Below are 57,671 nucleotides of genomic sequence, written 5' to 3' on the forward strand. Positions count from 1 at the left end.
CTCGCTGTCGCGAATGCTCGCCATCTGCCCCAGTGCAAATACCCCGAGCAACGCCACCAGTACCGCGATCAAGGCAAAACCCAGCGCGGCGCGTGGGGCAATATTCAGCTGACGAAGAAACATAACGAGCGCCTTTGTTTTTATTGGCTGGAGTGGAGGCCCTGTCCGTGCCCCGTTAGCTCGTTATCGGCAAGTTGTACGATGACTTGAAGCGATCTGCTTTTTCGCAGGCAAAAAAAATCCCCGTATCTTTCGATACGAGGATTTTTAATATGGTCGGGGTAAGGGGATTCGAACTCCTGACATCCTGCTCCCAAAGCAGGCGCGCTACCGGACTGCGCTATACCCCGGTAAAAAAAAGGCACCTTTGAAAGGCGCCTTCTGCGAACAGAGCTTTTGGCGTCTGATCTTAAGATTCGATCCCAGCGTTAACTGGTTTCAAAAATGGTGGGTCGTGTGGGATTCGAACCTACGACCAATTGGTTAAAAGCCAACTGCTCTACCAACTGAGCTAACGACCCAAAAATGGTCGGGGTAAGGGGATTCGAACTCCTGACATCCTGCTCCCAAAGCAGGCGCGCTACCGGACTGCGCTATACCCCGGTTTGAAATTGGCTCCGTGACCAGGACTCGAACCTGGGACCCAATGATTAACAGTCATTTGCTCTACCGACTGAGCTATCACGGAACTACATATTTCAATTTACAACTGTGAAGCTTGCTTCACCTCTTCGACCCGTTCGCATCGCTGCGTTCGTGTGTCTGAGGCGCGCTATTCTACAATCTTAAGCACCTCTGTCAACCCCCTAAATTGCTTTCAAGTTAATGATTTGCAACTTATTTCAGATTCCTGCTTGGGGAGCAGAAACCCCCTCGGGGTGACTTACTGCGGGGCGCACTTTACAAGCATTTTCCTTTGAGTTCAACAGCCTATCGAAAAAAAGGCCTCGCAATGCGAGGCCTCTTTCATTTTGTTGCCGCCGGGTGTCAGACGAAGACGATTTCGTCGTTCTCCACCACACCTTTGGCGGTCTCGCCCGGCATGTACCGACCCGACAGAATCAGCTGCGCCAGCGGGTTCTCGATCCAGCGCTGGATCGCCCGTTTGAGCGGCCGTGCGCCATAGACCGGGTCGTAACCGACGGCTATCAGCTTATCCATCGCTTCCGGGCTCAGCTCAAGCTTCAGCTCGCGCTCGGTCAGGCGGCTACGCAGGCGACTCAACTGGATCTCGGTGATGCCGGCGATCTGATCCCGAGCCAGCGGCTCGAAGATCACCACTTCGTCGACCCGGTTGATGAACTCCGGCCGGAAGTGCGTGGAAATCGCATCCATCACCGCTGCACGCTGCGCTTCACGATCGCCGATCAGCTCCTGAATCTGCACCGAGCCGAGGTTGGAGGTCATGACGATCACAGTATTTTTGAAATCCACCGTGCGGCCATGGCTGTCGGTCAAACGGCCATCTTCAAGCACTTGCAGCAAGATGTTGAACACATCCGGGTGGGCCTTCTCGACCTCATCCAGCAGGATCACCGAGTAAGGCTTGCGACGCACCGCCTCGGTCAGGTAACCGCCCTCCTCATAGCCCACGTAGCCCGGTGGCGCGCCGATCAGTCGAGCCACGGAATGCTTCTCCATGAACTCGGACATGTCGATCCGCACCATCGCCTCCTCAGTATCAAAGAGGAACTCGGCCAGCGCCTTGCACAACTCGGTTTTCCCGACACCGGTCGGGCCGAGGAACATGAACGAACCGCTCGGGCGATTCGGATCGGACAACCCGGCACGGGAACGCCGCACTGCGTTGGAGACGGCGATCACTGCTTCGTCCTGACCGATCACACGTTGGTGCAACAGGCTTTCCATCTTCATCAGTTTTTCGCGCTCGCCCTCGAGCATTTTCGCCACGGGGATGCCGGTCCACTTCGACACGACTTCAGCGATCTCTTCTTCAGTCACCTTGCTGCGCAACAACTGGTTTTCGCTTTTACCGTGCTGGTCGACCATTTGCAGGCTGCGCTCCAGGTCCGGGATCACCCCGTATTGCAGCTCGGCCATGCGGTTCAGATCGCCTTTACGGCGTGCGGCTTCCAGTTCCTGACGGGACTGTTCGATTTTCTGCTGGATCTGCGCCGAACCCTGGACTTCGGCTTTTTCCGAGTTCCAGATTTCTTCGAGGTCCGAATACTCACGCTCATGACGGGCGATTTCTTCCTGCAGTTTTTCCAGACGTTTCTTCGCCGCCTCGTCGCTTTCTTTCTTCAGCGCCTGGGATTCCACCTTCAGTTGAATCAGACGACGTTCCAGGCGGTCCAGCACTTCCGGCTTGGAGTCGATTTCCATGCGGATGCGGCTGGCGGCTTCGTCGATCAGGTCGATGGCCTTGTCCGGCAACTGACGGTCAGTGATGTAGCGATGGCTGAGCTTGGCCGCGGCGATGATCGCACCATCGGTGATTGCCACCTTGTGGTGAACCTCGTAGCGTTCTTTCAGGCCACGCAGGATGGCGATGGTGTCTTCTTCGCTCGGCTCGTCTACCAGGACTTTCTGGAAGCGCCGTTCGAGGGCTGCGTCCTTCTCTATATATTGGCGGTACTCGTTGAGCGTGGTCGCACCGACGCAATGCAATTCACCGCGAGCCAATGCGGGTTTGAGCATGTTGCCTGCGTCCATCGAGCCTTCGCCCTTGCCCGCGCCGACCATGGTGTGCAATTCGTCGATGAACAGAATGATCTGCCCTTCCTGCTTCGACAGTTCGTTGAGCAGGGACTTGAGGCGTTCTTCGAACTCGCCGCGATACTTGGCACCGGCAATCAGCGCCCCCATGTCCAGGGACAACAGACGCTTGCTTTTGAGGCCATCCGGCACTTCACCGTTGATGATGCGCTGAGCCAGACCTTCGGCGATCGCAGTCTTACCCACGCCAGGCTCACCGATCAGCACCGGGTTGTTCTTGGTGCGGCGTTGCAGAACCTGAATGGTGCGGCGAATTTCATCGTCACGGCCGATCACCGGATCAAGCTTGCCCTCTTCGGCGCGCTTGGTCAGGTCGATGGTGTATTTATCCAGCGCCTGACGTGATTCTTCCTGGTTGGCGTCATTGACCGCTTCACCGCCACGCAGGTTATTGATCGCGTTTTCCAGGGCTTTCTTGCTCACGCCCTGACCGAGCAGCAATTTACCCAACTTGCTGTTCTCGTCCATCGCGGCGAGCAGCACCAGTTCGCTGGAAATGAATTGGTCACCCTTCTGCTGGGCCAGGCGATCAGCCTGGTTGAGCAGGCGCGCCAGATCCTGCGACATGTTCACGTCGCCGGTCGGGTTCTGGATTTTCGGCAACTGATCAAGTGCCTTGGTCAGTTCTTTACGCAAGCTGCTGACGTCGAACCCCACCTGCATCAACAGGGGTTTGATCGACCCCCCCTGCTGTTCAAGCATGGCCTGCATCAAATGCGCCGGCTCGATGGCCGGATGATCGAGACCGACGGCCAGGGATTGGGCGTCGGACAAGGCTAACTGCAACTTGCTGGTTAAACGGTCTATACGCATGGGTCACCTTCCTTTTGAGCAGGCCGGACCTATAAACAACCCGAATAAAGAAACCTGCCAGATACCGCTATAGATGTGGTCGATTCTGGGAGATTCAAGCGTCGTGCAGTTGATGTAGATCAGAGAAGTCGAGCGTTCGAGTCTAGTGTTCGAGCCAAACCAGGGAGGCAAACCGGCCGGTGCGAGGGCTGCGGCGGTAAGAAAAGAAACGTGGATCGGTCACTGTGCAGAAACCACCGCCATAAACAGCTGTGACACCGCGAGCGGCCAGACGCAATCGCGCCAGTTCATAGATGTCGGCCATGAACTTGCCAGCATTCTGGCTCGGCACGAAGGCTTTGGCGGCTTCAGGCAATTGCTGGACGAAGGTTTCGCGCACTTCCGGGCCGACTTCAAAAGCTTGAGGGCCAATGGCCGGGCCGAGCCAGACCAGCACCTCTTCAGGTGGCACGGCCAGACTGTCGAGGGTCGCTTCCAGCACACCCGCCGCCAGCCCGCGCCAACCGGCATGGGCGGCAGCGACGCGGGTGCCGGCACGGTCGCAAAACAGCGCAGGAAGGCAGTCGGCGGTCATCGCTGTGCAAGCGATACCGGGTGTTGCCGTCCAGCTGGCGTCGGCAGTGGCTACCAGGCTTGGGTCCGCTTGGGCCACGACAATGCCGTGAACCTGTTGCAACCAGGCCGGTTGAATCGAGAAACGATCGGTGAGGCGACGGCGGTTTTCGGCGACAGCTTCAGGGCTGTCGTCGACATGATCGCCCAGGTTGAGGCTGTCGAACGGCGCCAGACTGACGCCGCCCGCACGGGTGGTAACGCAGGCTTTGACGCTGGCCGGCGCGGGCCAGTCAGGCGTCAGCCAGGTCATCCGATGAACGCCTCGCGGTCTTGCTTGAGCAGCGACAGCAACCAGACGAAGTCGTCCGGCAGTGGCGATTCCCAGCTCATGCGTTTACCGGTGGTCGGATGATCCAGCTCCAGGAACCGCGCATGCAGTGCCTGACGCGGGAAGTTCTTCAGGGATTCGACCATGGTCACGCTGGCGGCCGGTGGAATACGGAAACGACCGCCGTAGGCAGGATCTCCAACCAACGGGTAGTTGATGTGCGCCATGTGCACGCGAATCTGGTGCGTACGACCGGTTTCCAGCTTCACCCGCACGTGAGTGTGGGAGCGGAAACGCTCGAGCACGCGGTAATGGCTGACCGCTTGCTTGCCACCTTCCATCACCGCCATGCGCTGGCGTTGCTGACCGTGACGACCAATTGGCGCGTTGATCTTGCCGCCGGCAGTCACTACACCGATCACGATGCACTCGTAGATCCGGCTGACACTGCGGCTCTGCAATTGAGTCACCAGCTGTGTCTGCGCCTGAATGGTCTTGGCCACCACCATCAGACCGGTGGTGTCCTTGTCCAGGCGATGCACGATACCGGCGCGGGGCACATTGATGATGTCCGGCACGTGGTGCAGCAAGGCATTGAGCAAGGTGCCGTCGGCGTGACCGGCAGCCGGATGCACCACCAGGCCCGCAGGCTTGTTGATCACCAGGATGTCGTCGTCTTCATAGACGATGTCCAGCTCAATGTCTTGAGCGATCCATTCGCCCTGAGCTTCCTGCTCGGCAGTCAGCTCAAGAATGGCGCCACCGTGAACGATGTCTCGCGGGCGGATAACCGCCCCATCCACAGTCAGGCGGCCGTCTTTGATCCAGGCGGAAAGGCGCGAGCGCGAGTGCTCAGCGAATAATTGTGCGGCGACTTGATCGAGGCGTTGGCCGCCCAATTCGGACGGCACCTCTGCGCGAAGTTCAATTTTATCGGACATGCTCAGACTAGGCGTCGGCACAGCCTTTGGTTTCGGCTGCGCGCTTGTGGTTAAATACGGCGTCTTTTGCCCCGAGGCTTTTCAACGGGGCACTCATCATAACAGGACGGCCCCGCCCAAGACAGCGGCCGTCATAGGGACGCAAGCCGCCATGCAAGTGAAACACCTGCTGCTGATCGCCATCCTCGCATTGACCGCTGCTTGCTCATCGAAGGAAGTCGTAGACGAAAACCTGAGCGAAGTCGAGCTGTACCAGCAGGCTCAGCACGATCTGGACAACAACAGCTACACCGCCGCCACAGCCAAGCTGAAGGCGCTGGAGTCGCGTTATCCGTTCGGTCGCTATGCCGATCAGGCTCAACTCGAGCTCATCTACGCCAACTACAAGAACTCCGAGCCTGAGGCAGCGAAGTCCGCCGCCGAGCGATTCATTCGTCTGCACCCGCAGCACCCGAACGTCGATTACGCCTACTACCTCAAGGGTCTGACCTCTTTTGACCAGGACGTCGGCCTGCTGGCGCGCTTCCTGCCACTGGACATGACCAAGCGTGACCCGGGCGCCGCCCGCGACTCCTACAACGAGTTCGCCCAACTGACCAGCCGCTACCCGAACAGCCGCTACGCGCCGGACGCCAAGCAGCGCATGATTTACCTGCGCAACCTGCTGGCGGCCTACGAAATCCACGTTGCCGACTACTACCTGACCCGTCAGGCCTACGTTGCCGCCGCCAACCGTGGCCGTTATGTAGTGGAAAACTTCCAGGAAACCCCATCAGTCGGTGACGGCCTGGCGGTGATGACCGAAGCCTACCAGCGTCTGCACCTGGACGAACTGGCTGCGACCACCCTCGAAACCCTGAAACTCAACTACCCGAACCACCCGAGCCTGGTGGACGGTCAGTTCGTGCCATCGGTAGCCGAAGCCGACAACCGTTCGTGGCTGAGCAAGGCCACCCTGGGCCTGATCGAATCCCGTCCGCCACTGCCGCCGGGCGAAACCCGCGCCAACCAGGACGTGCAGAAGCAGTTCCAGGATGCCAAGGACGCGATTCCGAACGAGCTCAAGCCTAAAGATGAAAACGGCGATGTGATCGAAGAACCGGAACCCGAGTCCAGCAACACCGACCGTTCCTGGTTCAGTCACATGACCTTCGGCCTGTTCGACTGACGCGGGGATGTTGTACCGGGAAGGCGCCTTTCGAGGCGCCTTTTTTATTGCCGGATTTTTGGGTGAGCGTATTGCGCTGTGCGCTTGACCCGTCCTTGGCTAAACTGCCAATTCATTAATCAAAAAGCAGCTCACCATGCTTCGTCTATTGTTCTGGATCGCCCTGATTGCCGCGGCCGTATGGTTCTGGCGCAAGTTCAAGGGCCCGACGTCGGTCGCCAACACCCCGCGCGAGCAAGACGCTCCGCCCATGGTTCGCTGTGCTCATTGTGGCGTACACCTGCCCCGCGACCGTGCGCTGAAACTCGAACAACAGTGGTATTGCAGCCAGGCTCACCTTGAGCAAGGCCCGGGTTCCAGTGTTCGCTGAGACGCCCAGTCCCGGCAACAAACAGGCCCAGCGGCTGCTGCGCCTCTACCACCTCTACCGCTTAATCGTCGGCATCACCCTGGTGCTGTTGATCTCCAGCAACATGGACAACCAGTTGCTGAAGTTCGCCAATGACGACCTGCTGCGCAACGGCAGCTGGTTGTACCTGGTGCTGAATATCCTGCTGGTGGTCTTTCTGGGGAACACCCGGCGCCCCGCACAGCTGTTCAGCCTGGCGTTGGTCGATGTCTTGCTGCTGTGCGGCCTGTTCTATGCCGCAGGCGGCATGGCCAGCGCCATCGGCAATTTGCTGATCGTCTCGGTAGCCATCAGCAATACCTTACTGCGCGGGCGTATCGGTCTGCTGATTGCAGCGGTCGGAGCCCTTGGTATCGTGGGTTTGAGCTTTATCCTGAGCTTCAGCCATCCCACCAGCCCCAGCGATTACCTGCAAATCGGCACCCTCGGCGCCCTGTGTTTTGCCGCGGCACTGCTGGTGCAGGGCTTGAGCCGACGACTGGAAATCAGCGAAACCCTGGCCGAACAGCGAGCCAGTGAAGTGCTCGGGCTTGAAGCCCTCAATGCACTGATCCTGCAACGCATGCGCACGGGCATCCTGGTGCTTGACGACCAGCGGCGAGTGCAACTGGCCAATCACAGCGCCTTGACCTTGTTGGGGCAGGAAAAACTGGATGGCCAATTGATCGACGATTATTCGATACCGTTGGTCGAGCGGCTCCAATTGTGGTTCAACAATCCGACGTTGCGCCCGCAAAGCCTGAAAATCGCCAGCAATGGCCTGGAGCTGCAACCGAGCTTCATTGCCCTGGACCAAAGCCCGCACCACCAGACGCTGGTCTTTCTCGAAGACCTGGCCCAAATCGCCCAACAGGCCCAACAACTGAAACTCGCCGCCCTCGGCCGCCTGACCGCAGGGATTGCCCATGAGATCCGCAATCCACTGGGCGCCATTAGTCACGCCGCGCAGTTACTGCAGGAATCCGAGGAACTGAACGGTGCGGACCGGCGTCTGACGCAGATTATTCAAGACCACTCTCAGCGCATGAATCGGGTAATCGAAAACGTCCTGCAACTGTCCCGTCGCCAGCAAACAGTGCCGCAACGGCTCGATTTGAAGCCGTGGCTGGTGCACTTCGTCGCCGAAACCCGTGAAGGGGCGACCGAACGTCAGCAGATTCACCTGCGCATCGGCCCAGGAGACTTCAAAACCCTGATGGATCCGAATCAGCTGACCCAGATCCTCGATAACCTGGTGCGCAACGCCTGGCGCCATAGCGCCCTGAAGCATGATCAGGCACAGGCCTGGCTCGAGTTGTTTATCGACCCGGACAGCCAGTTGCCGACCCTTGAAGTGCTCGATGATGGCCCCGGCGTCGAGCCGGAGCAGCGCACGCACTTGTTCGAACCGTTCTTCACCACCAGCAGCCAGGGTACTGGCCTGGGGCTTTATCTGTCCCGTGAGCTGTGCGAAAGCAATCAAGCCCGCCTAGACTTCAAACCACGCCAAGGCGGCGGCTGCTTTCGCATCACCTTTGCTCACGGACGGAAACAAAGTTGAACACGAGCCCACGGCAAAAAATCCTCATCGTCGACGACGAGCCGGATATCCGCGAACTCCTGGAAATCACCCTGGGACGGATGAAACTCGACACCTTCAGCGCACGTAACCTCGCAGAAGCGCAGGCGCTATTGGCACGGGATACGTTTGACCTGTGCCTGACCGACATGCGCCTGCCTGACGGCACCGGTCTGACGCTGGTACAACATATCCAGCAGCGCTATGCGCAAGTGCCGGTGGCGATGATCACCGCCTATGGCAGCCTGGAGACGGCAATCAATGCCCTCAAGGCCGGCGCCTTCGACTTTCTGACCAAACCGGTCGACCTCACCCGCCTGCGCGAACTGGTCATCAGTGCCCTGAGTTTGCCCGCGCCTGGCGGGGCCAGCAGCGCCATCGACCGTCGGCTGCTCGGCGACACACTGCCGATGCGCAGCCTGCGCAAACAAATCGACAAACTGGCCCGCAGCCAGGCTCCGGTGTACATCAGTGGCGAGTCCGGCAGCGGCAAGGAACTGGTCGCTCGACTGATCCACGAGCAAGGCCCGCGCGCCAGCCGACCGTTCGTCCCGGTGAACTGTGGGGCAATTCCGTCGGAATTGATGGAAAGCGAATTTTTCGGCCATCGCAAAGGCAGTTTCAGCGGCGCTATCGAAGACAAACCCGGGCTGTTCCAGGCCGCCAATGGTGGCACTTTGTTCCTCGACGAAGTGGCTGACCTACCGCTGGCAATGCAGGTCAAACTGCTGCGGGCCATACAGGAGAAAGCCGTTCGCAGCATCGGTGGCCAGCAGGAAACCGTGGTCGATGTGCGCATCCTCTGCGCCACCCACAAAGACCTCGACGCCGAAGTCGCCGCCGAACGCTTTCGCCAGGACCTGTACTACCGCTTGAACGTGATCGAGCTGCGAGTACCGTCCTTGCGCGAACGCCGCGACGACATTGAGCTTCTGGCCAACAACATGCTCAAGCGACTGGCGGCCGGCACTGGCCAGCCCCCTGCAAAACTCCACCCACAAGCCCTCGAAGCGCTGAAAAACTATCGCTTTCCAGGAAACGTGCGGGAATTGGAGAACATGCTCGAGCGGGCGCACACCCTGTGCGAGAACAAACAGATCGAAGCCAACGACCTGCGCCTGGCCGAAGGCAACTGCAACCCGGACGGCGGCGTGCCTGACCTGACACAGATCGACAACCTGGAGGCCTATCTGGAAAACGTTGAACGCAAACTCATTCTCCAGGCCCTGGAGGAAACCCGCTGGAACCGTACGGCGGCGGCCCAGCGCTTGAATCTGTCGTTTCGGTCGATGCGCTATAGGCTGAAGAAACTGGGTTTGGATTGAACCGTTAAAAGATCTTCTGTCAGATTCGCCCGGCTGGCGCATACGGCGCAGGGTCGATAATCGGTGCCCGCCCCAGCATCACATCGGCAAATAACTGACACGATGCCGGCGCCAGCACCAATCCGTTGCGGTAATGTCCGCAGTTGAGCCAGAGCCCGTCATATCCCGGCACCCGACCGATATAGGGGATCCCTTCAGGCGACCCGGGCCGCAGCCCTGCCCAATGCCCCACCACCTCGGCATCCGCCAACGCCGGAATCAACTCCACCGCCGATGCCTTCAGGCTTTCCAGCGCAGTGTCGGTCGGCGTCTTGTCGAAGCCCTCATGCTCAAGCGTGCTGCCGATCAGGATGTGCCCGTCGCGCCGGGGAATGGCATATCGCCCCTTTGCCAGGACCATGCTTGGCAGGAAGTCCGCCGCGCACTTGTAGAGAATCATCTGGCCCTTGACCGGTTCGACCGGCAGCTCCAGGTCCAGTTTTTTCAGCAAGTCCCCACTCCAGGCCCCCGCTGTCAAAACCACCTCATCACCCCGAATGGCCCCTATCGAGGTCTGTACCCCGACCACCGCAGCGCCTTCACGGATAAACCCGCTGACCTCGCATTGCTCATGAATCGTCACGTTTGGCAGCGCCTGCAAGGCGGCCTTGAGGGATTTCACCAGCCGTGGATTACGCACATTGGCCACATCGGCCATGTAGATCGCCCGGGAAAAACCGGTGCCCAATACCGGCACCGCATCGTGCGCCGCAGAGATATCCACAGCCCGCAGCGGACGGTTCTCCCGTTCGGCCCAAGCGAGCGCTTCGGCCTCGTCATCCAGGTCCAGCCAGTACAACCCGGTGGTGTGCACTTCAGGATCGACACCGGTGGCAGCGAACAAACGCTCCGCCAGCTGTGGATAAAAATCCTGGGACCAATGAGCCAGTGCAGTGACCGCCGGGCTGTAGCGCCACGGGTAGAGCGGCGAGACGATTCCGCCACCGGCCCAGGAAGATTCCTGACCGACGTTCGAGCGGTCCAGCAGCACCACGCTCTGCACTTCGGACGCGAGATTGAACGCCGTCAGCAGGCCAATCACCCCGCCACCGACAATCACCACTTGCTGTTGACTGCTCATGTTCTGATCCAACCGTTCAATAGACAGAGGGCGCAAAAGGCGCCCGAAAAAGGAACTCAGCGACCCCAGCAATCCTTGGTGGCCAGACCGGACGCGGCATTGACCATGCTCCTGACACCGGTATTGGTGAGGGTGAAATCACCGCACTTGTCGCTGGCCATGGTCGAACCGGCCTTGCGTGTTGCCGTCAGCAGGAAGGTCTGATCGGTCAGGGTCGGGGTGATGGTGTAGAAATCATTGCCGGCGCTGAGGCCGGTGGCATTGGTGTAGACATTATTCTTCGAATAGAAACGCTCGAGGATCTGCGCCTGCTCGGAAAGCAACCCGGCGACTTCAGTACGGCGGCCCTTTTTTACGTACTCGGTGAGGCTCGGATAGCCAATGGTGATAACGATCCCGATGATCGCAATCACGATCATGATTTCGATCAGGGTAAAACCTCGGTTGGATCTACGCATGCCTCACTCTCACTTACTGTATTTGTCGCCACATGATGCGACGGCCGCTGCCGCCACCGGATTTTTCCACCAGAGTGGTCACGCCACCACCGGAGTCGTTCACAATCTTGCGGGTTGCGTCATTGACGACCGCATTCAGGGTCGGGATACCACCGGTGAAGATCACCCCGCTGGAAATCGTGTCGTTGCCGTCGACCACCCCGTCGGCATTGGTGTCGAGTACCGCGTAATTGAGCATCTTACCGCTGAACGCATCGAGTTCGACCAGTTTGCCGGTGCCGAAGCTGGCACAGGGGTCCACGGTATCCACACTGAGCGTGGTAAAAACGATCCGCCCCGACACCAGACTGGCCTGATAGATCACTCGCTCCCCCGTTAGCACGTTGCTGTATACCAGGGGCAAGTACCAGCCTTTCTTGGCCGGGTAGGTCACCTCGTTCTGGCTGGTGGTGATGAATTGCCCGGTACTGCCCGAAAACACGCCGGTCACCGCCTGCGCCTGCAAACTGGAAACGGTGATTTGCCCCGCGCCCCCCTCGGCATCCCATACCGCGTAGAACGCCTGCAGATCCTTGTTGGTCTTGTCGGCAACCTCATTGAATTTGCCGGTGCCGAAAAACACCTCCTTGCCGCCCAACACGTGATCCGCCAGCAACGGTTGCGCGGTAATCGGCTGGGTCGCACCACCTGCAGTGGTGAACAACGGCTTGCCGGAAAACGCCACGCCCCAGGTGTCAGGGGTGGTGCCACTCAAATCGAACTTCCACAACCGCCCTTTCAGATCGCCCCCATAGGCAGCCTGCACCACATTCTGCGAGTTGACCCTGAGCTTCACCGACGACAGGCCGTTGGTGGTTTCGGTACTGTCGATCACGATTTTCTTGATCAGCGAGCCGTCGCGAATATCCACCACATACAACGCCGCCACCCCGGAGTTGCTGCCATAGCCGTTGGAGATAAACGCGGCCCAGCGACCATCGGCCAAGCGTGCCACTTCGGGGCGCGCATAGGCATAACCCAGATCATTGAAAACGTTCGCTGTACTGGCCGTGGCCGGTGCACTGATTTCCCACAGCGCTTTAGTTTCGTTACCGGCCGATGCGTCGAACAACTGCAGCGCATAGAAGGTTTTGCCGCCCGCCCCCGTGCCGCCAATCGCCAGGGTTTTCCAGGCGCTATTGAGCTGGGCATCGAACACGCCGACCTGGCCATCGACCAGAAACTTGTGGCTCACACCGTTGATGTAAGTGGGATCAGCGATGTCGTTCAGCGATGGCAGCACGCTGGAGGGCATGTAGGCATAACGCCTGACACCATTGGCCGAGTTGATGATGTTTACAAAACCGTCGTTGGCATTCACCACCAGGCTGGCATTCATGTTGGCCGCTTTGGTGGTCAGGTAAGTGCTGTAGCTGGTGTCTGCCACCAGATCAGACGCGGTTTTGTCCGTGGGCGCCGCCAGCACGAGTGGCGAATTGATAATGTCGCCGAGCAATACGCTGCGAACTTTCAGCCCGGTTTTGTTGATGCCCTTGCTCCACTCCACCAGATCGTTGCCGTTGATGCCGGTGGGCAGCCCCTGATTGAGGGAGGTCTGCTGCGCCGAAGAGAAATTGCTGTAGGCCAGGCTGACCGCGGCGTTGGTTTGCGTGTTCCAGGACTGATAGGTCGGCGCAGTGGCGCCGGGCACGATGGTCGTGTCGGTCGTCCACAGCACGGCGGCGGTGTTAACCGCGCCCGCCGACGTGAAGCCGAAGGACTTGATCGTCCCCCGCCAGTCCTTGGGATCGTAGCTGGTCTGGAAATAGCTCGAGTCACTGGTCAGGGTCGTACCGCTGGCCACGCCACTGCCACCTGAGCCGGCCTTGGAAGTGATGTCGCTCAGGGCAGCAGTCAGTGCATTGTTAAGTCCCGCACTGTCGCTCGCCTGGTAGTACTTGCCCTGCCCATAGGTCGCGGCATCCACCAACATCTGGTTTGCAGCGGTGAAACCCACGGTATAGGTGTTCATGTTCTGCTTGGGAAAATCCAGGGCGTCCCAGCTTTTGCCTGTGGCATCGGTTCCCGTGGAACGCATGTCGATGTCGAAAGCGAACTTGGCAATGTCATCCAGGTACAGGGTGTCGCCTTCATCGTCGCCTGAGGGGTCGGTACCATCGTTACTGCTGATCCCGTCCCAGTTCGGTAACCGGCTGCCACCCAGCGGATCATCGGTCGGAAAGGTTCGGTCGTAGGTCGGCAGACCATCGGTGATCACCACCCCGTAATTTTTCTGGCAACGGTACTGAATCGGACTGGTATAGGTGTCGGGTGTCGAGTTGTTGTACGGCGCCATGCCACGGAAATAACGAGTGATTTCGTAATAGGCTTCCGCCAGTGGCGTATTGGCTTGCGCGCTCAACTCGTCGATACCGGCGATCAGTGCGTTGTAATTGGTATCGGCCTGAGCCTGGGTCACAGTGCTGACTGCCAACAAATCGCTGATCGAGCGAGCGATGTAACCACCGTCATCCTTATGGTTGCCGACCGCCAGGTTAAACGTCGACAGGCCAATGCGCAGCGAACGGTTATTGGCCACCAACGTCTTGGAAACGTTGCGCGCCACGTTCATCCGGTAATCGTTGGGGATCGAGCCGTCGGTGAAGTCCCGGTCAGTATTGTTGGCCAGGCTGATCAGGTAGGACAAATAATTCGCCGTATACCGCGTGTCCTCGTTTCCCACCGGATCGGGAAGCTTCAGGCAAAGCGAATCCAGACCGAGAAGGCTGTTTTTATAAAAACCGTACCATCCGGCCTTCGAGCATGTTCCATGATTCAAACTCGACAAGGCGATATTGTTATCGGTCATGTCCAGGTCGCGGCCTTTGTTGCACGAACCATTGGAGAGGCAAATCGTCACCGGGGTGCGTACGACCGTCGGGTCGAAGCCGGCTGCCCAGATAATGTTGTTCATACTCCCCGAGTCATCGAGCAGCAACATCACATTGGGAGGCACGGCGGCGGCGCTCAACAGCGGCGAATCCGAAGGCGTGAAGGCGTAGGTCGGCGCGACCAGGTAAAGGCTCAAGGCCGCGCCGCAGAGCAGATGCAGTAACCAACGGCGCCAGCCTGCGCGGGTCTCAGTACTTCGCATAAATACTCTCCACCACACTGCGCGAGCTGCCCGCGATGCCCACGGCGGTCACCCGGTAAAGTGTTGCCGATGTGTTACTCGGCACGTTCACGGCCGTCAGGGTGGTACCAATGTTCTGCACCCCGTAAAAGCCGTTGCCGGCGGCGATCCAGCTCACCCCCGAGGTGGAGTTGAACCCGGCGGCGGTGATGACCGACGCCTCGGCCGGCGGTGCGCACTGGCTGGTGCCACTGCAGACCGGCAATGAGTAGGAATTCAGTTGCACCGCGCTTTCACCGACCCGCAACGCCGCTTCCGCCCCCTGGAATGACTGGTTGCGCAGGATCACGCTACTGGTCATTTTCTCCTGCAACGTGGCGCTCTGCATCGACGAGAGGCCGATCAATGTCAGCACCAGGAGAAACACCAGGCTGACCAACAGCGCCATGCCGCGCTGGGCATGAGGGGTCATGGGGGAACGATTCATCGGCCCTCCCTCATGGCAAGCGGTTGCGCAAGGCGGCAACCACGTTGAAGGTTTGATTGCGGACCCGGTTGTTGGGGTCGGTGAGGGTCAGCGTCAACCGCACACTGCGGATGCGTGCCGGATCGGACGGATTACTGCTGTAGCTGGAGGCGGCGGTGTCCGTGGCTGAACTGGCGAGGCCAAAGCTCACGCCGAAGGCACTGACGTTATTTATGAGCACCGCTTGAGTCGGCGTGCCGGTGCCGGAGCCCATCAGCAGTTGGTTGTTACTGAAGCTGTAGATCAGCCGCCTGATCGGAAACGCCAACTGCCCCGATGCCGGCGTGCGTAAACCGGTGTAGGCCGTCGCGGTATTTCGGCAGTCGGAAACCACCGTCCAGGTCGGCACCCCGCCACTGCCGCCGACATCTGCGGTGACCAGCGTCAATTTGAGATTGGCATTGTCCCAACTGATCGGCGTGAGCAGGCTGGCATTGAAATCCCCCGCCGAACTGGCGTCGGTAATCGTACCAAGGCAACCGAACATGCCGACCATGCGAATTTCCTGAATCATCTTGCTCAAGACGAACCGCGCATCTTCCTGCATGCCGGCAGCGGTGTTCTGGCTGACGTAGGTGTTTTTGGCGGCGATGAAAATCTGCGCCACGCCCAGGACCACGATCAGGCTCAACGCCAGGGCGATCAGCAATTCGATCAGGCCGAAACCTCTGCTGGTTCTGTTCATGGTGTCGTCACCGGATCAACGGTGGCACGGCTGGTGAGGACGAAACTGCGGCGCGAATCGGCGACATTGGCAGCCCGGGAGTCGTCCCAGGTAATGGTGATGGTGTACACCCGCTGGTAGCGGACGATGCTGCCGGTGGCCGTGGCCCCACCGAAATTGACGATATTGGTGGTGAAGTCGTAGAGGTCCTGATCCCGGGCCACGCTCAGGTTGCCCGAGGTCGGTGGCGTGACGGTGTAATCGGCGCCGGAGTTGGCGCGGATGCGGTCCATCATGTCGTAGGCGATAAAACTCGCCTGGCTGGTCATCCGTGAGCTGTCGGTGTACTTCAGCGCATTGAGCTGAATCGCCGCCGCGCCCAACAGACCCACAGCCAGCACCAACAACGCGACCAGTACCTCGATCAGCGTCATGCCCTCCTGTGCACGCTTGCTCCAACCCCTCATCCGCAACTTCCACCCAATAGAATTCGTCCGTTCAAACACACATTCAGCGTCCTGCTTTGCGCCCCCAGCACATAACTGATCACCACCGCCGTGGACGGCGCGGCCAAACCGCCGAGATTGTTGAAATCAATCGCGGTCACTCCTGAGGTTAGCGTCAGAGTTGCTCCGCTGCTCATCGCTGGAACAACCCGCAATACATTGGCCGGATTGCCAGTACCGTCATAAACGCTCAGCTCGCCAGTCCAGACACTGCCGCCGGCCGTCGGGCGAACCCGAGTGGTGAGGCCCCGATCAATCGCCTCAAGCCGTGCGTAATTGAGTGCCCGTTGCAAATCGCCGATCTCGGTGTCGGCCTTGTTGCTTTGCACCGAGCGGGTAAACGCCGGAACAGCGAGGGTGATCAGGATCAGAAACACCGCGAGCGTGGCCAGCAGCTCAATCAGCGTGAAACCTTTTGTACGATGATCCATCGATGCCCTCCGTTGCCGTCGGCTATACCTGCTTCTACACGCTAGAACATTAGACCGGCGCATGTACGGTTGTTTTGCCATTACTCGCGCAAGGATCGCGCGGGCCGCAGTACTCCATGGAGGGAGATGACATGCATCAGCAAGGTTTCAGCCTGATCGGACTGCTCATGGGACTGACAATTGTCGGGATTGTTCTGCAACTGGTCAGCCCGGCATTTGCAGCACTGACGGAATCAAACCATCGCGAGCAGGCGGCGCAGTCGATTATCAGTGGTATACGCACAGCCAGAACGGCTGCCATCACCCGCAATCAGAGCGTGGTGATTCACGGTATCAACGGCGACTGGAGCCAAGGCTGGCGGATCATTCTGGATATCAGCGGCAAAGGCCCGGAAGACAGCAGCAATCCGCTGCTGATTGAGCACACAAGTAGCACTCGGGTGCCGATTGTCGGCAACTGGCCGGTCAAGCGTTTTGTACGATTCAGCAGTCTGGGCCAACCGCTGATGCCCGGGCGGGCATTTCAGGCAGGGACGCTACATATTTGCTCGGCTCGCGAGCCGGTCAGCCAGCTCCAGGTGGTGCTGGCGGCAAGCGGTCGAGTGCGCCTGGCCAACCGTAAGGCTGAGCAGGCGCTGTGTCGAAAGGCGGAAAGTATTACAGCGAACGCACGCGCAACTCTTTAGGCATGGAGAAAGTGATGTTCTCCTCGCGGCCGGCCAGTTCATCGGCCCCCGTGGCACCCCAGGCCTGCAGTTGCTGGATCACGCCACGCACCAACACTTCCGGAGCGGAGGCACCGGCCGTGATGCCAATACGCTCGACACCGTCGAACCAGCTCTTTTGCAGGTCTTCGGCGCCATCGATCAGATAGGCCGGAGTGGCCATGCGTTCGGCCAGTTCACGCAGACGATTGGAGTTGGAGCTGTTCGGGCTGCCGACTACCAGCACCACGTCGCACTCGTCCGCCAGTTGCTTGACAGCGTCCTGACGGTTTTGCGTGGCGTAGCAGATGTCGTCCTTGCGCGGACCACCGATCGCCGGGAAACGGGTACGCAGGGCATCGATCACGCGACTGGTGTCGTCCATGGACAGGGTGGTCTGGGTAACGAAAGCCAGTTTTTCAGGGTTGTTCACCTGCAACTCGGCGACATCTTTCTCGTCTTCGACCAGATAGATCGCGCCACCATTGCTGCCATCGTACTGGCCCATGGTGCCTTCGACTTCCGGATGGCCGGCATGACCGATAAGGATGCATTCACGGCCGTCACGGCTGTAACGCGCGACTTCGATGTGCACCTTGGTCACCAGCGGGCAAGTAGCGTCGAATACCTTCAGGCCACGGCCTGCGGCTTCGGTACGCACAGCTTGGGAAACGCCGTGGGCACTGAAGATCACGATCACGTCGTCCGGCACCTGATCCAGTTCCTCGACGAAGATCGCCCCACGGGCACGCAGGTCTTCGACGACGAATTTGTTGTGGACCACTTCGTGGCGCACATAGATCGGCGGCCCGAAGACTTCCAGGGCGCGGTTGACGATTTCGATCGCCCGGTCCACACCGGCGCAGAAGCCACGGGGGTTGGCGAGTTTGATTTGCATGCTGTGCCTCGTGTCTTGCGCGCAAGAAGTTAGATCATTGTAGGAGCAGAGCTTGCTCGCGAAAGCGGTGTGTCAGTCAACATTGATGCTGAATGTGATGACGCCTTCGCGAGCAAGCTCTGCTCCTACAGGTGACCGTATTCGGTCAGTTACAGCGCTTTGACGTTGATGATCTCAACGTCAAAGGTCAAGGTCTTACCGGCGAGCGGGTGGTTGAAGTCGATGGTCACTTGCGCGTCATCGAATTCCTTCACCACGCCCGGCAGCTCGGTATTGGCGGCATCGTTGAAGATCACCAGCAACCCTGGCGACAGTTCCATGTCCTGGAACTGCGAGCGAGGGATGATCTGCACGTTTTGCGGGTTAGGCTGGCCAAAAGCGTTTTCCGGCTCGATGTACAGGCTGCGCTTGTCGCCAGCCTTGAAGCCGAACAGCGCGGCTTCGAAGCCTGGCAACAGGTTGCCGTCGCCGACCTTGAAGGTCGCCGGGGCTTTGTCGAAAGTGCTGTCGACGGTATCGCCGTTCTCCAGGCGCAATGCAAAGTGCAAGGTGACTTCCGTGTTCTGGCCGATACGTTGTTCAGCCAATACCTGTTCAGTCATGAACGGTTTCTCCGGTCTTCTTACTTTTGAACATATCCAGCGCGAGCATCACGGCACCGACAGAAATGGCACTGTCGGCAAAGTTGAACGCCGGGAAATACCAGCGGTTCTGCCAATGCACCAGAATGAAATCGATCACATGGCCCAAGGCAATGCGGTCGTACAGATTGCCCAGCGCGCCACCCAGCACCAGGGCCAGCGCAATCGCCAGCCAGGTTTCGTTGCGACCCAGGCGCTTGAGCCAGATCACCAGCACCGCGCTGACCACCACTGCAATCAAGGCAAACAACCAGCGCTGCCAACCGGAGCTGTCAGCCAGGAAGCTGAACGCCGCCCCGGTGTTGTAGGCCAGGGTCCAACTGAACAAATCGGGGATCACCACGATTTGCTGGTACATCTCGAGCTTGCCTTCGAAGTAGAACTTGCTGGCCTGGTCGATGACCAGGACCAGCACGCTCAACCAGAGCCAGCTCAGCCGTCCGAAACGGCCAGCAGCGTTAGGCATAGTGACGAACCTCGCCCGCGCCGCTGATGTTGTCGACGCAACGACCGCAGATTTCCGGATGTTCCGGGTTCACGCCGACATCTTCACGGCAGTGCCAGCAACGGGCGCACTTGGCGTGAGCCGACTTGACGATCTTGAGCTTCAGGCCGCTGACTTCGGTGACCACGGCATCGGCCGGTGCCTGCACCAATGGCGCGACACTGGCGGTTGAGGTGATCAGCACGAAACGCAATTCGTTGCTCAGTTTGGCCAGGTCGGCGCTCAGCGCGTCTTCGGCGAACAGCGTCACTTCGGCTTGCAGGTTGCCACCGACAGCCTTGGCTGCACGCTGGATTTCCATTTCCTTGTTGACCGCAACCTTGACCGCCATGATCCGGTCCCAGTAAGCGCGATCCAGTTCGAAGCCTTCCGGCAGTTCGCTCAGGCCTTCGTACCAGGTGTTGAGCATCACGGACTCGTTACGCTCGCCCGGCAGGTACTGCCACAGCTCGTCGGCGGTGAATGCCAGGATCGGCGCGATCCAGCGCACCAGCGCTTCGGAAATGTGGAACAGCGCGGTCTGGCACGAACGACGGGCCTTGCTGTCGGCGCCAGTGGTGTACTGGCGGTCCTTGATGATGTCCAGGTAGAAACCGCCCAGCTCCTGCACGCAGAAGTTGTGGATCTTGGAGTAGACGTTCCAGAAGCGGTATTCGCCGTAGTGCTCCTGCAGCTCGCGTTGCAGCAACAGGGTGCGATCCACAGCCCAACGGTCCAGGGCGAGCATTTCTTCAGCCGGCAGGAGGTCGGTGGCCGGGTTGAAACCGGTCAGGTTGGAAAGCAGGAAGCGCGCGGTGTTACGGATGCGCCGGTAGGCGTCCGCACTGCGTTGCAGGATCTGCTCGGAAACCGCCATTTCACCCGAGTAGTCGGTAGACGCTACCCACAGACGCATGATGTCGGCGCCCAAGGTGTCGTTGACCTTCTGCGGCGCGATCACGTTGCCCAGGGACTTGGACATTTTGCGACCGGATTCGTCGACGGTGAAACCGTGGGTCAGCAGCTCGCGGTACGGTGCGTGGTCGTCGATGGCGCAACCGGTCAGCAACGACGAGTGGAACCAGCCGCGGTGCTGGTCCGAGCCTTCCAGGTACAGGTCGGCGCGAGGGCCGGTCTCGTGGCCCATCGGGTGCGAACCGCGCAGGACGTGCCAGTGCGTGGTGCCCGAGTCGAACCAGACGTCCAGGGTGTCGCTGATCTTGTCGTACAGCGGCGCTTCGTCACCGAGCAACTCAGCGGCGTCCATCTTGAACCAGGCTTCGATGCCTTCGACTTCGACGCGCTGGGCGACGATTTCCATCAGTTCGACGGTGCGTGGGTGCAGTTCGCCGCTTTCCTTGTTCAGGAAGAACGGGATCGGCACGCCCCAGTTGCGCTGACGGGAGATGCACCAGTCCGGACGGTTGGCGATCATCGAGTGCAGGCGCGCCTGGCCCCAGGCCGGGACGAATTTGGTGTCTTCGATGGCTTTGATCGCGCGTTTGCGCAGGGTGTCGCCCGCTGCTGGCTCTTTGTCCATGCCGATGAACCACTGCGCGGTGGCGCGGTAGATCAGCGGGGTCTTGTGACGCCAGCAATGCATGTAGCTGTGTTCGATGGTGGTGGTGTGCAGCAGCGCGCCGACTTCGGTCAGTTTATCGACGATGGCCGGGTTGGCCTTCCAGATGAACTGGCCGCCGAAGAACTCCAGCGATGGCACATACACGCCATTGCTTTGCACCGGATTGATGATGTCATCGTTGACCATGCCGTACTTCTTGCAGGTCACGAAGTCGTCTACACCGTAGGCTGGCGAGGAGTGAACCACGCCGGTGCCCGCGCCCAGCTCAACGTAGTCAGCCAGGTAAACCGGCGACAGACGATCGTAGAACGGGTGGCGGAAATTGATCAGCTCCAGCGCTTTACCGGTAGTGGTGGCGATCACCGAACCTTCCAGGCTGTAGCGGGCCAGGCAAGATTCGACCAGTTCTTCAGCCAGTACCAGCAGCTTGTCGCCGACGTCGACCAGGGCGTAGTTGAACTCCGGGTGAACGTTCAGCGCCTGGTTGGCCGGGATAGTCCACGGTGTGGTGGTCCAGATCACGATCGAAGCAGGTTTGGCCAGCGTCGGCAGACCGAACGCGGCAGCCAGTTTGGCTTCGTCGGCGATCGGGAAGGCCACGTCGATGGTCGCGGACTTTTTGTTCTCGTACTCGACTTCCGCTTCAGCCAGGGCCGAACCGCAGTCAAAGCACCAGTTCACAGGCTTCAGACCCTTGAACACGAAGCCACCCTTGACGATTTCCGCCAGAGCGCGGATTTCACCGGCCTCGTTTTTGAAGTCCATGGTCTTGTAGGGGTTGGCGAAGTCGCCCAACACGCCCAGACGGATGAATTCGGACTTCTGGCCTTCGATCTGCTCGGTGGCGTAGGCACGGCACAGTTCGCGGGTCTTGTCGGCACCCAGGTTCTTGCCGTGGGTCACTTCGACTTTGTGCTCGATCGGCAGACCGTGGCAGTCCCAGCCCGGAACATAAGGCGCGTCGAAACCCGACAGGGTTTTCGAGCGGATGATCATGTCCTTGAGGATTTTGTTCAGCGCATGACCGATGTGAATCGTGCCGTTGGCGTACGGAGGACCGTCGTGCAGTACGAACTTCGGACGATCCTTGCCAATCTCGCGCAACTTACCGTACAGGCCAATGCTGTCCCAGCGCTGCAGAATCTGCGGTTCGCGCTGAGGCAGGCCGGCCTTCATTGGGAAGGCGGTGTCCGGAAGGTTTAGCGTGGCTTTATAGTCGGTCATTTAAGGCTCTTCATTAGCGATTGGCGCTAGGTGCGACAGGGCACGGGCGGCGGCGATATCCGCATTGATCGCCGTCTTAAGCGCCTCCAGAGAGGCGAAACGCTGCTCTTCACGCAGCTTGTGGTGGAAAACCACCGTCAAACGCCGGTCATACAGATCGCCGGCAAAATCTAAAAGGTGCACTTCGAGGTGGGCTTTGCCATCCCCTTCGACCGTTGGCCGCACACCAATATTGGCGACGCCTGGCCAGGTCTTGCCATCGATGTCGACGCTGACCAGGTAAACCCCGCTCAACGGCACACGACGACGCTTGAGTTGCACGTTGGCCGTGGGCGTACCCAACTGGCGCGCCAGCTTCTGGCCATGCAGGACCCGACCGGCAATCCGGTACGGGCGACCGAGCAGTTGCTCGGCCAAGGCGAAATCGGCAGCGGCCAGGGCATTGCGGACCTGAGTGCTGCTGACACGAATGCCGTCCAGCTCGACGGTCTGCGCCGCTTCGACGGTAAAGCCCTGAAGGACGCCGGCCTGTTGCAAGTAGTCGAAATCCCCCAGCCGGTCGCAGCCAAACCGGAAATCGTCACCAACTTCCAGATGCTGCACGCCGAGGCCGTCCACCAGAATGGTATCGACGAACTCCCTGGCGCTGAGTTTGCTCAGGCGCTGGTTGAAAGCCAGGCACAACACCCGGTCGACACCTTCTTCGGCCAGCAGCTGCAGTTTGTCCCGCAGGCGGGCCAGACGGGCCGGGGCGGTGTCCGGAGCGAAGAACTCCCGCGGCTGCGGCTCGAAAATCACCACGCAGCTGGGCACGCCCAACTCGAGCGCACGCTCTCGCAGCCGGACCAGGATAGCCTGGTGGCCACGGTGAACACCGTCAAAGTTGCCAATAGTGGCGACACAGCCCCGATGCTGGGGGCGCAGGTTGTGGAGACCTCGAACCAGCTGCATAACGCGCTTCTTGCTCATAAAGTGGTCGATTATAACCACACCCGGCGGCCGACGACAGGCAACACCGTAACCCAAAGTAATCGAGCCGACAAAACTGCCGGTTCGCCCATGATTATCGAGATAACGTCTTCAGCTCAAGGCCTTGCGATTGAAGTCGCGCAAACGGAAGCCCATCAACAGCAACATGCCGAAATACGCCACGACGCCTGCGATCACCAATGCACCCAGACGCAGCAGCCGCTCAAGCATAGGCCCCTGCCCCCAGGCCGGCATAAAGTGCATCGCACCCAGCAACACTGCAGACATCACCGCTACCGCCACCAGCAATTTGAGCCCGAACTTCGCCCAGCCCGGTTGCGGCTGATACATCTGCTGCTTACGCAGTTGATAAAACAGCAAACCGGCGTTGATGCAGGCACCCGCGCTGATGGCCAGGGCCAGGCCGGCGTGCGCCAGCGGACCGATCAGCACCAGGTTGAACAGCTGAGTGACGACCAGGGTGAAAATCGCGATTTTCACCGGCGTGCGGATGTTTTGTTGCGCATAGAAGCCCGGCGCCAGCACTTTAATCACGATAATCCCCAGCAAGCCGATGGAATAAGCGATCAACGCGCGTTGAGTCATGGCCGCATCGAAAGCGCTGAACTGGCCATACTGGAACAGCGAAGCCGTCAGTGGTTCAGACAGAATCCCCAGCGCCAGAGAGCACGGCAACACCAGCATGAAGCACAGGCGCAGCCCCCAATCGAGGATTCGCGAGTATTCGTGGCGATCCTGGCTGGCATAGGTCTTGGCCAGGGTCGGCAACAAAATCGTGCCCAGCGCCACACCCAGCACGCCGGATGGCAACTCCATCAGGCGGTCGGCGTAATACATCCAGGACACGGAACCGGCCACCAGAAACGAGGCAAAAATGGTATTGATGATCAGCGAAATCTGACTCACCGAAACGCCGATGATCGCGGGCAGCATCTGCTTCATGACCCGCCAGACACCGCTATCGCGCAGGTTCAAACGCGGCAGTACCAGCATGCCGATTTTTTTCAGGTGCGGCAGTTGATAGAGCAGCTGCGCCAGCCCACCCACCAGAACGGCCCAGCCCAGCGCCATGACCGGCGGATCGAAATACGGCGTCAGGAATACCGCAAAGATGATCATGCTGACATTGAGCAGGGTCGGCACGAAGGCTGGCACCGAGAAGCGGTTCCAGGTGTTGAGGATCGCCCCGGCCAGCGATGACAGGGAGATCAGCAATATATAAGGGAAAGTGACCCGCAGCAGATCGGTCGTCAGCTGGAATTTTTCCGGAGAATCGACGAAACCCGGTGCCGTGGCCCAGATAACCCAGGGGGCGGCGAGCATGCCCAACGCAGTGACCAGCGCCAGTACCAGTGTCAGCAGGCCTGAGACGTAGGCAATGAAGGTCCGCGTCGCCTCCTCGCCCTTCTGGCTTTTGTATTCGGCAAGAATCGGCACAAAGGCCTGGGAAAACGCCCCTTCGGCGAAGATCCGCCGCAGCAGATTGGGCAGCTTGAAGGCGATAAAGAAGGCGTCGGTCGCCATTCCGGCACCAAATGCACGGGCGATTAGAGTGTCACGAACAAACCCCAACACCCGGGAAAGCATCGTGATAGAGCTGACAGCGGCCAACGATTTGAGCAGATTCATTGAAAGAGTTTGTGCCTGTCGATAAACAGCAGGCGAACAACGCGCCCACTTATGCGATACTCCGCGCCGCAACAGCACAGAGCCAAAGCTCGCGAGTTTACAGGTCGCGCGCCGGAAAGAAATATCCAGCGCACCGTCCCCTTGAAAACGTAGCGAGCGAAGGCAAGACAAGGCGAAAGCAGGCGAGAAAGCGGAGTTGACTTTAGTCAATGAGCATTTCGAGTCTGCTTTCAACGCTGTATTGCCGAGCGCAGTAGTTTTCATGGGGCCGGAACCGGCCACTTAGCGGAACGTCTCTTCCGCCCTTGACAAGACATCAACTCATCGGCATGATTCGCGGCCTATTTTGTTTGCTATTTCCTAAAAAGTCTTTCGAGGAGCTCGACGGTGGCCAACACACCTTCCGCCAAAAAACGTGCAAAACAGGCTGAGAAGCGTCGCAGCCACAACGCCAGCCTGCGTTCCATGGTTCGTACCTACATCAAGAATGTAGTTAAAGCCATCGACGCAAAAGACGCTGCTAAAGCTCAAGCTGCTTACGTTCTGGCCGTGCCAGTTATCGACCGTATGGCCGATAAAGGCATCATCCACAAGAACAAAGCTGCTCGCCATAAGAGCCGTCTGAATGGCCACGTCAAGGCCCTGAACGTTGCCGCTGCTGCCTAAGCGACGCGCTCGTTAAAAAACCGACCTCAGGGTCGGTTTTTTATTGCCTGCGATTTATTAAATACAATGCAAAAAAATGTGGGAGCAAGCAGGCTCGCCCCCACACTTGGACCTTCGCTATCTTACTGAGCGTGCGTCCACGGCAGAATCGGAATCGCCGTCACCGCATTCTGCGGACTACCCTCGATCAAACGATCGCTGTAGACCAGATACACCAGGGTATTGCGCTTCTTGTCGAGGAATCGCACCACCTGCATAGTCTTGAATACCAGCGAGGTGCGCTCCTTGAATACCTCCTCGCCATCCTTGAGCTCACCCTTGAAGTTGATCGGCCCGACCTGGCGACATGCAATAGACGCCTCAGCGCGATCCTCGGCCAATCCCAGACCACCTTTCACGCCACCCGTCTTGGCACGCGACAGGTAACAGGTCACACCCTCCACTTTCGGATCATCAAACGCCTCGACAACAATACGGTCGTTCGGGCCGACGAATTTGAACACCGTCGACACCTGGCCAATTTCCTCGGCCGAGGCCAGCAACGGCATCGCCAACAACAAGCCCAATAATCCTTTTGCCACACGCATTCAGGTATTCCTTCAGACCAGAATCAGGTTATCGCGGTGAACCAGCTCCGGCTCCGCCATGTAACCCAACAGACCGATAATCGCCTCAGACGACTGACCGATGATTTTTTGTGCTTCCAGCGCACTGTAGTTAGCCAGGCCACGGGCGATTTCACGACCGTCCGGCGCCACACAGACCACCATTTCGCCGCGACGGAAGCTGCCCTGGACCAGCTTTACACCTACCGGCAGCAAACTTTTGTTGCCCTGAGACAGAGCGGTCACCGCACCCGCATCCAGCACCAGCGTGCCGCGAGTCTGCAGATGCCCGGCCAGCCACTGTTTGCGGGCCGCCAGCATGCCGCGCTCAGGCGACAGCAAAGTGCCGATGCGCTCGCCAGCCTTGAGGCGATCCAGCACTCGCTCAATACGCCCACCAACGATGATGGTGTGCGCACCGGAGCGCGCCGCCAGACGCGCAGCGCGCAGCTTGGTCTGCATGCCGCCACGCCCCAACGCACCGCCAGTGCCACCGGCTACCGCATCGAGCGCCGGATCGTCGGCCCGCGCCTCATAAATCAGCTTGGCGTCGGGATTGTTGCGTGGATCAGCATCGAACATGCCATCGCGATCAGTGAGGATCACCAGCAAATCGGCTTCGACCAGATTCGCCACCAGCGCCGCCAATGTGTCGTTGTCGCCGAAACGGATTTCGTCAGTGACCACGGTGTCGTTTTCGTTGATCACCGGGATCACTTTCAACTCGACCAGCGCACGCAGGGTGCTACGAGCATTCAGGTAGCGCTTGCGGTCGGACAAATCGTCGTGAGTCAGGAGAATCTGTGCGGTATGCCGACCATGTTCGGCGAAGCTCGACTCCCAGGCCTGCACCAACCCCATCTGACCGATGGCGGCAGCCGCCTGCAACTCGTGCATCGCACTGGGTCGTGAGGTCCAGCCCAGACGGCTCATGCCCGCTGCCACCGCCCCGGAGGACACCAGCACCAGCTCAACGCCCGCCTCATGCAGGGCAACCATCTGCTCGACCCAGACACCCATTGCTGCGCGATCCAGGCCCTTGCCGTCCGCCGTCAGCAAAGCGCTGCCGATCTTCACGACCCAACGCTGCGCACCTGTCACCTTGCTCCGCATCATCTTCAACCTTAGCTTGAGGGCAGCGCGACCTGGCACTGCCCGTGACGTTATTCGTGGTTCTTCGTGACCAACAGTCGATTTCCAGATACTAAAACGCCGCTCCAGTGAGCGGCGCTTAAGTTTATCGCAACGAATCAGTCACGCACGTAAATGATTTCCGGACCGTCTTCATCATCCACATCTTCTTCGTCCCAATCGTCGTCACCGATGTCATGGACCGACTTCACGCCACTGCGACGCAGGGCACGCTGATCGTCCAGCGCCTGCAACTGGGCGCGAGCTTCGTCCTCGATGCGCTGATCGAGTTCGGCCAGCTCTTCCTTGTAGGCCGGGTCGTTAGCCAGGCGATCGGCGCGATCTTCCAGGTAACGCATGATGTCGTGACACAGACGCTCGGTGCCTTGCTTGGCGATCGCCGAGATCACATAGACCGGACCGGTCCACTCCAGACGATCAACGATCTCCTTGACGCGAGCATCGTGCTCTTCCTCAAGGATCTGGTCGCACTTGTTCAGCACCAGCCAGCGATCACGCTCGGCCAGGGACGGGCTGAACTTGGTCAGCTCGCTGACGATCACTTCAGCGGCATCCGGCGCACTGGTGTCATCCAGCGGCGCCATGTCGACGAGGTGCAGCAGCAGACGCGTACGCGACAAGTGCTTGAGGAAGCGAATCCCCAGGCCTGCGCCGTCGGAAGCACCTTCGATCAGGCCCGGAATATCCGCAACCACGAAGCTCTTCCAGCGATCGACACTGACCACACCCAGGTTCGGCACCAACGTGGTGAACGGGTAGTCGGCGACTTTCGGCTTGGCAGCCGACACCGAGCGAATGAAGGTACTTTTGCCAGCGTTCGGCAAACCGAGCAGACCGACGTCCGCCAGCACCTTCATTTCCAGTTTCAGGTCGCGCTGCTCACCCGGCTTGCCCGGCGTAGTCTGGCGCGGCGCACGGTTGGTACTGGATTTGAAACGAGTGTTACCCAGACCGTGCCAGCCGCCCTGAACCACCATCAGCTTCTGACCGGCCTTGGTCAGGTCACCGATGACTTCCTGGGTTGCAGAGTCGATCACAGTGGTACCGACCGGCACCCGCAGAATCAGATCCTCACCTTTTTTGCCGGTGCAGTCGGTGCTGCCACCGTTGGAACCACGTTCGGCATCGAAGTGGCGGGTGTAACGGTAGTCGACCAGGGTATTCAGGTTTTCGTCGGCCATCATGTAGATGGAACCGCCATCACCACCATCACCGCCGTTCGGGCCGCCGTTTTCAATGAATTTTTCTCGACGGAAACTCATGCAACCGTTGCCACCGTCGCCGGCCTTTACTCGAATCGATACTTCATCAACAAACTTCATAACAAAACGCCTCTCGCCATACGGACGAGCCGAAAAACAACCAAGACATAAGACTCTTGCAAAAATGAGCGCAGCGACCTCAAGCAACGACCGCCAATACAGCGCTGGAGCCCATCACAAACAGCTTTGCAAGAGACTCACCCCACAAACGAAAAAGCCCCGTCGCAAGACAGGGCTTTTCCAGCGATCGCGCAATTAAGCTGCGACGACGCTCACGTAACGACGACCGAAGGCGCCTTTTACTTCAAACTTGATCACGCCTTCGATTTTCGCGAAGAGGGTGTGATCTTTACCCATGCCAACGCCGTAGCCAGCGTGGAATTGAGTGCCGCGCTGACGCACGATGATGTTACCGGCCTTGATAACCTGGCCGCCATACATCTTCACGCCAAGGCGTTTGGCTTCTGAGTCGCGACCGTTACGGGTACTACCACCAGCTTTTTTGTGTGCCATGAGTTCAATTCTCCTAGTGAGGAATTAGGCTGATTAAGCCTGAATACCGGTGATTTTGATCTCGGTGTACCACTGGCGGTGGCCCATACGCTTCATGTGGTGCTTACGGCGACGGAACTTGATGATGCGGACTTTATCGTGACGACCTTGGGAGATCACTTCAGCCACAACGGTAGCGCCAGGAACAACTGGAGCGCCGATATTCACGTCGTCGCCATTGGCAACCAACAGAACGCGATCAAAAGTTACGGATTCGCCGGTAGCGATTTCCAGTTTTTCGATCTTCAGGTATTCACCTGGAGCGACTTTGTACTGCTTGCCACCAGTAACGATTACTGCATAAGACATGGTATTTCTCCGATAATCCTGCTCACCCAGCTCTTTATAAGAAGAGGTATTGGCTGGCATGGCTGCATGGGGCTGGAAGGCCCGCTTGCAATTGCGTAAGGCAGGTGCTGCCCAGGAAGTTCAGGGTGCGCGATTGTACGCAAGCTGCTCTGGCGTTGCAAGTGGCCGCCCATCGCGCCTTGACAGGCCCGGACGTGGGTCCTAGCATGCCGCGCAACCCTTCTGGAGCAACTGTCGCTGATGCAACCCCAAGCTTTCTACCGCGCGGTGGCGGACGATTTTAACGCCGTCGACGGCATCATCAAGAAGCAGCTGACTTCCCGAGTGCCGCTGGTGTCGAAAATCGGCGACTACATTACCTCGGCTGGCGGTAAACGCCTGCGTCCCTTGCTAGTGCTGCTGTGCGGCAAGGCACTGGGCCGCGAAGGCGATGACCTGCGCCTGCTGGCCGCGACCATCGAGTTCCTGCACACCGCCACCCTGCTGCACGACGACGTCGTCGACATGTCCGGCATGCGCCGAGGCCGCTCGACCGCCAACGCCATGTGGGGCAACGCGCCGAGCGTGCTGGTGGGCGACTTCCTGTATTCACGCTCTTTCGAAATGATGGTCGAACTGGGCTCCATGCCAGTGATGAAGATCCTGTCGCAAGCCACGCGCATCATCGCTGAAGGCGAAGTGCTGCAGCTGTCGAAGGTCCGCGATGCCAGCACCACCGAAGAAACCTACATGGAAGTGATCCGCGGCAAAACCGCGATGCTCTTCGAGGCTTCGACCCACAGTGCCGCAGCCCTGGCCGGCGCCTCGCATGAACAATGCGAAGCGCTGCGTACCTTCGGCGACCACCTTGGCGTGGCCTTCCAATTGGTCGACGACCTGCTGGACTACCGTGGCGACGCCGAGACCCTGGGCAAGAACGTTGGTGACGACCTGGCCGAGGGCAAGCCGACGCTGCCGCTGATCTACACCATGCGCGAAGGCACCCCAGAGCAGGCCGCACTGGTTCGTCAGGCGATCCAGAAAGGTGGCATCGAAGATCTGGAAAGCATTCGCGAAGCTGTCGAAGCTTCGGGCTCGCTGGATTACACCGCGCAACTGGCCCGCGACTATGTGGCCCGTGCGATCAATTGCCTCGAAGCCCTGCCCGCCAGCGAATACCGCGATGCGCTGGTGGAATTGAGTGAGTTTGCGGTCGCTCGCACGCACTGATATTCACAGCAAAATCAAAAGATCGCAGCCTTCGGCAGCTCCACATGGGTACACCAAGGAGCTGCCGAAGGCTGCGATCTTTTGCTGTTCGCTCCCTCCTGCGATAAATCCCTATATAATGTGCGCTTTCTTTTTAGCCATCCTGGATCCAAGGAGCTTTAGTGAGCACGTTGCCACCCTGCCCGAAATGCAATTCCGAATACACCTACGAAGACGGCGCACAGCTGATCTGCCCGGAGTGCGCCCATGAGTGGTCCGCCAACGGCGAAGCCGAAGTAGCGTCCGACGATACCGTGAAAAAGGATTCGGTCGGCAACATCCTGCAAGACGGCGATACCATCACCGTGATCAAGGATCTCAAGGTCAAAGGCACTTCCCTGGTGGTCAAGGTCGGCACCAAGGTCAAGAACATCCGCCTGTGCGATGGCGACCACGACATCGACTGCAAAATCGATGGCATCGGCCCGATGAAGCTCAAATCAGAGTTCGTCAGAAAAGTCTGAGCCCGCTGTATTCCATCCTGCGCCCTGCGTGGGATGGTGCTTTGCCCTTCCCTGCCTCACCCGGCACTTTCTCGCACTTGCCAAGTGCCAGCCGCTTTGACCTTACGCAATCTTTACCCGGAAAAAAACGCAAACTGCCAATAGGCCCTTGCTATTTAATGAATAGGAATTATTCTCATTGAACCCCATCAATGGAGATGAAACCCATGATCTATTTGATCGATGCCTGGCTGGACCGCCCACACCCCTACCTCAGAATCCTGCACCGGGAAACCGGAGAAGTCTGTGCGGTGCTTGAAGAGGAAGCCTTGAACGAGCTGCAGGATCAGGGTGACCTGGACGTCAACGGCCTGAGTTCCAGCGAGCCGGTGGTGCTCAAGGAACTGGTACGCAATCTGTTTCTGTTCTGCTATGCCCGGGCGTTGCGCCCGACGAATGAGCTGCATCACAAGATCGAACTATGAAAATGCAACATGTCGGAGCGAGCCCCATGGGAGCGGGCTTGCTCGCGAAGAGGCCATAACATTCAACATCATCGCTGAATGACACACCGCCTTCGCGAACAAGCCCGCCCCCACATGAGCGAGCCCGTTCCGACACTCAGGTCTTACAGAACGTCGAGCAGTTCGACGTCGAATACCAGTACGCTGTGCGGCGGAATGCTGCCAACGCCTTGAGCGCCGTAAGCCAGTTCGCTCGGCACGTACAGACGCCATTTGCTGCCCGCGTTCATCAGTTGCAGGGCTTCGGTCCAGCCAGCGATAACGCCGCCTACCGGGAATTCTGCAGGCTGGCCGCGCTCGTAGGAGCTGTCGAACACAGTGCCGTCGATCAGAGTGCCGTGGTAGTGAGTGCGCACTTGATCTTCACGGGTTGGCTTGGCGCCTTCACCTTGAGTCAGCACTTCAAATTGCAGGCCCGAAGCCAGAGTAGTGATGCCTTCACGCTTGGCGTTTTCAGCCAGGAAAGCCAGACCTTCGCCAGCAGCAGCTTCAGCCTTGGCAGCCGCTTCGGCCTGCATGATCTCGCGGATCACCTTGAAGCTGGTGGACATTTCTTCCTGACCCACACGGCTTGGCTTGCCGGCAAACGCGTCGGTCAGACCCGCCAGGATTGCATCCAGGCTCACGCCCGGTGGCGGATTGTCACGCAGCTGGTCGCCCAACTGACGGCCAATGCCGTAGCTGACGCGGGTTTCGTCGGTGGACAGATTTACTTCGGACATGACACTGCTCCGCTGTGCGGACGGCCCTGGAACTTGCCGTGCGTGCACAGCGCATCCCGGAGCGCCCGGAATCAAAAGGGCGAGCAGACTAGCACAGATGCCGCCACGTTGATGAACGGTGTCGGCTCTCACACAGAACGGAAGGTGATCGGCACTTTCAGGCTTTCCTCAGTGCTAGCACCGCACATTTCGTCTTGAACCGAGGTATGCACAACGTTGAACGACAATTTGGGAAAGGCGTGAAGCACTTCACGTGCATGCTCGACCGAGCGCAAATGCAATACCTCGCCGCGAGCATCGCGCAACGGATACGCCCTGCCACTGATCCGAGCCTCCAGTACGTAGAACACGCCTTCCATCGAGATCAGGTTCAACTCATCGATCTTTCCGGCGATGGCATACGCATTCAACTCTTGCAGGTTCATGAGCGCACCTCACGCAGTGGAGAGCCAGGGTTCTTACAGGGATATGCCTCGACGCGCCAAAGTACAAGCCACAAACGACACCGCCCGTCTATTTCGCAACAGACGGGCGGTGCGGTGAAGCAAGCAAGGGCGGATCAGTGCTTGGTCAGCTTGTCCAGGTAACCCATGGCAAACGCCGACACCACGAAGGTCATGTGGATGATCACGTACCACTGCAAATGCTCGGGATCGACGTTCTTGGCGTCCATGAAAATTCGCAGCAGGTGGATCGACGAAATAGCCACGATGGAAGCCGCGACCTTCATCTTCAACGAAGACGAATCCATGGTCCCCAACCAGTTGAGCTTTTCCTTGTTGTCGTCGATATCCAGTTGGGAAACGAAGTTCTCGTAACCGGAGATCATCACCATCACCAGCAAGCCACCCACCAGCGCCATGTCGATCAACGACAGCAGCACCAGAATAAGCTCCGACTCGACCATCGAGAACACATTAGGAATGACGTGGAAGACTTCCTGGAAGAATTTCAGTGCCAACGCCAGCAAGCCCAGCGACAAACCGAAATAGATCGGCGCCAGTAACCAGCGGGAGGCGTACATTGCATTTTCGATAAAGCGTTCCATTGAATCTCACACGAGGGGCTTGAAATGGCGGCGAGTATAACAGTCGCCTGTTACACCCAGAAACCGCCGGAAAATCCGCAACCTGCGCGTGTGTGACAAAGTTTTTCTGCTAGTGTCCAGATCAACGACAGATCAGCGACATCGGACAGGACGACTGGAAATGGATGCGCGATTGCCTTTATCGAGCGCCGGACTTTGCCTCGCATTGTTACTCGGTGGTTGTTCACCCAGCGATGAAAAACGCCAGGTCAGCCTCGAAGAAAAGACCGCGCAGTTCGAAAAGTCTCTGGAGGCGATCAAGGATCCGAAACTCAAGGACGTCGTGACCGAACTCGGCGGTTCACTGCTGCTGCTCGAGCGCGCGCAACTCAAGCTCGACAGTAAGCCGGTGGTCACCGAGTACGGCGAAGATGTCCTCGCCGCATTCAAGCACTACCCCACACCCCAGGCGTTAGTCGACACCTATATCAACGGGCTGTTCGTGCTGCACAAGGAATCCGGCTCGGATTACCTGACCGATCTGCAACCGGTATTCCCCCTCCACTTCAACACTCCTGGCGCATTCCTGTTCCCCTATGACCTGCAATGGCAATCGGTGACCCTCAGCAACAAACGCGTCATCGCGTTTCAGCCGGAATGGTCGGAAACCGATCCCGGCATTCAGCTGAGCCCGTCGAGCGCGACCCTGACCAACCCCGATGATTTGACGGTGACCTACCCCTTCATCGAAGGCCTGAATGTGGACAAGAAGAAACTGCCACAACCGGTGAGCCTGCAAGGCAAGGTGGAGGTCATCGCCCCGCGTCGACTCTACAGCTTCGACCTGACAAAAAAGGACGTCGGCCAGACGCACACCAACGACAACCTCAGTGTCACTCTGCTGAAGCTTGAAAAAAACCATGCCGAAATCGAATTCAGCAATAGCGTACCGCCGGCCCCCGAGGTCCACGATATACCGTTCAACCCGCTGATCGTTCAGGCCAGGGACACCACAGGGCAAGTCCTTTCGCGCTCGGGCGCCATCAACGAAACCGCTGAGCAAATTGCGTTCTATCAAAAACAATTGGCACAAATGCAACAGCAGAAGGCCTGGAGCGAGGCGTTCGAAAAACAGCTCGACGACGCTCAGCGTGCATTTGAAAAGCAACACACCCGGCACTACACCAAGGTGTACTTCAACGGTCCGATCGATACGCTTGAAGTCAGCCTGCTGGACTTCTCGGCGGTCACGGTGACCCGCAAGAACCTGGACCTGCCGGTACGCCGCTTCGACCCGCACACTACAGAGAAAACCATCCAGCCACTGGCCTTGCCTGTGGTGGTATACGACGATCAGGCTGCGACCTGGCTCAAGGGGGCGACGCTGGACGCGGACCAACTGAAAAAAAGCATCAGCATCAGCCAATCGGTCGATGACCCGAGCGCCGCACGCATCGAATTCGATCACCCCAGAAGCTTCAATGACGAGTTGCTCGGCACCTCTTTCAACCCCGGCGAAAGTCCCGTGACGTTCTTTACCCAAGACAGCAATGGCCGTCGCGATGGGCCGATCGAACTGCCACCGCAAGCGTATCAAGTCGACCCGTTACGAGGCAGCATCACCTACGATCTGAATCTGTTTGCAGAAACTCCGGCCTACGTGGTGGGTTCCATGCCGTTGTTCCTGGCGACTATCGATAAACAAATCTACGACGCCCGCCAAATGCCCAAAGGCCTGGAGCTCAAAGGGAATGCGTTGGTGGTTGATCTGAAGTCGTTCCCTGCCCAGGACTGGCGCTTTTTCACCAAGGACGACAGTGGCAACTATCTGAAGGAGATTCTTTCGGTCAGTCACGACACGAGCGCACAAGGCTCGGGATTATTCGAAGTACATTACTTCTACGGCCAGCCCACACGTCTGGAAACTTATCAGCGAACCAACCTTACCACCGTGCAATACGGTTTCGAGGTCAAACTCGACAAGACCGAACCAGGCAACCTGGGTCAATAGCCCGGTTCAGCTTTCGGGCCTAAACCCGGGACCGGCAAGATTATGGTGACGACCACCGTTGATCTCTCGCAACTGGGCCTGCAGGTGCAGGCACCAGATTTGCGGGTCATCGGCCAGCTCATAGCCATGCAGGGTCAGACTTTCAACGATAGTGTCGAGGATCGATTCAGCTGCGACCGGCCCACGGAACGGGCCTTGGGCCTTGATGGCTGAAGGTTGCTCGCCGGCCATTCCGGCGGCAAAGAGCAAGGTCCACATACCCGTATCTCCCGCCAGCGGGCGGATGGCACATTCGATACGGGTCACAAGACCCAGGCATTGACGGGTGAGGCAGAGGTTGCGCGACATGGCGACGACCCTCGGTAGATCCGGTATTCAACCTCCAGGGGAAGGCTGTCTCGATCCAGTGATAACTGTCGATATCCTTGAGCAGAGAATAGAAGAAAAGTTCAGCTCGCACGCGGACCGGCAAACACAAGGCGCCGAGTGGTCGCCGTGCAAATATTGACGCCATTTTGACGACACTTTTTGCCTTGAATGCAGCCTGCGAAACATTACACCCCCCTGCGGGAGTGGGCTTGCTCGGGAAGACTGACTGTCGTCTCCCCGAGCAAGCCCGCTTTTGCGTCAAGCCGGTTTGACTTCCAGCAATGCTTCCTGCGCCAACTCCTTTTCGGCTTCCTTGAGGTCTTCGTCGCTGACCATTTCCGCGATCACCCGCAGGCGTTCCACCACCCGCGCGTTCACGCTGCCCTCAGGAAACTCGCCATTCTCATCCGGCGTACCGGCCGGCTCGCCGACCAGCAGGCTCAGCGCCTCGTCGGCCTGGCGCACCGCGTAGACATGGAACTGCCCTGCGCGCACCGCCGCCAGCACTTTCTCGTCGAGCATCAAGGTGGCGACGTTGGCTTGAGGAATGATCGCCCCCTGCTCGCCTGTCAGGCCGCGTGCTTCGCAAAGCCGGAAGAAGCCTTCGATCTTCTCGTTGACCCCGCCTACCGCCTGCACTTCACCGAACTGGTTGATCGAACCGGTAATCGCAAAGCACTGCTTGAGCGGTGTTTTCGATAAGGCCGAGATCAGCGTGCAGGCCTCGCCTAACGATGCGCTGTCGCCGTCGACGTAACCGTAGGACTGCTCCAGGGCGATGCTTGCGGAAATCGCCAACGGGAATTCCTGGGCATAGCGGCTGCCCAGGTACCCGGTGAGGATCATCACGCCTTTGGAGTGAATCGGCTGGCCGAGGTTGACCTCGCGCTCGATGTCGACGATGCCGCTGCCGCCCGGATACACCGTGGCGGAAATCCGCGCCGGTATCCCGAAGGCCGAATCGCCGACTTCCAGTACCGTCAGCCCGTTGCACTTGCCGACCGCCGCGCCATCGGTGTCGATCAGAATGATCCCGGCCAGCATGTCATCGAGAATCCGCGCCGAAACCCGCCCGGTACGGGTGGCCTTGGCCTTGAGCGCACGCTCAATGTGCCCGGCGTCGGTCATCTCGTCACCCGCCAGGTCGCGAATGAAGTCCGCCTCGCTGACCAGCTGGAACAGATCGCCGATCCGCGCCGACAATCGCCCCTGGTGCTCGGCCAGACGTGCGCTGTAAGTCGCCAGACGCGCCACCGCATCGGCGGTCAGCGGCGCCATGCCTTCTTCCGAGGTACGGGTTTTGAGCAACTGGGCGAACTGCTCCAGGCTTTCGTCGACCATCGGGATGTCTTCGTCGAAATCCACCAGAACGCGGAACATCTCCTGGAAGTCCGGATCGAGGTCTTGCAGCGTGTAGTAGAGCTGCCGGGCGCCGATGATCACGACTTTGACCTGCAACGGAATGTGTTGCGGCGTCAGCGTCACGGTGGCCAGACGGCCCAGCTCACCCAGTGGTGACTCCATTTTCAGCTTGCGCGATTGCAGGGCGCGCTTGAGCGCATCCCAGACGAATGGCTCGCCGAGCATTTTTTCCGCTTCGAGGATCAGGAACCCGCCATTGGCCCGATGCAGCGCACCCGGTCGCAGCTGCCGATAGGTAGTGTAGAGCGCGCCCTGATCGGTGCTGTATTCGATGCGGCCGAACAGGTTGTCGTAGGTCGGGTGCGGCTCGAACACCACCGGCGCACCGCCGCTGTGCGGATGCCCGACCACCAGGCTCGGGGCATATTGCTCTTCAAGCAATTTGCGGGCGATGGCGTCGGTCTTGCTGTCGTCCACCAGTTGCTCGACCACTGTTTTGAGCAGGTACACCTGCATCGCTTGCAGGTAACCACAAACGCCTGCGTTTTCCGCGTATTTTTCCGACAGCGGTGCCAGCAATGGCTGCAAGGCCAGGGTGATGGTCTCTTCGTTGAGCTGGCGCAGTTGATTGCTCGACTCGCGCTTCCATTGCGGCAGGCTGGCGAGTTCTTCGTTCAACCGCTCTTCGAGCCCGGAAATGTCGTCGTGAAAGCGTTCGCGCTCGGCTTCCGGCAACTGGGCGAACTCCGCCTCATCCAGGGCCTTGCCTTCGCTCATCGGCGTGAAGGCGATGTTGCTGCTATCGCGGTAGAGCGCGACCTCTTTCTCCAGTGCCAGACGCTCGATCACATCCAGTGCACGGTCATAGCGCTGGTTGAAAGCGCGGTCGATGGCGCTTTTCTTTTGCTGGTAGGACGGGTGCTCGAACACCGCCGGAAAAGTCGCCAGCAGGTTGTCGATCAAGCCGTTGATGTCGCCGATAAAGGCGCCAGCGGTTCCCGATGGCAATTCCAACGCACGAGGCTCGCGCGGCTCATCGAAATTATTGACGTAGACCCAGTCAGCCGGGGTCTGCAGGCGTTTGCCTTCGGCCTTGAGGTAGCGTTTGACGAACGAAAACCGGCCAGTGCCGGGTTCACCCATGACAAATACGTTGTAGCCGGGGCGTGGCATGGCCACACCGAACTGCAAGGCTTCGACCGCACGTTCCTGGCCAAGCACACCGCGGAAGGGCTCCAGATCATTGGTGGTAGAGAAGCTGAACTGTTCAGCGGAAAACGGACGGGTCAGCGCTTCAGGCGCTAGACGCAAGCTGGCAGCAACAGGATCAGGCATCGGGCTTCCTTACATCAGGCGGGGCAGATAACGGCATTCTGGCGCTGCCCGTACCCACTGGCAAGGCGCACCTCAAGCCAAAGCTTAGACAAACCCCCATCCTCGGGCCGAGCAGCTCAAAATCAAGGTTTCAAGGAATGTTTGCAAAAAATCACGGAACCGCCGGAACATGCCTAAACTCCAAACTGCGCGGCTGGAACTGATAACCGGCCCACTGGCACCATTAGGGGCCAGTACCCTGTCCATTGGTATGCACACAAAGAGAACATAGCTATGAAACGGATTCTTCTTGGTACTCTCTTCACCGCTGTATCCATCAACGCCATGGCTCAGGCGCCAGGCGGTCCGGACTGCGGTTGGGGCAACATGCTGTTCGAAGGTCAGCGTGGCACTCCGGCACACTTCCTGGCATCCACCACCAACGGCACTTCCGGTAACGCAACTTTCGGCATGACCTCCGGTACCAACGGTTGCTCGACCAATGCGGCGCTGACCTATGGCGGCAAATCCTGGATCGCCATGAATGGCATGATGAACGAGCTGTCCGAAGACATGGCCAAAGGTCAGGGCGAAGCGCTGACCACTTACGCCGTGGTACTGGGCGTGGCGCCCGAAGACCGTGCGCATTTCGCCGCTGTGACTCATCAGCACTTCCAGCAGATTTTCAGCAAAGCTGACGTGACCGCTGAAGACGTGCATACCAATACCCTGGCCGTGTTGAAGAACGACCCTCGTCTGGCCAAGTACGCGACTCAAGCTTAAGCTCGACCCGCCCCGCTCTCTTTGGGGAGCGGGTTTTATTTTTTGACCCTGGCCCTTTTTCGCTGCCTCCTTGGGTCTTCGTTTCTTTCGACTTAAGTTGCTCACTATGCTCAAACGCCTTGCCTGGCTGGCGCTCTGTGTCTGCGCCCCGCTGTCCGCCATGCCCTACATCGACAATCAACGTTTGCAGCAACTGGCCAATGACCCCTTCTGGATTTCCCTGGGGCATTACGAAACCGCCAAGCTCGGTGGCTGGCGCAGCTATGTCAGCGACAAGAAATTCTTTCTTGCCCCCGATGGCAACGAACACCCCGACCGTGAACTGGCGGCGACCGTACAGGCGCTGTATGCCCCGGCCAGTGCTGGCGAACAGCATGCACAATGTGTCTTTCCAGCCCGTACTCGCTGGCTCAAGGCGCAACTCAACCTGACGGATCTGCCGTCGCTGGACTGTGCTGAATTCAAGCAATGGTTCAAGGACGTTTCGCCCCACAGCGCAGTGATGATTTTCCCGGCGGCTTACCTGAACAGCCCGTCCTCGATGTTCGGCCACACCCTGCTGCGCATTGATCAGGCCGGTGTGCAGAGCGACAAAACCTCGCTGCTCAGTTACGCGATCAACTTCGGCGCCTACATCGAAGGGTCGGACAACAGCATTCTGTACGCTTGGAAAGGCCTGATGGGTGGTTATCCGGGGCTGTTTGCGCTGGTGCCCTATCAGGAAAAACTTTCGGAATACCGCAGCCTCGAGAACCGCGACCTGTGGGAATACCGCCTGAACCTGACCCAGCAGGAAACCGAGCGCATGGTCGAGCATGTCTGGGAGCTCAAGCAGATCCAGTTCGACTACTTCTTCTTCGATGAAAACTGCTCCTATCGCCTGCTAGAGCTGCTGCAGGTGGCGCGGCCGGGCCTGAAGCTGACCGATCAGTTCCCGTTGACCGCCATTCCCACCGACACCGTCAAAGCGGTGAAACAGGCCGGGCTGGTGGAGTCGATCGAATATCGCCCGTCGCGCGAGCGTGAACTGCTGAGCCGCGCAGAGCCGTTGACCGATGAAGAGCAACAGTGGGTGCTGAAAATCAGCGCCGACCAGAAACAATTGCAGGAACCGGCGTTCAAGGCGCAACCACGCGAGCGTCAGGCGCTGATCATTGATGCGGCCTATCGCCTGGAGCGTTATCGCGCCAACGGCCAGGAACGTGACCCGCAACGGGCTCAGCGCAGTTTCGAATTGCTGCGCGCGATCAATCAAAACCCGCCTCCGGAACTGGACATTGCGCGACCCGGCTTGCCCGAGGATGGTCATGAGTCCCGCACCTGGCAGGCAGGCATCGGCACCCGGGGTGACCAAGCCTTCGGTGAATATGGCCTGCGCATGGCCTACCACGACCTTAACGACAACACTGAAAGCTTTCCTCTTGGCGCGCAGATCGAAATCCTGCAAATGAAGCTGCGCCAATATGAAGGTAATCACTGGCAGTTGCAGCAACTGGACCTGGCGACCATCCGCTCCCTTACCCCGCGCAATACCCTGTTGCAGCCGCTGTCGTGGCAAGTCACCGGGGGCCTGGAACGCGTACCGGGCAAGCACGATGATGAAACCCTGGTCAGTCATGTCAACGGTGGTGGTGGCGGAACCTGGCAACTGGGCGACGACATGCTCGGGTTCGCCCTGGGCACCGTGCGTGTGGAGCACAACAACGACTTCGCGGGCTTTATTGCCCCGGCGGCAGGCTTCAACAGTGGCCTGCTGTGGAAAAACCCGCTGGGCAATTTCAGCCTGGAAGCCAAGGGCGATTACTTCACCAACGGCGAAGTGCGCCGGAGCATGAGCCTCAATCAGCAGTGGGAGTTGTCGCGCAACCTGGGGCTGCGCCTGAGTGCCCAACGCGAATTCAGCCACCTGGCATCACCCGAAAACGAAATGATGCTTGAAGTGAAGTGGTATCACTATTGACGCAAATCCCTTGTGAGCCCACGGATTAATCACAGCCCTTTCACAGACACCCGACAAATCCGCTTCTAGACTTCCCCTATAGGCCGTTGAACGGCCCTGGAGTCCGAGATGTGGCGTTGCGTGGGTGTGTTGGGGTTGTTGCTATTGATTACAGGGTGCCAGTCGACTCACGAGGATCTGATCGCCAAAGGGTATCCGCCGGCATACGCCGATGGCTTCGATGACGGTTGCAGCAGTGGCCGGCAAGCCGCCGGGGCAATCACCGGTGAGTTTCGCAAAAACGTTCCACGCTACCTCAAGGACAAGCAATACGCCGAAGGCTGGACCGATGGCTTGCGTCAATGCCAGGCCATGCGGGAAAACGAGGATCGCAACGAGTACAGGGAACGCCATTGGGATGAGCGCGAAAGGGCCTGGCAACGAGAGAAAGACCGGGACGCCGCGCGAGCCTATCGCTCGCAATAAGTCGTTTACAGACATTCGTCGAAACTTAAAGCACGCGACCATGGCCCAAACCCTATAACGGGAGAACAACATGAGTCGCGCCTTCGTCAATGAAGATAACGCCGCTGCGCAAGCCGATCTGCCGGTCGAACGACAGGTCAGCGCGCAGCCCAATTACGTCACGCCAGCCGGGCTCGCGCAGCTACAGGCGAAAGTTGCCGCGCTGCAAGACCTGCTCGACGAGGAAAGCGCCAAAGGCGACCTGGCCGACAAGCAGCGCCAGGCCGACCTCGATCGCGACTGGCGCTACTTCAAGCAGCGCCTGCAAAGCGCGCAGGTGGTTGCACAAGCCTGCTCCACCAACAAAGTGCAGATTGGCAATTGGGTAACTTTTGCCGACGAACACGATCACGAGCAACGCGTGCAATTGGTCGGGGAAGACCAGGCGGATGCCGCCCATGGTTTGATCAATTGGAGTTCGCCACTGGGTCGTGCGTTGTTGGGTGCGCACGTGGGTGATGAGGTGCTGTGGAAACGGCCGGCCGGGGATTTGGTGATTGAGGTGCTGGCCATAGAGATCGGGTAAGTTCGATGACGCCTTCGCTGTAGGAGCGAGGCTTGCCCGCGAAGGCCGCGCCGCGGTGCCACTGAAAAAACCCATAAAAAAACGGAGCCCCCGAACGAAGGCTCCGTTTTTTTATGCAGCCAACCTGAAATCAGGCCAGTTTCTTGTGCCGTACCCGGTGCGGCTGGGAGGCCGCTTCGCCGAGGCGTTTCTTGCGGTCGGCTTCGTACTCGGTGTAGTTGCCTTCGAAGAACACCGCTTGCGAGTCGTCTTCGTACGCCAGGATGTGAGTCGCGACGCGGTCAAGGAACCACCGATCGTGAGAGATCACAATGGCGGCGCCCGGGAAGTCCAGCAAGGCTTCTTCCAGGGAACGCAGGGTTTCAACGTCGAGGTCGTTGGACGGTTCGTCGAGCAGCAGGACGTTGCCGCCCTCTTTCAGGGTCAGCGCCAGGTGCAAGCGACCACGCTCACCGCCGGACAGGTCCTTGACGAACTTCTGCTGATCGCCACCCTTGAAGTTGAAACGACCGACGTAGGTACGCGATGGGATCTCGTAGTTGCCGATGCGAATCTGGTCGGAACCGTCGGAGATCTGCTGGAACACAGTCTTGCTGCCATCCAGGTCTTCACGGCTCTGGTCGACGCACGCCAGTTGCACGGTTTCGCCGACTTCGATGCTGCCCGAATCCGGCGTTTCCTTGCCCATCAGCATGCGGAACAGGGTCGATTTACCGGCACCGTTACCACCGATCACGCCAACGATGGCGCCTTTAGGCATGGAGAACGACAGGTTGTCGATCAACACGCGATCGCCGTAGCCCTTGGTGACGTTCTTGAACTCGATGACCTTGTCGCCCAGGCGTGGACCGGCCGGGATGTAGATCTCGTTGGTTTCGCTGCGCTTCTGGAATTCCTGCGACTGCATTTCTTCGAAGCGTTGCAGACGAGCCTTGGACTTGGACTGGCGGGCCTTGGCGCCTTTGCGCACCCACTCCAGTTCTTCCTTCATGGCCTTTTCGTGAGCCGATTGCTGCTTGGATTCGGCCGCCAGACGATCGGACTTGGCTTCGAGCCAACCCGAATAGTTGCCCTCGTACGGGATACCGGCGCCGCGGTCGAGTTCGAGGATCCAGCCGGCAACGTTGTCCAGGAAGTAACGGTCGTGCGTGATCGCAACCACGGTGCCCGGGAAATCGTGCAGGAAGTGCTCCAGCCAGGCGACGGAGTCGGCGTCCAGGTGGTTGGTTGGCTCGTCGAGCAGCAGCATGTCCGGGGCGGACAGCAGCAGGCGGCACAGGGCCACACGACGCTTTTCACCACCGGAAAGATGTTCAACCCTGGCATCCCAGGCCGGCAGACGCAGCGCATCGGCAGCGACTTCCAGTTGGCGATCCAGGTTGTGGCCATCGCTGGCCTGCAGGATGGCTTCAAGTTTGGCTTGCTCTGCAGCCAGCTTGTCGAAGTCGGCATCCGGATCGGCGTAGGCCGCGTAGACCTCGTCCAGACGCGCCTGGGCGTCCTTGATCACGCTGACCGCTTCCTCGACCACTTCACGCACGGTCTTGGTCGGGTCCAGGATCGGTTCTTGCGGCAGGTAGCCGATGTTCAGGTCCGGCATCGGACGGGCTTCGCCGTCGAACTCGGTATCGACGCCCGCCATGATTTTCAGCAGCGTGGACTTACCCGAACCGTTGAGGCCGAGGACGCCGATCTTGGCGCCTGGGAAGAACGACAGTGAAATGTTTTTCAGGATTTCCCGCTTCGGCGGAACAACTTTGCCCAGCCGATGCATGGTGAAGACGTATTGAGCCATGGAGAACCTAGGGTCAGTGACTGATGAATGATTGGAGCGCAGGCGATGCCCGGCCAGGCCATGCGCGTCGTTCGCTTGATGGGTATCAAGGCGTGCGCGCTGAAAAACCTAGGAGCTGGAACGCTCCCGCGTAACCGGCAAAGCTACCTCATTGACAGAAGGCAGTCCAGCCGAGAGGGGGCTGGCACTTCGCCACAACTCAAGGCATGCTAGCCGCCCTTCGGGCGTCCGGCTTATAGTGCACGCGTCGCGCCAGTCCAGCCAAACCGCAGGATTACAGTTTGTCCAATGTCACTCCGCCATCGTCCGCGAGCGTGCCCAATGCTGGGCTCGGCTCGCCCCTGCGCGGAAGCTTGAAGGGCGCGCTGGCGACTCTCGTCTTGTTGCTGCTCGCACTGCTGTTCTGGCAGTTGCTTGATCAGCTGCGCGAAACCCAGAAAAGCCAACGCCAGCACACCATCGATTACACCGCCGATCTGGCTTCGCAAGTCAGCCTCAACATGGCGCTAAACGCCCAGATCGCTCTTAATCTGCTACCGATCATCGAACAACCGCAAAGCGCCGACGAACAGCAGGCGTTGCTGCGCAAACTGCAACAGTCGCTGCCCGACCTGCGCAGCCTGGCGCTGCTCAGCCCCTCCGGAAAAATCCTCAGCGATAGCGCCGCCGACAGCCAGGACGCCAACTACCTGAGCGAACTGGTCCAGCGCAGCCGCGCCCAGGCCCACTATTTCAGCAATGCCGATGATGGCTCGGTGGTGCACCTGCTCCTGCATCAGGCCAGCGGCAGCACCCGCGGTTACTGGGCCTTGCGCCTGACACCAACATTTTTCTCTTCGCTGGCCAAACAGGGTGATGCCGGTATCCGCCCGCTGTGGCTGGTGGAAAACCGCATCAATCATCAGATCATCAGTCGCGATGACGCCCTGCCCTCAACCAAGTCCACGGTGCTGACAGCCGACGAACTGACCAACAGCGTGCTGACCGTCCCCCTGAGCAGCAGCGACTGGCAACTGCGCGGGCTGTTCGACCGGCAACGAGTGATCGAACAACTGTTGCCGGCATTCATCGGCAAATGCCTGCTGGGCCTGGCCTTCTCGCTGTTACCGTTCATCGCCTTGCTGAACATTCGTCGCCGCCAACGGCAACTGCATGAAGGCCGCCGACGCTATCAGGACATCTTCGAAGGCACCGGCGTTGCCCTGTGCGTGCTCGACCTGTCCGGGCTCAAAAGCTTTTTCGACAAGGCGCAACTCACCACCAGCGAGCAACTAAGGACCTGGCTCGATACACCGGAGCAACGCCAGCAACTGCTGCAGGAACTGCGTATCACCGAGGTCAACCAGGTCGCCCTGCAACTGCTCAATGTCAATTCCTGCAATCAGGCCTGGAAACTGCTGATCGACGGTTGTCCACTGGACTGCACGGCCATCGGCAATCAGGTGCTCGAAGCGGTGCTCCACCAGCAGAAACAACTCGAGCTGGAAATCAAACTCCAGGATGCCAATGGCCGCGACCAGCACTTGTGGCTGGTGTTGCGCCTGCCGGAAGATCAGGCCGACTATAAAGCGGTGATCCTGAGCATCAGCGACATCACCAGCCGCAAACTCATCGAGCTGTCGCTGCTGGAGCGTGAAGGGTTCTGGTCCGATGTGGTGCGTACCGTGCCGGATCACCTGTATGTGCAGGACGTGATCAGCCAGCGGATGATCTTCAGCAACCATCACCTGGGGCAGACGCTGGGCTACAACCGCACCGAGCTGCATCAGATGGGCGAGTACTTCTGGGAAATCCTCTTGCACCCGGAAGATGCCGACTACTACCACCGCTCGCGCCAGTCCCAGCGCCACGCCGGTTACACCCAATTGCTGCAATGCCAGTTGCGTTTCCGTCATCGCGATGGCAAATGGCGGCGATTCGATATTCGCGAACAAGCCCTGGCGCGGGACAAGCACGATCAGGTCACGCGCATCATCGGCGTGGCCAAGGACATCACCGAGCAGATCGAAGCCAGCGAGTCCCTGCGCGACAGCGAGCAGCGCTACCGGATGCTCGCCGAAAGCATCAGCGACGTGATTTTCTCCACCGACAGCAAGATGGCGCTCAATTACGTCAGCCCTTCGGTACAAGCCGTGCTGGGCTTCGACGCCGACTGGATATTCCAGAACGGCTGGCAATCGACCATCGCCAACCCGCAACAACTGAGCGGCATCTACAGCCTGATGGACCGGGTCAGCAAAGCGCTGGATAAACCCGATCAACTGGCACTGCTGCGCAGCCAGGTGCAGACCCAACTGTTTTTGTTCGACTGCCTGCGGGCTGACGGACGCAAGATTCCCATCGAGCTGCGTCTGGTGCTGGTGTGGGACGAACACGGCGCCTTCGAAGGCGTGCTCGGGGTCGGTCGCGACATCAGCCAGCAACGCCGGGCCGAGAAGGACCTGCGCATGGCAGCCACGGTATTCGAGCATTCGACCTCGGCGATTCTGATCACTGACCCGGCCGGCTACATCGTCCAGGCCAATGAGGCCTTCAGTCGCGTCAGCGGCTATGCGGTGTCCCAGGTTCTCGATCAGTTGCCGAACATGCTCACCGTCGACGAGCAGCAGGAAGCTCATCTGCGTTACGTGCTCAAGCAATTGCATCAACACAGCACCTGGGAAGGCGAAGTCTGGCTCAAGCGTCGCAACGGCGAGCATTATCCGGCTTGGGTCGGGATTACGGCGGTGCTCGACGATGAAGGCGACCTGGCCAGTTACGTGTGTTTCTTCAGCGACATCAGCGAGCGCAAGGCCAGTGAGCAACGGATTCACCGCCTCGCCTATTACGACGCCCTGACCCACCTGCCCAACCGCACGCTGTTCCAGGATCGCCTGCACACCGCGCTGCAATCGGCTGAACGGCAGAAGTCCTGGGTGGTGCTGATGTTCCTCGACCTGGACCGCTTCAAGCCGATCAACGACTCCCTGGGTCATGCTGCCGGCGACCGCATGCTCAAGGAAATGGCCACGCGCCTGCTCGGCTGCGTCGACGATGACGACACCGTGGCGCGCATGGGCGGTGATGAGTTCACCTTGCTGCTGCAACCGCGGGTCAACCGCGAGATCGCGCTGAACCGGGCGATTCACGTGGCCGAACAGATCCTCGCCAGCCTGGTGAAGCCGTTCGTGCTCGAAGGCCGCGAGTTCTTCGTCACCGCCAGTATCGGCATCGCCCTGAGCCCTCAGGACGGCAGTGAACTCAGTCAGCTGATGAAGAACGCCGACACCGCGATGTACCACGCCAAGGAACGCGGCAAGAACAACTTCCAGTTCTACCAGGCCGACATGAACGCCAGCGCCCTGGAGCGTCTGGAGCTGGAAAGCGACTTGCGCCATGCCCTGGAGCAAAACGAATTCGTGCTGTATTACCAGCCGCAATTCAGCGGCGACGGCAAACGCCTGACCGGCGCCGAAGCCCTGCTGCGCTGGCGCCACCCGCGCCGCGGTCTGGTGCCGCCGGGGGATTTCATTCCGGTGCTCGAAGAACTCGGGCTGGTGGTGGATGTCGGCGACTGGGTGATCAGCGAAGCCTGCCGTCAGCTCAAGACCTGGCACCAGGCCAAGGTGCGGGTGCCGAAAGTCTCGGTGAACATTTCGGCCCGGCAGTTCTCCGACGGGCAGCTCGGCACGCGGATCGCCACCATCCTCAGGGAAACCGGTTTGCCGCCGGCGTGCCTGGAGCTGGAACTGACCGAAAGTATCCTCATGCGCGAAGTCAGTGAGGCGATGCAGATCCTCGCCGGATTGAAAAACCTCGGCTTGAGCATCGCAGTCGATGACTTCGGCACTGGTTATTCATCGCTCAACTACCTCAAGCAATTCCCGATCGATGTGCTGAAAATCGACCGTACTTTCGTCGATGGACTGCCGTCGGGTGAACAGGATGCGCAGATTGCCCGGGCGATCATCGCCATGGCCCACAGCCTCAATCTGGCGGTGATCGCCGAGGGCGTGGAAACCCACGAGCAGCTCGACTTCCTGCGTGAACATGGTTGCGATGAGGTTCAGGGCTACCTGTTCGGCCGTCCGATGCCAGCCGGCCGGTTCGAAGCGCAGTTCAGCAATGATGCGTTGTTCATGTTCGACTGAGTTTCAGAGTGCTGCGGACGGCCCCATCGCGGGCAAGCCCGCTCCCACAGTTTTTTGGGTGAACCCAAGATTTTTGACCACTGAAGATCCCTGTGGGAGCGGGTTTGCCCGCGATGAGGCCCGCACGATCACCGCTGATCCCGTCATGAAGCCCACTTGTCTGCGACATGATGTCCTTTCATATGCCATCTAAAAGCGGTTGGGTTAGAATGCCTCCCTTTTCTGCCCCCGATCCTTGAGGACCGCCATGTTCAGCCGTGATTTGACTATTGCCAAGTACGACGCCGATCTCTTTGCCGCCATGGAGCAAGAAGCTCAGCGCCAGGAAGAGCACATTGAGCTGATCGCTTCGGAAAACTACACCAGCCCTGCGGTGATGGAAGCTCAAGGCTCGGTACTGACCAACAAGTACGCCGAAGGTTACCCGGGCAAGCGCTACTACGGTGGTTGCGAGTTCGTCGACATCGTCGAGCAGCTTGCAATTGATCGAGCCAAGGAACTGTTCGGCGCCGATTACGCCAACGTTCAGCCGCACGCCGGTTCGCAAGCCAACAGCGCCGTTTACCTGGCCCTGCTGCAAGCGGGCGACACCATTCTGGGCATGAGCCTGGCTCACGGCGGTCACCTGACCCACGGTGCCAGCGTTTCGTCCTCCGGCAAGCTGTACAACGCCGTGCAGTACGGCATCGACAGCAACGGCCTGATCGACTACGACGAAGTCGAGCGTCTGGCGGTCGAGCACAAGCCGAAAATGATCGTGGCCGGTTTCTCGGCTTACTCGCAGATCCTGGACTTCCCACGCTTCCGCGCTATCGCTGACAAGGTTGGTGCTTACCTGTTCGTCGACATGGCCCACGTGGCCGGTCTGGTCGCCGCTGGCGTCTACCCGAACCCGGTGCCTTTCGCTGACGTGGTGACCACCACCACCCACAAGACCCTGCGCGGTCCACGTGGCGGCCTGATCCTGGCTCGCGCCAACGCCGACATCGAGAAGAAGCTGAACTCCGCAGTATTCCCGGGCGCACAGGGCGGCCCGTTGGAGCACGTGATCGCGGCCAAGGCAATCTGCTTCAAGGAAGCGCTGCAGCCTGAGTTCAAGGCCTACCAGCAACAAGTGGTGAAAAACGCCCAGGCCATGGCCGGCGTGTTCATCGAGCGCGGTTTCGACGTGGTGTCGGGCGGTACTCAGAACCACCTGTTCCTGCTGTCGCTGATCAAGCAGGAAATCTCCGGTAAAGACGCCGACGCCGCACTGGGCAAAGCGTTCATCACCGTGAACAAGAACTCGGTACCGAACGATCCACGCTCCCCGTTCGTCACCTCCGGTCTGCGCTTCGGCACTCCGGCTGTGACCACTCGCGGCTTCAAGGAAGCAGAGTGCAAAGAGCTGGCCGGCTGGATCTGCGACATCCTGGCTGACCTGAACAACGAAGCGGTGATCGACGCCGTTCGTGAGAAGGTCAAGGCCATCTGCAAAAAACTGCCGGTATACGGCGCTTAATTGCCCCGCTAAACCGCAGCAATGAAAAACCGGCCAGCGATGGCCGGTTTTTTTTCGTCCGTCATAAAGATCAATGGGATTGGCACCACTGGTCAGACCGGTCATGCCAATTTGGCTACGCCCTCTTGTAATCCCGAAAAAACTCAGCGTAGACTGCGCCTGCACTGGACATACCGGTAAGACCACAATAATTAAGTCCTGAATCTGATGCGCTTGGCGCACGGCAGCCAGGACACCGACCAGGATTCCTCCCATGCTCAGATGGTGCTCGCGTTCAATCTTCCTTCAAGTGGTTCTCGGACTGGTGCTCGGCATCGTCTGCGGGCTGACCCTTCCCGAATACTCCGCCCAACTCAAACCCCTCGGCGACGGCTTCATCAAACTGATCAAGATGCTCATTGGCCTGATCGTATTCTGCGTGGTGGTCAGCGGCATCAGCGGTGCCGGTGATCTGAAAAAGGTCGGCCGCATCGGCCTCAAATCGGTCATCTACTTCGAAATACTGACCACCATCGCCCTGGTGATCGGCCTGGTGTTCGCCTTCACCACCGGTATAGGCAGCGGCGCGAACATTCATCTGGAGCAGCTCTCCGCCGCCGACATGGGCGACATCGCCCAGCGCGGTCAGCACATGCACACCACCACGCAGTTCCTGATGGACCTGATTCCGACGTCGGTGATCGGCGCCTTCGCCGACAACAACATCCTGCAAGTCCTGCTGTTTTCGGTGCTGTTCGGCAGCGCGTTGAATCTGGTGGGTGAAGCGGCGTCAGGCATTTCCCGGCTGATCAATGAGCTGAGCCATGTGATCTTCCGCATCATGGGCATGATCGTGCGCCTGGCGCCGATCGGCGTCTTCGGCGCCATCGCCTTCACCACCAGCAAATATGGCCTGGACTCGCTGCAACACCTGGGCAGCCTGGTCGGCCTGTTTTACCTGACCTGCGCGGCATTCGTGGCACTGATTCTCGGCCTGGTGATGCGCCTCTCGGGTCTGCGCATGTGGCCACTGCTCAAGTACCTGCGTGAAGAACTGCTGATCGTCATGGGCACCGCATCTTCCGACGCCGTGCTGCCACAGATCATGCGCAAGCTTGAGCATCTGGGCATCGGCAGCTCCACCGTCGGGCTGGTGATTCCGACCGGCTACTCGTTCAACCTTGACGGTTTTTCGATCTACCTGACCCTGGCCATTGTGTTCATCGCCAACGCCACCGGTACGCCGCTGGCCATGACTGACTTGCTGACGATTCTGCTGGTGTCGCTGATCACCTCCAAAGGCGCCCACGGGATTCCCGGCTCGGCGCTGGTGATTCTCGCCGCCACCCTGACGGCGATCCCGGCGATTCCGGTAGTAGGCCTGGTGTTGGTGCTGGCGGTGGACTGGTTCATGGGCATCGGCCGGGCGCTGACCAATTTGATTGGTAACTGCGTCGCCACGGTGGCCATCGCTCGCTGGGAAAAAGACATCGATATCCAACGGGCAAACAAAGTGCTGTCCGGCCAAGTGGGTTATACCTTCCAGCCTAGAAAACCGGTTGCCCCGGCGCATCAGCAGGAATTTTAAACAACGTGTGCCTGCCCACGGGCAGGCACATTTATCGCGATTTGGAGCGAACAGTGATTACCTCGTCAACCGTCGTAAATTCAGTGGTAGAAAAACTACGGGCCGCGCTGGCCCGGGGTCAGTGGCGGTCCGGCGAAATGCTCCCGGGCCAGCGTGAACTGGCCGAACAGCTGGGCATCAGCCGCCCAAGCCTGCGCGAAGCGGTGATCGTGCTGGAAACCCTCGGGTTGGTGCGCTCGATGCCGGGCAAAGGCGTGGTGGTGCTGGAAGCCAATCTCAGCGACAGCCAAAGCCACGACAACGCAGTCGCCGGGGCCAGCCTGGAAGACGTGCTGCAACTGCGCTACACCCTAGAACCGTTCATCGTCGGCCTGGTGGCGCAGTCCATCAGCAGCAAGGAAGTCGGGCAACTGCGCCTGACCCTGATGGACATGCGCGAAGCCCTGGAGGCCAATGACAGCGAGGCCGGTGTGAACGCCTACATCGCGTTCCACGAAGAGTTGTTCACCCTGACTTCGAACCCGATTTTCCAGAGCGTGGTACAGCAGACCAGCAATGCCCTAAAGCAAAGCGCCGACGTGCTGCGCAATTCTCCGGAGCACCTGGCTGAGCGCCTTGAGGAAAGCGAAGCCATGGTGCGAGCGATCCGCAGCAAAAACAGCGCCCAGGCCAGCGCCGAAATGCGTCGGCACATCCTTCGGGAAGGCCAACGGATGGGCATTGAATTGAACATCCCGGACGACCATATGCACAACTGAACCTCTTTCACTTTCATTTCGGCAACCGGACTGGAGACAGGCCATGGCCAGCTGCGCCTTGAATACACAGCCCTTCACTTTCCCCGTTACCCTGCCCCGTCGCCAAGCAGAAGAGAAAACCCATCTGGTGGACAACATCTACCCGCGGGTTTTCGACGCGATTCTTGAACGGCGTATCAGCACTGACAGCCGTTTTACCGAAGCTAGCCTGGGCCAGATGTTCGGTGTGAATCGCAGCATCATTCGCCACGTACTTGCGCGATTGTCTTATCAGCAAGTGATCTTGCTGCAGCCCAATCATCGACCTCAAGTGGCGGCGCCAGATGCTGAGCGGACCCGCCAGACTCTCCATGCGCGACGCTTGACCGAATCCACCTTGATCCGGCTGGTTTGCCAACAACCGCAATCGACACAATTGCGACATCTACGTGAGCTGATTGCCAGAGAGCGCGAATCCGCCGAGCGTGGACTGCGCGGGCCGACGCTTCGCCTGTCCGGTGAATTTCACCTGCTATTGGCCGAATACGCCGGCAACGCTCCACTGGCCAGGTTTCTCGGTAGCCTGGTACCACCGATTTCCCTGGCAATCGCGCAGTTTGAAACTCAGTGGAATTATCACGATGCATGGCAATCACACGAGGCGATAGTCGATGCAATCGAGCAACGCGATGTGTCGGCAGCGGTCAAGCTGATGAACACACACCTCGATAAATTGGAGAAACAATTATTCCAGGCATGATAAAAATTGGGGCTGACACTTAGTTAGTGTCTCGCCCCAGTCATGACACGAAACAATCGTACTATCTGCAGAAAATCCGGCACAAATAAAGAAGCATGACACCCAACACACTTTCCAATTCACGACCTGACAACCAACAACTGAAATATAAGGTTATAAGCTAAGTATTGGTGCCCCGCTCGGAGCATGTTAACTTTTTTCGCACACCATACCGGTGCTTAATAAAAAGGAAGAACATGATGAGCGAGATACTTCTGGCCATGTCCGGCGATTTCGATAGCGAGTTTGAAGCCTATCAACAAGTCAGCCAAAACGGCATTGAATCGGCAGCACTGACAATCGTCGAGTGCGGCACCGAAAACTGCACGGTTATTCTGTGCTAACTCTTTGACAACGCCTGCCTCAAGCCGAAATACGCCTCTGCGTAAATTTTCTTTGAGACAGAAGCAGTTCAGCCCTATAAAAACTCTGAATACAATGTAGCCAAAGGTAATCACCGGTCTCCGGCCAACCGTTGCTCACTGCATTTAGAGCCTGACCAACAATGAGAACAAACACGATGAACGAGCAGATTCTTAATATGTCCGGCGACTTTGATCGCGACTTTGAAGCGTACCAGTCTTGCGACAAAGACAATATTGAAGCAATGGGTACCACCATTCTTGACTGTGGCACTCTGCAATGCACAGGCCTGGGTTGTTCGATTCCTTGATCATTGACCGTTATACCGACGACCGGCCTGGATGAGTCATCAGCCCGTCAGTTTGTAAGGTGATCAACCATAAAAATAGAGCAGGTAACGCCTGCTCTATCCATACAGGGAGTTTCGATATGCTGGCTAATTTCTTGACGTTGCGTCAGCGAGGTGAATGCAGATTTTCTTCTGAACATGAACTTGTCAATTTCAGAAACAACATAATGCGCCTGCATGAAACTGACGACCAGGCCGTCCTGCATTATTTTGGAATGACCCGGAAGAAATTGGCTTCGCTTGTGGAGGAACCCACCAATACGTGCCCGATGCCCAGCAGCAGTGAAGCATCACTAAACTCTTTGCGAAATAAAGTAACTGTACTGGACGCCTTGAATACCGGCGAGAAGCCGCCCCCGCACAACAGTGAGAATTTTTATTGGTTCGCTTACCGCTTTTACCTTTATTTTATCGACGCTTTCAAAACAGATGAGCGCTATTTGAGTGCATCGACTCACATCTGTGAGCAAACGTTACTTTCAAGCGCTGAACACTTTGTAATAGACAGAATCAGCCGCACCGCCGAACAGAGTCTTGTTCACTACTTGAACACACAGATTGCGCAGGGCAACAATATTGAACTGCCTGAACTCAGCCAGCAATTGAGAACTCTTTCGCTGAGCGCATTTTTTGAAGCCTATCCGGTGTTGGCCAGTTTATTGTTTGGGTTGCTGGAGGATGCCATTGACTATTTGTATACCGTCATTCTCGACTTCGCTGCCGACGCTGAATCTATGCGAAACGAGTTTTCAATCCCCAGCGATAAAATAAGCGCCATCGAATTTGGTCTGGGAGACCCGCATGGCCGCGGCGAAACGGTTTGTCGGGTTGAGGTCGGTGCAATGTCCCTGGTGTACAAACCAAGGGCGAGCCAAGAGGCAGTATTCTTCAATCGTCTCCTTGGTGAACTGCATAAGCAGACAGGCGCTGAGTGTTTTTCTATTTATTCGCCAAGAATTCTCAGTCGCGGAAAACATAGCTGGATAGAGGTAATCGAGAACCTACCCTGTGAAAACCTGGCGGAGGTAGAACTGTTCTACCAAAAAATGGGAGCACAAATCGCCGTTATCCATGCGTTGAACGGTATCGACTTTCATCACGAAAACATTATTGCGCGTGGAAGTAACCCGGTCATGATTGACCTGGAATGTTTGTTTACGGCATCTATCAGCGACCTGCTTTATGACTTGCCAGCTGATTCCGCTCTGTTCAAGGCATTTACGTCGACCCGGCATTCAGTTTTTTCCAGCGGCTTTGTACCTTTCGCGCAAGGTTCAGGTAACGACTTGAGCGGGCTGACACGACAAGAGCGATTCATCTCCACTGGCAAGTCGCTCGTTCATGAAAACGGCTTTTACCATTTGCGCAAAATCAATACAGAACATTGCCTACAGCAAAAGCACCTACCTTTACTGGCCGATGAGCGAAAAGGGCTGGAGCATTATAAAGAAGCGTTCTTTAAGGGCTTTGAATTTGCCTACGATGCGTTGATGACCCACCGACAAACAATTGCTCGAATGCTTGAACAATCTGCAGAGCAGCTCGCGACCCGTGTACTGGTGAAAAACACCCAACGTTATGCAGACTTTATCGGACTGAGCCGTCATCCACGCTTTATGCAAAACATGCTCGATAGAGAGCTTTTACTCGCCACCCTGTGGAAAGATTTGAAAGATGCTTACGTTGCAATAGGTATTCCCCGACATGAAATAATGGACCTGCAAAGGTTAAGCATTCCGTGTTTTACCATGCCCCTCACGTCCCGTTATCTAGTGAATGCACACGGTGAAAAAGTCGAGACACCTCAAGTAAAGCCGCCCTACGAAAGCTGCCTGAAAAAAATGGACAGCTTGTCTCTAGCGGATAAAGCATTGCAGCGCACTATTCTCGAAACATGTCTGTTTCCCAAGCCAAATGACCTTCAACCTCTTAATCTCACGCATACTCATACGGAAAGTGAGCATACGTCACAGACTGATCGCCTTGAAAACATCATCAAAATTGCTTCCCGCGTCGAGGAACTCGCGGTGACGAGTACGGGCGCGGACATTAGATGGCTATCTTTTCATACACACCCCACGACGCATAAAAAATACCTTTCCCCTATGGGTAATGGCCTGTATTCCGGAATCGCCGGGGTTGGGCTGTTTTATCTGAGTCTATTCAAAGTAAGCCGAACGCCTCATTATTTGACCTGCGCCGATCGAGTGCTGCACTCACTGGCCGAATCGTTTGGTTACTTCAAGAGCGATTCGAGTGTCAGTGCCTTTCATGGGCTGGGCTCTTATATCTCTCTCCTCTTGAGCCGCCAGCAGATCACCGGAGATCAAACATATAACGATACACTTGAAAATTTACTGACCAGAATAATAGAAGTCCCTCCTGAGGATTATGACTTTGACTTTCTGTCGGGCTGCTGCGGCGCGGTGACGCTAATGGCGAATGTCTATGCATTGAATCCGCGAGAAGATCTACTATCAGCCATCAGGCGTATGGTCGATTACATAAAAAGTGAGCTCGTCATTGAAGAGGGCCGTTTTTTCCGACGCAACGATCAATCTGTCATTTTGACGGGCCTGTCCCACGGGCTCTCAGGAGTGATCCACGCCTTGTGCAAGGCCTATGACGTGACTTACGACAAGTCTCTGGTGCCCTTGGCCATTGAGGTGTTCGAGAGCGAAAACCGGTTGACTCGCGACGGGTTCTGGCTGGACTTGAGAGACAAGGAGAACCCTGGGCATTTGACCAAGTGGTGCCACGGAGATGGTGGAATTCTGATTGCCAGGCGACAGCTCTTGAAGTCGATGGGAGATGTCCTGGAGACATCAACCAGACAGAAAGTGGATGAGGATATTTCCAGGTGCGAGAGCAATCTCTGGCGTCATGGCCTTGGGAGCGGTTATAGCTTGTGTCATGGTGACTTTGGCAATCTGATCTGCTTGTACGATTGGTACCGGGATTCAGGCAATCACGAGGGCGTCACCAGAGTTGAAAAAGCATTTGAACAAGTCGCCCATAACTTTTTCGAGGGCAATTTTCTCAGCAGCGATCAGGTTCCCGATATCAGTCTACTGACGGGGATATCAGGTGTCGGCTATGCCTTGCTGTATTCCATTGACCCGACGATTCCCAACATACTGTCGCTCGACTTCAGCGTGCCAGCATAGGCACACCCGACAACGGCAGCCCCAAAAAACCGGCGATCACTCAGGCCGGTTTTTATGTGAAAAACGGCCTGATCAAAGCTTGGCAAAACCTGCCCGAATCTTCTCTTCCGGCAAGTCATCGGCAATAAACACCATCACGCTATCGCGCCTCTCTCCCTCGGCCCATTCGGTGTCCCAGTCAAAACCATAGAGTTTCAAAACTCCTTGAAACACCAGCCGCCGGTCCTCGCCGGCAATGTTCAGCACGCCCTTGTAGCGCAGCAATTGCTTGCCATGGTCTTCCAGCAGTTGATTCATGAACTCACTGAGTTTGTCGATATCCAGCGGCTTGTCGGTGCGCAGCACCAGACTGGAAATGCGATCGATAGAGGGCGCCTTGCTCACCGGGCGTAAACTCACACCACCACCGAGGTCGGCATTGAGGTTGAAGCCACGCACATCGAGCAGCTCGGCCAGATCAATCTTGCCGTGGTCAACCACACGAATCGGTGCACGACGGTTGATGCGAGTCAGGCGTTCGCTGAGGGCAGTGAAGGTCGACTCATCCACCAGGTCACGCTTGCTCACCAACAAGCGGTCGGCAAAACCGATCTGCGCCTGGGCGATGGTCTGGGTCAGGTGCAGCTCGGCGTGGGCCGCGTCCACCAGGGTGATGATGCCGTCGAGGATGTAACGCTCACGCAGTTCTTCATCGATGAAAAAGGTTTGCGCCACCGGGGCCGGGTCGGCCAGACCGGTGCATTCGATCACCAGGCGGTCGAAAGCGATTTCGCCACTGTCCAGGCGTTCGAGCAGCAAGTACAGCGCTTTGGTCAAATCGGTGTGGATGGTGCAGCAGACGCAGCCGTTGGACAGCGTCATCACTTGCACGGGCTCGTCGCCCAACAGCTGGGTGTCGATGCCGGCGTCACTGAACTCGTTTTCGATCACGGCGATTTTCAGGCCGTGCTCGGCTTTGAGCAGGTGGCGCAGCAAGGTGGTTTTACCAGCGCCGAGAAAGCCGCTGAGGATCGTGACAGGGATTGGCGCTAACAAAATAAGGTCTCCCGGACGCAAAAAAACGGTAGGGGCACGGCTTGCCGGCGAAAGCATCCCGAAGATCGCTTTCGCCGGCAAGCC

General features: G+C 58.4%; 50 protein-coding genes, 4 tRNA genes and 1 pseudogene (1 of these 55 cut by a window edge). 22 read left to right on the forward strand and 33 right to left on the reverse strand.

All coding sequences use genetic code 11. The annotated features are described in order from the left end of the window. The 8 genes and pseudogenes from AC30D7_RS13220 to rluD all read right to left on the reverse strand — a co-directional run. Positions 1–123 (reverse strand): annotated as a pseudogene (locus tag AC30D7_RS13220) (MCP four helix bundle domain-containing protein) (its annotated part extends 648 nt beyond the left edge of the window); the annotation flags it as partial. A gap of 150 nt (positions 124–273) precedes the next feature. Then, positions 274–350 (reverse strand) — tRNA-Pro (locus tag AC30D7_RS13225). A gap of 95 nt (positions 351–445) precedes the next feature. Next, positions 446–521: transfer RNA gene (locus AC30D7_RS13230), tRNA-Lys, on the reverse strand. Positions 522–526: 5 nt separating this feature from the next. Next, a tRNA-Pro gene (locus tag AC30D7_RS13235) sits at positions 527–603 on the reverse strand. Positions 604–612: 9 nt separating this feature from the next. Beyond that, positions 613–688 (reverse strand) — tRNA-Asn (locus AC30D7_RS13240). Positions 689–987: 299 nt separating this feature from the next. Beyond that, the gene (gene clpB / locus AC30D7_RS13245) at positions 988–3,552 is read right to left on the reverse strand and encodes an ATP-dependent chaperone ClpB (RefSeq protein WP_490134354.1); all 2,565 of its coding nucleotides are present in this window, start codon (positions 3,550–3,552) and stop codon (positions 988–990) included. A gap of 142 nt (positions 3,553–3,694) precedes the next feature. Further along, entirely contained in the window at positions 3,695–4,417 is a 723-nt protein-coding gene (gene pgeF / locus AC30D7_RS13250; protein WP_490134355.1) for a peptidoglycan editing factor PgeF, read from the reverse strand. Beyond that, positions 4,414–5,376, reverse strand: coding sequence for a 23S rRNA pseudouridine(1911/1915/1917) synthase RluD (gene rluD, locus AC30D7_RS13255; RefSeq protein ID WP_007901932.1), 963 nt, complete (start codon positions 5,374–5,376; stop codon positions 4,414–4,416). Before rluD ends, pgeF begins: the two co-directional genes overlap by 4 nt. Positions 5,377–5,527: 151 nt before the next feature. On the opposite strand from rluD, the gene AC30D7_RS13260 reads away from it, so the two are divergent. The 4 genes from AC30D7_RS13260 (at position 5,528) to AC30D7_RS13275 (ending at position 9,836) form a co-directional block, all read left to right on the forward strand. Next, positions 5,528–6,544, forward strand: a complete 1,017-nt coding sequence (locus AC30D7_RS13260) for an outer membrane protein assembly factor BamD (protein WP_230173156.1) — start codon at positions 5,528–5,530, stop codon at positions 6,542–6,544. 136 nt (positions 6,545–6,680) lie between these two features. Beyond that, entirely contained in the window at positions 6,681–6,914 is a 234-nt protein-coding gene (locus AC30D7_RS13265; RefSeq protein ID WP_490134356.1) for a PP0621 family protein, read from the forward strand. Continuing rightward, positions 6,904–8,493 (forward strand): sensor histidine kinase, encoded by a 1,590-nt coding sequence (locus tag AC30D7_RS13270; RefSeq protein WP_490134357.1) that lies wholly within the window; start codon positions 6,904–6,906, stop codon positions 8,491–8,493. The genes AC30D7_RS13265 and AC30D7_RS13270 overlap by 11 nt, the downstream gene beginning before the upstream one ends. Further along, positions 8,490–9,836: a sigma-54-dependent transcriptional regulator gene (locus AC30D7_RS13275; protein WP_490134358.1), complete on the forward strand. Its 1,347-nt coding sequence runs from the start codon at positions 8,490–8,492 to the stop codon at positions 9,834–9,836. The genes AC30D7_RS13270 and AC30D7_RS13275 overlap by 4 nt, the downstream gene beginning before the upstream one ends. Positions 9,837–9,855: 19 nt before the next feature. Here AC30D7_RS13275 and thiO read toward each other — a convergent pair whose 3' ends face one another. Genes thiO through AC30D7_RS13310 form a run of 7 tightly spaced genes read right to left on the reverse strand, consistent with a single transcriptional unit; the run spans position 9,856 to position 16,653 of the window. Further along, positions 9,856–10,956, reverse strand: a complete 1,101-nt coding sequence (gene thiO / locus AC30D7_RS13280) for a glycine oxidase ThiO (protein ID WP_490134359.1) — start codon at positions 10,954–10,956, stop codon at positions 9,856–9,858. A 56-nt stretch (positions 10,957–11,012) separates the two neighbouring features. After that, positions 11,013–11,414: a type IV pilin protein gene (locus AC30D7_RS13285; protein WP_019581258.1), complete on the reverse strand. Its 402-nt coding sequence runs from the start codon at positions 11,412–11,414 to the stop codon at positions 11,013–11,015. Between the two features lie 13 nt (positions 11,415–11,427). After that, positions 11,428–14,547 (reverse strand): pilus assembly protein, encoded by a 3,120-nt coding sequence (locus tag AC30D7_RS13290; RefSeq protein ID WP_490134360.1) that lies wholly within the window; start codon positions 14,545–14,547, stop codon positions 11,428–11,430. Next, positions 14,534–15,013 (reverse strand): pilus assembly PilX family protein, encoded by a 480-nt coding sequence (locus tag AC30D7_RS13295; protein WP_490134361.1) that lies wholly within the window; start codon positions 15,011–15,013, stop codon positions 14,534–14,536. The genes AC30D7_RS13290 and AC30D7_RS13295 overlap by 14 nt, the downstream gene beginning before the upstream one ends. Positions 15,014–15,023: 10 nt before the next feature. Then, complete coding sequence (locus AC30D7_RS13300; RefSeq protein ID WP_490134362.1) at positions 15,024–15,737, reverse strand: PilW family protein; 714 nt, start codon at positions 15,735–15,737, stop codon at positions 15,024–15,026. Next, the gene (gene pilV, locus AC30D7_RS13305) at positions 15,734–16,183 is read right to left on the reverse strand and encodes a type IV pilus modification protein PilV (protein ID WP_019581262.1); all 450 of its coding nucleotides are present in this window, start codon (positions 16,181–16,183) and stop codon (positions 15,734–15,736) included. The genes AC30D7_RS13300 and pilV overlap by 4 nt, the downstream gene beginning before the upstream one ends. Continuing rightward, entirely contained in the window at positions 16,180–16,653 is a 474-nt protein-coding gene (locus tag AC30D7_RS13310) for a GspH/FimT family pseudopilin (protein WP_490134363.1), read from the reverse strand. Before AC30D7_RS13310 ends, pilV begins: the two co-directional genes overlap by 4 nt. Positions 16,654–16,784: 131 nt before the next feature. On the opposite strand from AC30D7_RS13310, the gene AC30D7_RS13315 reads away from it, so the two are divergent. After that, positions 16,785–17,339, forward strand: coding sequence for a GspH/FimT family pseudopilin (locus AC30D7_RS13315; protein WP_490134364.1), 555 nt, complete (start codon positions 16,785–16,787; stop codon positions 17,337–17,339). On the opposite strand, the gene ispH is transcribed toward AC30D7_RS13315, so the two are convergent. From ispH to murJ, 6 genes are all read right to left on the reverse strand, one after another. Next, entirely contained in the window at positions 17,311–18,255 is a 945-nt protein-coding gene (gene ispH / locus AC30D7_RS13320) for a 4-hydroxy-3-methylbut-2-enyl diphosphate reductase (protein WP_490134365.1), read from the reverse strand. The genes AC30D7_RS13315 and ispH overlap by 29 nt on opposite strands. A 149-nt stretch (positions 18,256–18,404) precedes the next feature. After that, positions 18,405–18,842 (reverse strand): FKBP-type peptidyl-prolyl cis-trans isomerase, encoded by a 438-nt coding sequence (gene fkpB / locus AC30D7_RS13325; RefSeq protein ID WP_490134428.1) that lies wholly within the window; start codon positions 18,840–18,842, stop codon positions 18,405–18,407. Between the two features lie 7 nt (positions 18,843–18,849). After that, the gene (lspA, locus tag AC30D7_RS13330; RefSeq protein ID WP_490134366.1) at positions 18,850–19,362 is read right to left on the reverse strand and encodes a signal peptidase II; all 513 of its coding nucleotides are present in this window, start codon (positions 19,360–19,362) and stop codon (positions 18,850–18,852) included. Continuing rightward, on the reverse strand, positions 19,355–22,186 hold the full coding sequence (gene ileS, locus AC30D7_RS13335) for an isoleucine--tRNA ligase (RefSeq protein ID WP_490134367.1): 2,832 nt from the start codon (positions 22,184–22,186) through the stop codon (positions 19,355–19,357). Before ileS ends, lspA begins: the two co-directional genes overlap by 8 nt. Continuing rightward, positions 22,187–23,137, reverse strand: coding sequence for a bifunctional riboflavin kinase/FAD synthetase (gene ribF, locus AC30D7_RS13340; RefSeq protein WP_490134368.1), 951 nt, complete (start codon positions 23,135–23,137; stop codon positions 22,187–22,189). 129 nt (positions 23,138–23,266) lie between these two features. Continuing rightward, positions 23,267–24,805, reverse strand: a complete 1,539-nt coding sequence (gene murJ, locus AC30D7_RS13345) for a murein biosynthesis integral membrane protein MurJ (RefSeq protein ID WP_490134369.1) — start codon at positions 24,803–24,805, stop codon at positions 23,267–23,269. Positions 24,806–25,192: 387 nt separating this feature from the next. Between murJ and rpsT the strand changes: the two genes are divergently transcribed. Then, positions 25,193–25,471: a 30S ribosomal protein S20 gene (rpsT, locus tag AC30D7_RS13350; protein WP_007901883.1), complete on the forward strand. Its 279-nt coding sequence runs from the start codon at positions 25,193–25,195 to the stop codon at positions 25,469–25,471. A gap of 122 nt (positions 25,472–25,593) precedes the next feature. Here rpsT and AC30D7_RS13355 read toward each other — a convergent pair whose 3' ends face one another. The 5 genes from AC30D7_RS13355 to rplU all read right to left on the reverse strand — a co-directional run bounded on the left by AC30D7_RS13355 (position 25,594) and on the right by rplU (position 29,351). Then, a complete protein-coding gene (locus tag AC30D7_RS13355) occupies positions 25,594–26,058 on the reverse strand; it encodes a CreA family protein (protein ID WP_007938427.1) in 465 nt (154 codons plus the stop codon). Positions 26,059–26,070: 12 nt separating this feature from the next. Continuing rightward, positions 26,071–27,189, reverse strand: a complete 1,119-nt coding sequence (gene proB, locus AC30D7_RS13360; RefSeq protein ID WP_007938428.1) for a glutamate 5-kinase — start codon at positions 27,187–27,189, stop codon at positions 26,071–26,073. A 137-nt stretch (positions 27,190–27,326) separates the two neighbouring features. After that, entirely contained in the window at positions 27,327–28,550 is a 1,224-nt protein-coding gene (gene cgtA, locus AC30D7_RS13365) for an Obg family GTPase CgtA (RefSeq protein ID WP_018925882.1), read from the reverse strand. A gap of 195 nt (positions 28,551–28,745) precedes the next feature. Then, positions 28,746–29,003: a 50S ribosomal protein L27 gene (gene rpmA, locus AC30D7_RS13370; protein ID WP_003228360.1), complete on the reverse strand. Its 258-nt coding sequence runs from the start codon at positions 29,001–29,003 to the stop codon at positions 28,746–28,748. A 33-nt stretch (positions 29,004–29,036) separates the two neighbouring features. After that, positions 29,037–29,351, reverse strand: coding sequence for a 50S ribosomal protein L21 (gene rplU / locus AC30D7_RS13375; protein WP_007901869.1), 315 nt, complete (start codon positions 29,349–29,351; stop codon positions 29,037–29,039). A gap of 240 nt (positions 29,352–29,591) precedes the next feature. Here rplU and AC30D7_RS13380 point away from each other — a divergent pair, with 240 nt between their 5' ends. From AC30D7_RS13380 to AC30D7_RS13390, 3 genes are all read left to right on the forward strand, one after another. Continuing rightward, positions 29,592–30,560, forward strand: coding sequence for a polyprenyl synthetase family protein (locus AC30D7_RS13380; protein ID WP_490134370.1), 969 nt, complete (start codon positions 29,592–29,594; stop codon positions 30,558–30,560). A gap of 161 nt (positions 30,561–30,721) precedes the next feature. Beyond that, entirely contained in the window at positions 30,722–31,063 is a 342-nt protein-coding gene (locus AC30D7_RS13385) for a zinc ribbon domain-containing protein YjdM (RefSeq protein ID WP_490134371.1), read from the forward strand. Positions 31,064–31,269: 206 nt separating this feature from the next. Continuing rightward, positions 31,270–31,527: a PA4570 family protein gene (locus AC30D7_RS13390; protein ID WP_490134372.1), complete on the forward strand. Its 258-nt coding sequence runs from the start codon at positions 31,270–31,272 to the stop codon at positions 31,525–31,527. A 143-nt stretch (positions 31,528–31,670) separates the two neighbouring features. On the opposite strand, the gene bamJ is transcribed toward AC30D7_RS13390, so the two are convergent. The 3 genes from bamJ to AC30D7_RS13405 form a co-directional block, all read right to left on the reverse strand. Next, positions 31,671–32,288, reverse strand: coding sequence for a BamJ family beta-barrel-assembly machinery protein (gene bamJ, locus AC30D7_RS13395; protein WP_490134373.1), 618 nt, complete (start codon positions 32,286–32,288; stop codon positions 31,671–31,673). Between the two features lie 128 nt (positions 32,289–32,416). Further along, positions 32,417–32,713 (reverse strand): DUF6482 family protein, encoded by a 297-nt coding sequence (locus AC30D7_RS13400; protein WP_490134374.1) that lies wholly within the window; start codon positions 32,711–32,713, stop codon positions 32,417–32,419. A 134-nt stretch (positions 32,714–32,847) separates the two neighbouring features. Continuing rightward, positions 32,848–33,336 (reverse strand): TIGR00645 family protein, encoded by a 489-nt coding sequence (locus tag AC30D7_RS13405; RefSeq protein WP_490134375.1) that lies wholly within the window; start codon positions 33,334–33,336, stop codon positions 32,848–32,850. Between the two features lie 160 nt (positions 33,337–33,496). Here AC30D7_RS13405 and AC30D7_RS13410 point away from each other — a divergent pair, with 160 nt between their 5' ends. Next, the gene (locus AC30D7_RS13410) at positions 33,497–35,326 is read left to right on the forward strand and encodes a hypothetical protein (protein ID WP_490134376.1); all 1,830 of its coding nucleotides are present in this window, start codon (positions 33,497–33,499) and stop codon (positions 35,324–35,326) included. 6 nt (positions 35,327–35,332) lie between these two features. Here AC30D7_RS13410 and AC30D7_RS13415 read toward each other — a convergent pair whose 3' ends face one another. Next, complete coding sequence (locus AC30D7_RS13415; RefSeq protein ID WP_490134377.1) at positions 35,333–35,674, reverse strand: PA4575 family protein; 342 nt, start codon at positions 35,672–35,674, stop codon at positions 35,333–35,335. A gap of 279 nt (positions 35,675–35,953) precedes the next feature. Next, positions 35,954–38,392 (reverse strand): Lon protease family protein, encoded by a 2,439-nt coding sequence (locus tag AC30D7_RS13420; RefSeq protein ID WP_490134378.1) that lies wholly within the window; start codon positions 38,390–38,392, stop codon positions 35,954–35,956. 273 nt (positions 38,393–38,665) lie between these two features. On the opposite strand from AC30D7_RS13420, the gene AC30D7_RS13425 reads away from it, so the two are divergent. The 4 genes from AC30D7_RS13425 to AC30D7_RS13440 all read left to right on the forward strand — a co-directional run bounded on the left by AC30D7_RS13425 (position 38,666) and on the right by AC30D7_RS13440 (position 42,144). Beyond that, a complete protein-coding gene (locus AC30D7_RS13425) occupies positions 38,666–39,154 on the forward strand; it encodes a DUF3015 domain-containing protein (protein ID WP_105343754.1) in 489 nt (162 codons plus the stop codon). Between the two features lie 106 nt (positions 39,155–39,260). Further along, on the forward strand, positions 39,261–41,114 hold the full coding sequence (locus AC30D7_RS13430; protein WP_490134379.1) for an Lnb N-terminal periplasmic domain-containing protein: 1,854 nt from the start codon (positions 39,261–39,263) through the stop codon (positions 41,112–41,114). Between the two features lie 108 nt (positions 41,115–41,222). Then, positions 41,223–41,579, forward strand: a complete 357-nt coding sequence (locus AC30D7_RS13435; protein ID WP_490134380.1) for a hypothetical protein — start codon at positions 41,223–41,225, stop codon at positions 41,577–41,579. Positions 41,580–41,649: 70 nt separating this feature from the next. After that, complete coding sequence (locus AC30D7_RS13440; RefSeq protein ID WP_490134381.1) at positions 41,650–42,144, forward strand: GreA/GreB family elongation factor; 495 nt, start codon at positions 41,650–41,652, stop codon at positions 42,142–42,144. Between the two features lie 130 nt (positions 42,145–42,274). Here the strand turns inward: AC30D7_RS13440 and ettA are convergent, their stop codons facing one another. Then, positions 42,275–43,939, reverse strand: a complete 1,665-nt coding sequence (gene ettA, locus AC30D7_RS13445; protein WP_018925869.1) for an energy-dependent translational throttle protein EttA — start codon at positions 43,937–43,939, stop codon at positions 42,275–42,277. Positions 43,940–44,220: 281 nt separating this feature from the next. Between ettA and AC30D7_RS13450 the strand changes: the two genes are divergently transcribed. The 8 genes from AC30D7_RS13450 (at position 44,221) to lanM (ending at position 56,552) form a co-directional block, all read left to right on the forward strand. Continuing rightward, positions 44,221–48,069, forward strand: coding sequence for a sensor domain-containing protein (locus tag AC30D7_RS13450; protein WP_490134382.1), 3,849 nt, complete (start codon positions 44,221–44,223; stop codon positions 48,067–48,069). Between the two features lie 247 nt (positions 48,070–48,316). Continuing rightward, a complete protein-coding gene (glyA, locus tag AC30D7_RS13455) occupies positions 48,317–49,570 on the forward strand; it encodes a serine hydroxymethyltransferase (RefSeq protein WP_019581278.1) in 1,254 nt (417 codons plus the stop codon). Between the two features lie 253 nt (positions 49,571–49,823). Beyond that, positions 49,824–51,137: a C4-dicarboxylate transporter DctA gene (locus AC30D7_RS13460; protein ID WP_019650950.1), complete on the forward strand. Its 1,314-nt coding sequence runs from the start codon at positions 49,824–49,826 to the stop codon at positions 51,135–51,137. Positions 51,138–51,190: 53 nt separating this feature from the next. Then, the gene (locus AC30D7_RS13465; protein ID WP_490134383.1) at positions 51,191–51,895 is read left to right on the forward strand and encodes a FadR/GntR family transcriptional regulator; all 705 of its coding nucleotides are present in this window, start codon (positions 51,191–51,193) and stop codon (positions 51,893–51,895) included. 43 nt (positions 51,896–51,938) lie between these two features. Then, positions 51,939–52,634 (forward strand): GntR family transcriptional regulator, encoded by a 696-nt coding sequence (locus AC30D7_RS13470; protein WP_490134384.1) that lies wholly within the window; start codon positions 51,939–51,941, stop codon positions 52,632–52,634. 239 nt (positions 52,635–52,873) lie between these two features. Beyond that, positions 52,874–53,017, forward strand: a complete 144-nt coding sequence (locus AC30D7_RS13475) for a hypothetical protein (protein ID WP_490134385.1) — start codon at positions 52,874–52,876, stop codon at positions 53,015–53,017. A 176-nt stretch (positions 53,018–53,193) separates the two neighbouring features. Further along, positions 53,194–53,346: a hypothetical protein gene (locus tag AC30D7_RS13480; RefSeq protein ID WP_019581282.1), complete on the forward strand. Its 153-nt coding sequence runs from the start codon at positions 53,194–53,196 to the stop codon at positions 53,344–53,346. 119 nt (positions 53,347–53,465) lie between these two features. After that, on the forward strand, positions 53,466–56,552 hold the full coding sequence (lanM, locus tag AC30D7_RS13485; protein ID WP_490134386.1) for a type 2 lanthipeptide synthetase LanM: 3,087 nt from the start codon (positions 53,466–53,468) through the stop codon (positions 56,550–56,552). A gap of 72 nt (positions 56,553–56,624) precedes the next feature. Here the strand turns inward: lanM and yjiA are convergent, their stop codons facing one another. Next, the gene (gene yjiA / locus AC30D7_RS13490; protein ID WP_490134387.1) at positions 56,625–57,587 is read right to left on the reverse strand and encodes a GTPase; all 963 of its coding nucleotides are present in this window, start codon (positions 57,585–57,587) and stop codon (positions 56,625–56,627) included. Positions 57,588–57,671 lie beyond the last annotated feature (84 nt).

It is taken from the genome of Pseudomonas sp. DF5 (assembly GCF_058148225.1).

Excerpts from the sequence above, each read along its gene's own strand:
- AC30D7_RS13380 (WP_490134370.1), top strand. The coding sequence starts at position 29,592 with ATGCAACCCCAAGCTTTCTACCGCGCGGTGGCGGACGATTTTAACGCC.
- AC30D7_RS13435 (WP_490134380.1), top strand. The coding sequence starts at position 41,223 with ATGTGGCGTTGCGTGGGTGTGTTGGGGTTGTTGCTATTGATTACAGGG.
- ispH (WP_490134365.1), bottom strand. The coding sequence starts at position 18,255 with ATGCAAATCAAACTCGCCAACCCCCGTGGCTTCTGCGCCGGTGTGGAC.
- AC30D7_RS13260 (WP_230173156.1), top strand. The coding sequence starts at position 5,528 with ATGCAAGTGAAACACCTGCTGCTGATCGCCATCCTCGCATTGACCGCT.
- murJ (WP_490134369.1), bottom strand. The coding sequence starts at position 24,805 with ATGAATCTGCTCAAATCGTTGGCCGCTGTCAGCTCTATCACGATGCTT.
- AC30D7_RS13470 (WP_490134384.1), top strand. The coding sequence starts at position 51,939 with ATGGCCAGCTGCGCCTTGAATACACAGCCCTTCACTTTCCCCGTTACC.
- pgeF (WP_490134355.1), bottom strand. The coding sequence starts at position 4,417 with ATGACCTGGCTGACGCCTGACTGGCCCGCGCCGGCCAGCGTCAAAGCC.
- rplU (WP_007901869.1), bottom strand. The coding sequence starts at position 29,351 with ATGTCTTATGCAGTAATCGTTACTGGTGGCAAGCAGTACAAAGTCGCT.
- AC30D7_RS13425 (WP_105343754.1), top strand. The coding sequence starts at position 38,666 with ATGAAACGGATTCTTCTTGGTACTCTCTTCACCGCTGTATCCATCAAC.
- glyA (WP_019581278.1), top strand. The coding sequence starts at position 48,317 with ATGTTCAGCCGTGATTTGACTATTGCCAAGTACGACGCCGATCTCTTT.
- AC30D7_RS13430 (WP_490134379.1), top strand. The coding sequence starts at position 39,261 with ATGCTCAAACGCCTTGCCTGGCTGGCGCTCTGTGTCTGCGCCCCGCTG.
- AC30D7_RS13420 (WP_490134378.1), bottom strand. The coding sequence starts at position 38,392 with ATGCCTGATCCTGTTGCTGCCAGCTTGCGTCTAGCGCCTGAAGCGCTG.
- bamJ (WP_490134373.1), bottom strand. The coding sequence starts at position 32,288 with ATGTCCGAAGTAAATCTGTCCACCGACGAAACCCGCGTCAGCTACGGC.
- pilV (WP_019581262.1), bottom strand. The coding sequence starts at position 16,183 with ATGAGGGGTTGGAGCAAGCGTGCACAGGAGGGCATGACGCTGATCGAG.
- AC30D7_RS13390 (WP_490134372.1), top strand. The coding sequence starts at position 31,270 with ATGATCTATTTGATCGATGCCTGGCTGGACCGCCCACACCCCTACCTC.
- AC30D7_RS13475 (WP_490134385.1), top strand. The coding sequence starts at position 52,874 with ATGAGCGAGATACTTCTGGCCATGTCCGGCGATTTCGATAGCGAGTTT.
- AC30D7_RS13405 (WP_490134375.1), bottom strand. The coding sequence starts at position 33,336 with ATGGAACGCTTTATCGAAAATGCAATGTACGCCTCCCGCTGGTTACTG.
- lanM (WP_490134386.1), top strand. The coding sequence starts at position 53,466 with ATGCTGGCTAATTTCTTGACGTTGCGTCAGCGAGGTGAATGCAGATTT.
- AC30D7_RS13400 (WP_490134374.1), bottom strand. The coding sequence starts at position 32,713 with ATGAACCTGCAAGAGTTGAATGCGTATGCCATCGCCGGAAAGATCGAT.
- AC30D7_RS13315 (WP_490134364.1), top strand. The coding sequence starts at position 16,785 with ATGCATCAGCAAGGTTTCAGCCTGATCGGACTGCTCATGGGACTGACA.
- AC30D7_RS13300 (WP_490134362.1), bottom strand. The coding sequence starts at position 15,737 with ATGAACAGAACCAGCAGAGGTTTCGGCCTGATCGAATTGCTGATCGCC.
- AC30D7_RS13410 (WP_490134376.1), top strand. The coding sequence starts at position 33,497 with ATGGATGCGCGATTGCCTTTATCGAGCGCCGGACTTTGCCTCGCATTG.
- AC30D7_RS13415 (WP_490134377.1), bottom strand. The coding sequence starts at position 35,674 with ATGTCGCGCAACCTCTGCCTCACCCGTCAATGCCTGGGTCTTGTGACC.
- proB (WP_007938428.1), bottom strand. The coding sequence starts at position 27,189 with ATGCGGAGCAAGGTGACAGGTGCGCAGCGTTGGGTCGTGAAGATCGGC.
- AC30D7_RS13290 (WP_490134360.1), bottom strand. The coding sequence starts at position 14,547 with ATGCGAAGTACTGAGACCCGCGCAGGCTGGCGCCGTTGGTTACTGCAT.
- AC30D7_RS13460 (WP_019650950.1), top strand. The coding sequence starts at position 49,824 with ATGCTCAGATGGTGCTCGCGTTCAATCTTCCTTCAAGTGGTTCTCGGA.
- clpB (WP_490134354.1), bottom strand. The coding sequence starts at position 3,552 with ATGCGTATAGACCGTTTAACCAGCAAGTTGCAGTTAGCCTTGTCCGAC.
- rluD (WP_007901932.1), bottom strand. The coding sequence starts at position 5,376 with ATGTCCGATAAAATTGAACTTCGCGCAGAGGTGCCGTCCGAATTGGGC.
- lspA (WP_490134366.1), bottom strand. The coding sequence starts at position 19,362 with ATGCCTAACGCTGCTGGCCGTTTCGGACGGCTGAGCTGGCTCTGGTTG.
- AC30D7_RS13295 (WP_490134361.1), bottom strand. The coding sequence starts at position 15,013 with ATGAATCGTTCCCCCATGACCCCTCATGCCCAGCGCGGCATGGCGCTG.
- AC30D7_RS13355 (WP_007938427.1), bottom strand. The coding sequence starts at position 26,058 with ATGCGTGTGGCAAAAGGATTATTGGGCTTGTTGTTGGCGATGCCGTTG.
- thiO (WP_490134359.1), bottom strand. The coding sequence starts at position 10,956 with ATGAGCAGTCAACAGCAAGTGGTGATTGTCGGTGGCGGGGTGATTGGC.
- AC30D7_RS13440 (WP_490134381.1), top strand. The coding sequence starts at position 41,650 with ATGAGTCGCGCCTTCGTCAATGAAGATAACGCCGCTGCGCAAGCCGAT.
- ileS (WP_490134367.1), bottom strand. The coding sequence starts at position 22,186 with ATGACCGACTATAAAGCCACGCTAAACCTTCCGGACACCGCCTTCCCA.
- ettA (WP_018925869.1), bottom strand. The coding sequence starts at position 43,939 with ATGGCTCAATACGTCTTCACCATGCATCGGCTGGGCAAAGTTGTTCCG.
- AC30D7_RS13265 (WP_490134356.1), top strand. The coding sequence starts at position 6,681 with ATGCTTCGTCTATTGTTCTGGATCGCCCTGATTGCCGCGGCCGTATGG.
- AC30D7_RS13285 (WP_019581258.1), bottom strand. The coding sequence starts at position 11,414 with ATGCGTAGATCCAACCGAGGTTTTACCCTGATCGAAATCATGATCGTG.
- rpmA (WP_003228360.1), bottom strand. The coding sequence starts at position 29,003 with ATGGCACACAAAAAAGCTGGTGGTAGTACCCGTAACGGTCGCGACTCA.
- AC30D7_RS13310 (WP_490134363.1), bottom strand. The coding sequence starts at position 16,653 with ATGGATCATCGTACAAAAGGTTTCACGCTGATTGAGCTGCTGGCCACG.
- cgtA (WP_018925882.1), bottom strand. The coding sequence starts at position 28,550 with ATGAAGTTTGTTGATGAAGTATCGATTCGAGTAAAGGCCGGCGACGGT.
- AC30D7_RS13480 (WP_019581282.1), top strand. The coding sequence starts at position 53,194 with ATGAACGAGCAGATTCTTAATATGTCCGGCGACTTTGATCGCGACTTT.
- ribF (WP_490134368.1), bottom strand. The coding sequence starts at position 23,137 with ATGCAGCTGGTTCGAGGTCTCCACAACCTGCGCCCCCAGCATCGGGGC.